General features: G+C 38.6%; 58 protein-coding genes and 1 pseudogene (2 of these 59 cut by a window edge). 20 read left to right on the top strand and 39 right to left on the bottom strand.

Annotated features, from left to right (window positions below; genetic code table 11):
- The 3 genes from PLEUR7319_RS0126325 to PLEUR7319_RS0126315 all read left to right on the top strand — a co-directional run.
- Positions 1-202 carry the 3' portion of a hypothetical protein gene (locus PLEUR7319_RS0126325; RefSeq protein WP_019508226.1) on the top strand. Its footprint begins 260 nt before the window's first position, so only the last 202 of its 462 coding nucleotides appear in the window; its start codon lies beyond the left edge, outside the window; its stop codon occupies positions 200-202.
- A gap of 69 nt (positions 203-271) precedes the next feature.
- On the top strand, positions 272-616 hold the full coding sequence (locus PLEUR7319_RS36775) for a hypothetical protein (RefSeq protein WP_019508225.1): 345 nt from the start codon (positions 272-274) through the stop codon (positions 614-616).
- Positions 606-1,079, top strand: a complete 474-nt coding sequence (locus tag PLEUR7319_RS0126315) for a hypothetical protein (RefSeq protein WP_144054384.1) — start codon at positions 606-608, stop codon at positions 1,077-1,079. The genes PLEUR7319_RS36775 and PLEUR7319_RS0126315 overlap by 11 nt, the downstream gene beginning before the upstream one ends.
- A gap of 51 nt (positions 1,080-1,130) precedes the next feature.
- Here PLEUR7319_RS0126315 and PLEUR7319_RS42880 read toward each other — a convergent pair.
- From PLEUR7319_RS42880 to PLEUR7319_RS0126300, 4 genes and pseudogenes are all read right to left on the bottom strand, one after another.
- Positions 1,131-1,394, bottom strand: a pseudogene (locus PLEUR7319_RS42880) (Txe/YoeB family addiction module toxin).
- On the bottom strand, positions 1,391-1,615 hold the full coding sequence (locus PLEUR7319_RS0126310) for a hypothetical protein (protein ID WP_019508223.1): 225 nt from the start codon (positions 1,613-1,615) through the stop codon (positions 1,391-1,393). Before PLEUR7319_RS0126310 ends, PLEUR7319_RS42880 begins: the two are co-directional and overlap by 4 nt.
- Before the next feature lie 167 nt (positions 1,616-1,782).
- The gene (gene obgE, locus PLEUR7319_RS0126305; protein ID WP_019508222.1) at positions 1,783-2,787 is read right to left on the bottom strand and encodes a GTPase ObgE; all 1,005 of its coding nucleotides are present in this window, start codon (positions 2,785-2,787) and stop codon (positions 1,783-1,785) included.
- 29 nt (positions 2,788-2,816) lie between these two features.
- On the bottom strand, positions 2,817-3,524 hold the full coding sequence (locus PLEUR7319_RS0126300) for a Mo-dependent nitrogenase C-terminal domain-containing protein (RefSeq protein WP_019508221.1): 708 nt from the start codon (positions 3,522-3,524) through the stop codon (positions 2,817-2,819).
- Positions 3,525-3,749: 225 nt separating this feature from the next.
- Here PLEUR7319_RS0126300 and PLEUR7319_RS0126295 point away from each other — a divergent pair, with 225 nt between their 5' ends.
- Positions 3,750-4,676 (top strand): RluA family pseudouridine synthase, encoded by a 927-nt coding sequence (locus PLEUR7319_RS0126295; protein ID WP_026102794.1) that lies wholly within the window; start codon positions 3,750-3,752, stop codon positions 4,674-4,676.
- Between the two features lie 171 nt (positions 4,677-4,847).
- Here the strand turns inward: PLEUR7319_RS0126295 and PLEUR7319_RS0126290 are convergent, their stop codons facing one another.
- Positions 4,848-5,603 (bottom strand): phycobilisome rod-core linker polypeptide, encoded by a 756-nt coding sequence (locus PLEUR7319_RS0126290; RefSeq protein ID WP_019508219.1) that lies wholly within the window; start codon positions 5,601-5,603, stop codon positions 4,848-4,850.
- 157 nt (positions 5,604-5,760) lie between these two features.
- Complete coding sequence (locus PLEUR7319_RS0126285; RefSeq protein WP_019508218.1) at positions 5,761-6,360, bottom strand: phycobiliprotein lyase; 600 nt, start codon at positions 6,358-6,360, stop codon at positions 5,761-5,763.
- Between the two features lie 293 nt (positions 6,361-6,653).
- Between PLEUR7319_RS0126285 and PLEUR7319_RS0126280 the strand changes: the two genes are divergently transcribed.
- The 3 genes from PLEUR7319_RS0126280 to PLEUR7319_RS0126270 all read left to right on the top strand — a co-directional run bounded on the left by PLEUR7319_RS0126280 (position 6,654) and on the right by PLEUR7319_RS0126270 (position 8,198).
- Entirely contained in the window at positions 6,654-6,821 is a 168-nt protein-coding gene (locus tag PLEUR7319_RS0126280) for an NblA/ycf18 family protein (RefSeq protein ID WP_019508217.1), read from the top strand.
- A gap of 530 nt (positions 6,822-7,351) precedes the next feature.
- Entirely contained in the window at positions 7,352-7,651 is a 300-nt protein-coding gene (locus tag PLEUR7319_RS0126275; RefSeq protein ID WP_019508216.1) for a LuxR C-terminal-related transcriptional regulator, read from the top strand.
- A complete protein-coding gene (locus PLEUR7319_RS0126270; RefSeq protein WP_019508215.1) occupies positions 7,635-8,198 on the top strand; it encodes a PD40 domain-containing protein in 564 nt (187 codons plus the stop codon). Before PLEUR7319_RS0126275 ends, PLEUR7319_RS0126270 begins: the two co-directional genes overlap by 17 nt.
- A 162-nt stretch (positions 8,199-8,360) precedes the next feature.
- Here the strand turns inward: PLEUR7319_RS0126270 and PLEUR7319_RS0126265 are convergent, their stop codons facing one another.
- Positions 8,361-9,314 (bottom strand): substrate-binding domain-containing protein, encoded by a 954-nt coding sequence (locus tag PLEUR7319_RS0126265; protein ID WP_019508214.1) that lies wholly within the window; start codon positions 9,312-9,314, stop codon positions 8,361-8,363.
- A 339-nt stretch (positions 9,315-9,653) separates the two neighbouring features.
- On the opposite strand from PLEUR7319_RS0126265, the gene recR reads away from it, so the two are divergent.
- Both recR and PLEUR7319_RS0126255 read left to right on the top strand, forming a co-directional pair.
- Entirely contained in the window at positions 9,654-10,247 is a 594-nt protein-coding gene (gene recR / locus PLEUR7319_RS0126260) for a recombination mediator RecR (protein WP_026102793.1), read from the top strand.
- 126 nt (positions 10,248-10,373) lie between these two features.
- The gene (locus PLEUR7319_RS0126255; RefSeq protein ID WP_026102792.1) at positions 10,374-10,976 is read left to right on the top strand and encodes a peroxiredoxin; all 603 of its coding nucleotides are present in this window, start codon (positions 10,374-10,376) and stop codon (positions 10,974-10,976) included.
- Positions 10,977-11,036: 60 nt separating this feature from the next.
- On the opposite strand, the gene PLEUR7319_RS0126250 is transcribed toward PLEUR7319_RS0126255, so the two are convergent.
- The 5 genes from PLEUR7319_RS0126250 to accA form a co-directional block, all read right to left on the bottom strand.
- Entirely contained in the window at positions 11,037-12,422 is a 1,386-nt protein-coding gene (locus PLEUR7319_RS0126250) for a Rieske 2Fe-2S domain-containing protein (protein WP_019508211.1), read from the bottom strand.
- 80 nt (positions 12,423-12,502) lie between these two features.
- Positions 12,503-13,060, bottom strand: coding sequence for a flagellar protein FlaR (locus PLEUR7319_RS0126245; RefSeq protein WP_144054383.1), 558 nt, complete (start codon positions 13,058-13,060; stop codon positions 12,503-12,505).
- A 279-nt stretch (positions 13,061-13,339) separates the two neighbouring features.
- Positions 13,340-14,068 carry a GTP cyclohydrolase I FolE gene (folE, locus tag PLEUR7319_RS0126240; protein WP_019508209.1) on the bottom strand — a complete coding sequence of 243 codons (729 nt, stop codon included), beginning with the start codon at positions 14,066-14,068 and terminating at the stop codon, positions 13,340-13,342.
- Between the two features lie 64 nt (positions 14,069-14,132).
- Positions 14,133-14,867 carry an SDR family oxidoreductase gene (locus PLEUR7319_RS0126235; RefSeq protein WP_019508208.1) on the bottom strand — a complete coding sequence of 245 codons (735 nt, stop codon included), beginning with the start codon at positions 14,865-14,867 and terminating at the stop codon, positions 14,133-14,135.
- Between the two features lie 457 nt (positions 14,868-15,324).
- Positions 15,325-16,305, bottom strand: coding sequence for an acetyl-CoA carboxylase carboxyl transferase subunit alpha (gene accA / locus PLEUR7319_RS0126230; protein ID WP_019508207.1), 981 nt, complete (start codon positions 16,303-16,305; stop codon positions 15,325-15,327).
- Between the two features lie 444 nt (positions 16,306-16,749).
- Between accA and PLEUR7319_RS0126225 the strand changes: the two genes are divergently transcribed.
- A complete protein-coding gene (locus PLEUR7319_RS0126225) occupies positions 16,750-17,442 on the top strand; it encodes a hypothetical protein (RefSeq protein ID WP_019508206.1) in 693 nt (230 codons plus the stop codon).
- A gap of 73 nt (positions 17,443-17,515) precedes the next feature.
- A complete protein-coding gene (locus PLEUR7319_RS0126220) occupies positions 17,516-18,499 on the top strand; it encodes an ATP-binding cassette domain-containing protein (RefSeq protein WP_019508205.1) in 984 nt (327 codons plus the stop codon).
- 149 nt (positions 18,500-18,648) lie between these two features.
- Here the strand turns inward: PLEUR7319_RS0126220 and PLEUR7319_RS0126215 are convergent, their stop codons facing one another.
- The 8 genes from PLEUR7319_RS0126215 to PLEUR7319_RS40255 form a co-directional block, all read right to left on the bottom strand.
- Entirely contained in the window at positions 18,649-19,002 is a 354-nt protein-coding gene (locus tag PLEUR7319_RS0126215; RefSeq protein WP_019508204.1) for a DUF5615 family PIN-like protein, read from the bottom strand.
- Positions 19,002-19,325: a DUF433 domain-containing protein gene (locus PLEUR7319_RS0126210; RefSeq protein ID WP_019508203.1), complete on the bottom strand. Its 324-nt coding sequence runs from the start codon at positions 19,323-19,325 to the stop codon at positions 19,002-19,004. Before PLEUR7319_RS0126210 ends, PLEUR7319_RS0126215 begins: the two co-directional genes overlap by 1 nt.
- Positions 19,326-19,396: 71 nt before the next feature.
- Positions 19,397-19,756, bottom strand: a complete 360-nt coding sequence (locus PLEUR7319_RS0126205; protein ID WP_019508202.1) for a hypothetical protein — start codon at positions 19,754-19,756, stop codon at positions 19,397-19,399.
- Positions 19,757-19,900: 144 nt separating this feature from the next.
- Positions 19,901-20,272: a clan AA aspartic protease gene (locus PLEUR7319_RS0126200; protein ID WP_026102791.1), complete on the bottom strand. Its 372-nt coding sequence runs from the start codon at positions 20,270-20,272 to the stop codon at positions 19,901-19,903.
- Entirely contained in the window at positions 20,269-20,544 is a 276-nt protein-coding gene (locus tag PLEUR7319_RS0126195; protein WP_019508200.1) for a hypothetical protein, read from the bottom strand. The genes PLEUR7319_RS0126200 and PLEUR7319_RS0126195 overlap by 4 nt, the downstream gene beginning before the upstream one ends.
- Before the next feature lie 138 nt (positions 20,545-20,682).
- Positions 20,683-21,453 carry a class I SAM-dependent methyltransferase gene (locus PLEUR7319_RS0126190; RefSeq protein ID WP_019508199.1) on the bottom strand — a complete coding sequence of 257 codons (771 nt, stop codon included), beginning with the start codon at positions 21,451-21,453 and terminating at the stop codon, positions 20,683-20,685.
- 145 nt (positions 21,454-21,598) lie between these two features.
- The gene (locus tag PLEUR7319_RS0126185) at positions 21,599-22,651 is read right to left on the bottom strand and encodes an alpha/beta fold hydrolase (protein ID WP_019508198.1); all 1,053 of its coding nucleotides are present in this window, start codon (positions 22,649-22,651) and stop codon (positions 21,599-21,601) included.
- Entirely contained in the window at positions 22,648-22,857 is a 210-nt protein-coding gene (locus tag PLEUR7319_RS40255; RefSeq protein WP_083892527.1) for a DUF3291 domain-containing protein, read from the bottom strand. The genes PLEUR7319_RS0126185 and PLEUR7319_RS40255 overlap by 4 nt, the downstream gene beginning before the upstream one ends.
- 229 nt (positions 22,858-23,086) lie before the next feature.
- Between PLEUR7319_RS40255 and PLEUR7319_RS0126175 the strand changes: the two genes are divergently transcribed.
- Complete coding sequence (locus PLEUR7319_RS0126175; protein ID WP_019508196.1) at positions 23,087-23,755, top strand: HEAT repeat domain-containing protein; 669 nt, start codon at positions 23,087-23,089, stop codon at positions 23,753-23,755.
- 116 nt (positions 23,756-23,871) lie between these two features.
- Here the strand turns inward: PLEUR7319_RS0126175 and PLEUR7319_RS0126170 are convergent, their stop codons facing one another.
- Positions 23,872-24,906 (bottom strand): phycobilisome rod-core linker polypeptide, encoded by a 1,035-nt coding sequence (locus PLEUR7319_RS0126170; RefSeq protein ID WP_019508195.1) that lies wholly within the window; start codon positions 24,904-24,906, stop codon positions 23,872-23,874.
- Positions 24,907-25,401: 495 nt separating this feature from the next.
- Between PLEUR7319_RS0126170 and PLEUR7319_RS38565 the strand changes: the two genes are divergently transcribed.
- Positions 25,402-28,149: a filamentous hemagglutinin N-terminal domain-containing protein gene (locus tag PLEUR7319_RS38565; RefSeq protein ID WP_019508193.1), complete on the top strand. Its 2,748-nt coding sequence runs from the start codon at positions 25,402-25,404 to the stop codon at positions 28,147-28,149.
- 63 nt (positions 28,150-28,212) lie between these two features.
- On the opposite strand, the gene PLEUR7319_RS43220 is transcribed toward PLEUR7319_RS38565, so the two are convergent.
- Entirely contained in the window at positions 28,213-28,344 is a 132-nt protein-coding gene (locus PLEUR7319_RS43220; RefSeq protein WP_019508192.1) for a hypothetical protein, read from the bottom strand.
- Between the two features lie 343 nt (positions 28,345-28,687).
- On the opposite strand from PLEUR7319_RS43220, the gene PLEUR7319_RS0126150 reads away from it, so the two are divergent.
- On the top strand, positions 28,688-29,335 hold the full coding sequence (locus tag PLEUR7319_RS0126150) for a DUF1361 domain-containing protein (RefSeq protein ID WP_019508191.1): 648 nt from the start codon (positions 28,688-28,690) through the stop codon (positions 29,333-29,335).
- A 16-nt stretch (positions 29,336-29,351) separates the two neighbouring features.
- On the opposite strand, the gene PLEUR7319_RS0126145 is transcribed toward PLEUR7319_RS0126150, so the two are convergent.
- Positions 29,352-29,663 carry a hypothetical protein gene (locus PLEUR7319_RS0126145; RefSeq protein WP_144054382.1) on the bottom strand — a complete coding sequence of 104 codons (312 nt, stop codon included), beginning with the start codon at positions 29,661-29,663 and terminating at the stop codon, positions 29,352-29,354.
- A gap of 347 nt (positions 29,664-30,010) precedes the next feature.
- Here PLEUR7319_RS0126145 and moeB point away from each other — a divergent pair, with 347 nt between their 5' ends.
- Entirely contained in the window at positions 30,011-31,183 is a 1,173-nt protein-coding gene (gene moeB / locus PLEUR7319_RS0126140) for a molybdopterin-synthase adenylyltransferase MoeB (RefSeq protein ID WP_019508189.1), read from the top strand.
- A gap of 223 nt (positions 31,184-31,406) precedes the next feature.
- A complete protein-coding gene (locus PLEUR7319_RS36765; protein WP_019508188.1) occupies positions 31,407-31,898 on the top strand; it encodes a hypothetical protein in 492 nt (163 codons plus the stop codon).
- 54 nt (positions 31,899-31,952) lie between these two features.
- Here PLEUR7319_RS36765 and PLEUR7319_RS0126130 read toward each other — a convergent pair whose 3' ends face one another.
- The 10 genes from PLEUR7319_RS0126130 to PLEUR7319_RS0126085 all read right to left on the bottom strand — a co-directional run bounded on the left by PLEUR7319_RS0126130 (position 31,953) and on the right by PLEUR7319_RS0126085 (position 44,667).
- Complete coding sequence (locus PLEUR7319_RS0126130) at positions 31,953-32,423, bottom strand: YchJ family protein (RefSeq protein ID WP_026102788.1); 471 nt, start codon at positions 32,421-32,423, stop codon at positions 31,953-31,955.
- 158 nt (positions 32,424-32,581) lie between these two features.
- A complete protein-coding gene (locus PLEUR7319_RS0126125) occupies positions 32,582-36,013 on the bottom strand; it encodes a response regulator (RefSeq protein WP_019508186.1) in 3,432 nt (1,143 codons plus the stop codon).
- A 29-nt stretch (positions 36,014-36,042) separates the two neighbouring features.
- On the bottom strand, positions 36,043-38,415 hold the full coding sequence (locus PLEUR7319_RS0126120; RefSeq protein ID WP_019508185.1) for a methyl-accepting chemotaxis protein: 2,373 nt from the start codon (positions 38,413-38,415) through the stop codon (positions 36,043-36,045).
- Positions 38,416-38,526: 111 nt separating this feature from the next.
- Positions 38,527-39,057 (bottom strand): chemotaxis protein CheW, encoded by a 531-nt coding sequence (locus PLEUR7319_RS36760; protein ID WP_019508184.1) that lies wholly within the window; start codon positions 39,055-39,057, stop codon positions 38,527-38,529.
- Between the two features lie 5 nt (positions 39,058-39,062).
- Positions 39,063-39,425 (bottom strand): PleD family two-component system response regulator, encoded by a 363-nt coding sequence (locus tag PLEUR7319_RS0126110; protein WP_019508183.1) that lies wholly within the window; start codon positions 39,423-39,425, stop codon positions 39,063-39,065.
- A gap of 90 nt (positions 39,426-39,515) precedes the next feature.
- Positions 39,516-40,733 carry a response regulator gene (locus tag PLEUR7319_RS0126105; protein WP_019508182.1) on the bottom strand — a complete coding sequence of 406 codons (1,218 nt, stop codon included), beginning with the start codon at positions 40,731-40,733 and terminating at the stop codon, positions 39,516-39,518.
- 565 nt (positions 40,734-41,298) lie between these two features.
- The gene (gene psbA / locus PLEUR7319_RS0126100) at positions 41,299-42,381 is read right to left on the bottom strand and encodes a photosystem II q(b) protein (protein ID WP_019506564.1); all 1,083 of its coding nucleotides are present in this window, start codon (positions 42,379-42,381) and stop codon (positions 41,299-41,301) included.
- A gap of 164 nt (positions 42,382-42,545) precedes the next feature.
- Positions 42,546-43,022 carry a nuclear transport factor 2 family protein gene (locus PLEUR7319_RS36755; protein ID WP_019508181.1) on the bottom strand — a complete coding sequence of 159 codons (477 nt, stop codon included), beginning with the start codon at positions 43,020-43,022 and terminating at the stop codon, positions 42,546-42,548.
- 157 nt (positions 43,023-43,179) lie between these two features.
- Positions 43,180-44,052, bottom strand: a complete 873-nt coding sequence (locus PLEUR7319_RS0126090) for an S-methyl-5'-thioadenosine phosphorylase (RefSeq protein ID WP_019508180.1) — start codon at positions 44,050-44,052, stop codon at positions 43,180-43,182.
- A 114-nt stretch (positions 44,053-44,166) separates the two neighbouring features.
- A complete protein-coding gene (locus PLEUR7319_RS0126085; protein ID WP_019508179.1) occupies positions 44,167-44,667 on the bottom strand; it encodes a hypothetical protein in 501 nt (166 codons plus the stop codon).
- Between the two features lie 107 nt (positions 44,668-44,774).
- Between PLEUR7319_RS0126085 and PLEUR7319_RS0126080 the strand changes: the two genes are divergently transcribed.
- Positions 44,775-45,296, top strand: coding sequence for a phycobiliprotein lyase (locus PLEUR7319_RS0126080; protein WP_019508178.1), 522 nt, complete (start codon positions 44,775-44,777; stop codon positions 45,294-45,296).
- A gap of 19 nt (positions 45,297-45,315) precedes the next feature.
- On the opposite strand, the gene hisIE is transcribed toward PLEUR7319_RS0126080, so the two are convergent.
- Positions 45,316-45,960: a bifunctional phosphoribosyl-AMP cyclohydrolase/phosphoribosyl-ATP diphosphatase HisIE gene (gene hisIE / locus PLEUR7319_RS0126075; RefSeq protein WP_019508177.1), complete on the bottom strand. Its 645-nt coding sequence runs from the start codon at positions 45,958-45,960 to the stop codon at positions 45,316-45,318.
- 87 nt (positions 45,961-46,047) lie between these two features.
- Positions 46,048-46,545, bottom strand: a complete 498-nt coding sequence (locus PLEUR7319_RS0126070) for a TolB family protein (RefSeq protein ID WP_019508176.1) — start codon at positions 46,543-46,545, stop codon at positions 46,048-46,050.
- Between the two features lie 487 nt (positions 46,546-47,032).
- On the opposite strand from PLEUR7319_RS0126070, the gene PLEUR7319_RS0126065 reads away from it, so the two are divergent.
- From PLEUR7319_RS0126065 to surE, 3 genes are all read left to right on the top strand, one after another.
- Positions 47,033-48,487, top strand: a complete 1,455-nt coding sequence (locus tag PLEUR7319_RS0126065; RefSeq protein WP_063822252.1) for a sugar transferase — start codon at positions 47,033-47,035, stop codon at positions 48,485-48,487.
- Between the two features lie 477 nt (positions 48,488-48,964).
- Positions 48,965-50,626, top strand: coding sequence for a glycerol-3-phosphate dehydrogenase (glpD, locus tag PLEUR7319_RS0126060; RefSeq protein ID WP_019508174.1), 1,662 nt, complete (start codon positions 48,965-48,967; stop codon positions 50,624-50,626).
- An 8-nt stretch (positions 50,627-50,634) separates the two neighbouring features.
- On the top strand, positions 50,635-51,456 hold the full coding sequence (surE, locus tag PLEUR7319_RS0126055) for a 5'/3'-nucleotidase SurE (RefSeq protein ID WP_019508173.1): 822 nt from the start codon (positions 50,635-50,637) through the stop codon (positions 51,454-51,456).
- 51 nt (positions 51,457-51,507) lie between these two features.
- Here the strand turns inward: surE and PLEUR7319_RS0126050 are convergent, their stop codons facing one another.
- The 4 genes from PLEUR7319_RS0126050 to PLEUR7319_RS0126035 all read right to left on the bottom strand — a co-directional run.
- Positions 51,508-52,677: a glycosyltransferase family 1 protein gene (locus PLEUR7319_RS0126050; RefSeq protein WP_019508172.1), complete on the bottom strand. Its 1,170-nt coding sequence runs from the start codon at positions 52,675-52,677 to the stop codon at positions 51,508-51,510.
- Positions 52,678-52,865: 188 nt separating this feature from the next.
- A complete protein-coding gene (locus tag PLEUR7319_RS0126045; protein WP_019508171.1) occupies positions 52,866-54,038 on the bottom strand; it encodes a glycosyltransferase family 4 protein in 1,173 nt (390 codons plus the stop codon).
- Between the two features lie 10 nt (positions 54,039-54,048).
- Positions 54,049-55,356 (bottom strand): bifunctional 2-polyprenyl-6-hydroxyphenol methylase/3-demethylubiquinol 3-O-methyltransferase UbiG, encoded by a 1,308-nt coding sequence (locus PLEUR7319_RS0126040; protein ID WP_019508170.1) that lies wholly within the window; start codon positions 55,354-55,356, stop codon positions 54,049-54,051.
- 35 nt (positions 55,357-55,391) lie between these two features.
- Positions 55,392-57,671, bottom strand: the 3' portion of a protein-coding gene (locus PLEUR7319_RS0126035; protein WP_019508169.1) for a glycosyltransferase. It continues 54 nt past the right edge of the window; only the last 2,280 of its 2,334 coding nucleotides appear in the window; its start codon lies beyond the right edge, outside the window — the gene reads right to left on this strand; it ends in the stop codon at positions 55,392-55,394.

Here is a 57,671-nt window from a genome sequence, read left to right as displayed (position 1 = left end):
AATCAATTCTTTTAAAAGACTATATGGAAAAGCTACAAAAGATGATGATAAGATGCTTGCTTCTATGAATGCAGTATCTATCGACACTGCTCACGAAAAAATCAATCAAGAAAAAAGCAAAGCACGTTATGCAATTAATAAAGCTGCAAAAATTGGTAAAGCATTTGAGCAAGAATATAAATCAAGAAATCATCGATCTTAATTAAGTGTATCTCTAGATTAAGATAAGCATAAATAAGGAGATTTTTTAAGCATAAATAAGGAGATTTTTATGGCAAGACAATTTGCAGGATTAAGTTATTGGGATGCACAAGACCGCAATTCCCAAAGATTTAAGTACTTTAATAATGAAGAAAAAAAAGAATTACGTTCCAAGGGCTATAAGAATAGAGGTTGGGATAATGTTATAAACTCCTGGAACATCTTGCAAACAGTTCAACATGACAATGACAATACTATTAGCCTTTCTGCTTATGTAGCCAAGAAAGCGATAAAAGAAGTAGAAAAGGCTGAATTGAGTGGTAATCTTTATGCTGTTTTAGATAGTCTCAAAAGATTAATTGATACACCAGATCCAGAATGGGAGGCACTACGTGCAATTGCCAGTGAAAATTAGTATATATCCTGGATGGGAACCTATTCTAGATGAACTGTCAAAGGTGTTCTGTTTTGAATACCGCTACAAAGATACATACTTTGATGGATATAGAAAAAAAGCTGAATATAGCGTTTCAGATACATCTTTTGCCAGAAAAGCAGACTTAGACGATTTTATAGTTAATGGTAGTATTGGTACGGAATACGGAAGAGCTTCAGTGCTGTATTCTTTGTATGCATGTCGCCACTTAATAATTGGAGATATCAGATACCCTTCCTACGATGACTGGAAAAGAAAATGGGGCATGAGCTTAGATCATAAGTTACCTAAGAAATACTTTCCAGAGCTAACTTTTGATTGTGATAATTGGCAACCTTTACCAATTCAAGATAATAAAAACAGAGGTACTGATTTCTGGCAAGAAGGCATGGATGAATTAGCTAAACTATACAAAATGATAGATCAACCAATCCAGCTTTAATTTTTTTACCATTCTATATAGACGTTTTTTTGTTGGAGCTACTTGTAATTTTTAGCCATAGTGATATTTACAAGCAACTATAATTATTTCTTCGTTAGTTACTTTATAAACTAACCGATGTTCATCATTAATTCTTCTTGACCAATAACCACTAAAATTATGTTTTAATGCTTCTAGTTTTCCTAGATCAGAGAAAGGAAAGCGAGCAATATCTTTAATTAGTGTTACTATTTTGCGCTAAATTTTTTTGTCCAGTTTAGCCCAACTATTAAAATCTGCAAAAGCAGAGGATTCAAAGACTATTTTTCTGCTCATTCAAGATCTTCTAAGTTCACTTCAATCAAGTTAGTACGCTTATCAACATTTTCTACAGCTTGCATTAGTCTTTGCTTATTAGCTTCAGATTTTAATAAATATTCAGTTTCATCTATCTCACAAACGATAATTTCGATCTCCTTATCTTTATAAGTTGCTTTCAATCCTTCTAAAAAGCGATCATCTAACTCGCTGGCTTTTAAACGATATACCGTTTGCATTTTTTTATTTATTGTTTATGTGTATCTACTTTCTTATATGATGCATTTTTATTATTTTAACTTTGCAGCAAAATAATAATTACAAAAAGCGATGGGGGAAAAAAGCGAAAGCTCACCTTATTTATGCGTAGGATGAGCTTAACAAAGTTCAAGAACACAATTAGAAACTAGACTGATAATTCTTGGGCATCTAAAATAGACCAAATTTTTTGGATCAAAGTGTCTAATCCCTGACGGCTGACAGCGGAGACAGTATATACAGGTTGATGAGAAATATTTTGCAATTCAGCTCTAATAAGTTCTAAGGTTTCCTCGTCCATTGCATCTATTTTATTCAAGGCAATAATTTGTGGTCGCGCTATTAATCCTTGACCATAGGCTTCAAGCTCTTGTTGAATTGTTTGATAGTCAGCAATCGGATCTTCAGCAGTAACATCAATTAAATGTAGCAAGACGCGAGTACGTTCGATGTGGCGTAAAAACTCGTGACCTAAGCCAACTCCCTGAGAAGCACCAGCAATTAAACCTGGAATATCGGCAAATACTGTTCCATCTCCAGTTGGTTTCCTGACTACTCCTAAATTTGGTACGAGGGTAGTAAAGGGATAGTTGGCAATTTTGGGGCGGGCGGAAGATACAGAAGCAATTAAAGTGGATTTTCCGGCATTAGGTAAGCCAATAATGCCTACCTCAGCAATGAGCTTTAATTCTAGGAGTAAGCGTCGAGCTTCTCCCTCTAATCCAGGGAGAGCGTGTTCTGGTGCGCGATTACGGTTGCTTAGAAAGTGTTTATTACCTAAACCTCCTTTTCCTCCTTGAGCAACGCAAAGAGTTTGTCCGTTGCTAGTTAAATCTCCAATGATTTCTCCTGTATCGACATCAGTAACTAAAGTGCCACAGGGAACTTCAATCAGGCGATCGCTCCCCTTCGCTCCTGTACAGTTGTTGGGACCTCCTTTTTTACCATTTTCTGCTTTAAAAATACGTGCATAGCGAAAATCTAGCAGAGTTTGTAGACGGTCTGAAGCTACTAAAATAACTGAACCGCCCCAACCGCCGTTACCTCCCGCGGGACCTCCCGCAGGTACATATTTTTCTCGCCGAAAGGCAACCATACCATCGCCACCTTTGCCTGCTACTACTTCTATCTCTGCTAGATCGATAAATTGCATTTAGAAATTTTGAATCGGGAATTACTGAGCTATTGAATAAACTTGGTAACATCTTCGCCACATTCATCAGCTAGATAAGACAGTGAACGAAAACGCAAAGTTGTAAATTGCTCATAAAGAGGATTAAGTTTACAGAGAGGAGGGATATGAGCGATTGTGCGTCCAAAAAGATTAATATCACGCTCGAAAGGACATTGAGGGGGAATCACTTTACAAACAAAACGAGCCAGGCGAGGATCTTTGACTTCCATTCCATCAAGCCAATCCTTTACAGGATAAAGAACATCGACGCTGGATTTTAATTTTTGTGGCGGAGGAGTAAGGGGGGAAGCTGCACCAGCAGTAGTCTCCTCAACTTCTTCATCCTCTGGCTTGTAGAGTGTATTTTCTAGAGATTTAAGGGCTTCAACTTCGATTTCTAAAGCAGTACTAAATTGATGCATCAGTTCGTATTCAGGAGGAGAATACACTCCGTCTGCAACAGCGACTAATACCGCAGTACGTAAGAAGTTCTCAGCGGTTTCTGGTTCTTTGCCAAGATTGGCGGCTAATTCTTCTGCTGTAATTGCTTCTAAGTTGTCAACACCGTCGAGATCGGCTAAATCCTGGGTAAGCTGGGCAATTAGATCTTGCTCTTCTGGGGCGTAAAATCCATCTGCGAGGGCGATAGTGTATAGTCCCCTTAGCCAAGCAGTGATTTGGCGATCGCTATAGGCTGATTTAGTAATAGTAGTCATCAGTAATAATTTTTATAGGCTACAAAGATGCTTTTAGGTAATATTAACGGTGAGAAAGGCTCTGAATTTAAGAGCATCTCTTATCGACGTGCTTACTATAATTATAGTTAAGCTAATACATTAAGTTAACCGTGATATTAATTTTGTGCCATCTCACATAATAACTAAATCTAGGGACAAAACTCTTTACAATTAAGGACTGTAGTATTTTTTCGCTAAACTATTATTCAAGAGTTCAAATTACAGGTATCAGGAAAAAGCGATCGCCTAGATCGTTGGCTATCGGATCAGCTAACCGATCTTTCTCGTTCTCGGATTCAGAAATTAATTGAAGATGGCAATGTTGAGTTAAATCATCAAGTATGTTCCACTAAAAAAATCAAGGTTGTCCCTGGAGATCTTCTCAGAATAATTATCCCTGAGCCAGAAAAACTAGATTTAACTCCAGAAAATATCCCTTTAGACATTCTGTATGAAGATGAGCATCTAATTATCGTTAATAAACCCGCCGGCATGGTTGTCCATCCAGCACCAGGACATTATTCGGGTACTTTAGTTCACGCTTTACTTTATCATTGCGACTCTTTAGCTGGAATTGGTGGTGTGGAACGACCAGGTATTGTCCATCGTCTAGATAAGAATACCACTGGCGCAATTGTCGCTGCCAAAAGCGATCGCGCTCATCAAAACTTACAGGCACAAATTAAAGCTAAAACTGCTCGCAGAGAATACTGGGGGATAGTCTACGGTACTTTCCCAAAGGCAATAGGAAAAATTGATTTACCTATTGGTCGTCATAGAGGCGACCGTCAAAAAATGGCAGTTATTCCCTTAGAAAAAGGTGGCAGAGAAGCTGTTACTCACTGGCAAATCTTGGAAAGAATTGGTAACTATAGTTTGATGCAATTTTTGCTAGAAACAGGACGTACTCATCAAATTAGAGTCCACTGTAGTCATCAAGGACATCCCTTGTTAGGAGATACGACCTATGGCTCTCATCGTTCTTTAAAAGTTAATTTATCTGGTCAGGCTCTTCATGCAAAACAATTATCTTTGCTACATCCAATTTCGGGTGAATTAATTCAGGCGATCGCACCTTTACCTACTGAATTTACTAAATTAGTACAAGTCTTACGCAACCGAGTTAATTAATCATAAGCCAATAGATTGTAGCTACCAGCAAAAAGAGGGATGTCATAAATTAACAACATAATTTTTGATAAAACCATTCTGCTAATTTACAACTCCCTCTTAGGAGCCTGCGATAACAAACCTAGTAAACTCAGCTAATCAAACATTTTTCTGATACTGACCTAAGTAGTTTTACTTACGATAAGGAACCTTATTCATGTAGTCGATGATATTGGTCGCAGAGGTTGAGCTAGGAGTATTGGCTCTATTAGGTAGACTGCGAGCCATATTTAAATAGAGAGAAGGACTTCCTGCTTTCGGTTTGCTCTCTTGGGGAGTATAGCGACGCACTTCGCTTTGCCAGATAATTTGGGGGAAACCCAAAATGGCGCGATAGTATTCGCCATAACGAGGAGAAGTAATATTAAAAGGACGTTCGCCTTGATCGCGACTGGCAAGCACCCGACGACGCTGGTAAGGTACAGTGTCGTAACCAAAGCTATCCATATATTCTTCACTGTCTAACAGTTCGTCAATGAATCCTTCAATTCCTTTGGTAGCTACTTTAATAGACCAAGCAATTTTTTCTCTTTCGTTATATACATCGCGTCCCAAAACTCTTTGGACACATTGCTCAACAAAGCGATAGTTGCTGTTTTTCTCGTAGAAGCTATTTTTAAAAGTTTCAGACAATAAAAGTCCCCGAATAAAATCACGAACGGTAATTTGACCATTACGCAATTGAGACTCAAGGAATCTTTCACGATCCGAGCGGAAAGCATGGAAAAAGATTTGACGGTATGCCGCTTCAATCAAATCATTCATTTCAGTCAAAGAAAGCAAGTTCTCTGCTGAATAAATCTTGGGTTGGTCATCTCCCCCAATATCGTATCCTGAGACACGAACATTCTGGGAGCTAGGCTTATAGCCCAATAAGGGAATAGACAAGTCAAAACCTCCGTCTATTGTGCAGTATATTAAAAATCTTAGTCCCAATCATACGGTAGTTAGGGGTTGGGAATAAATAACAGTAACAAAATATTACAGAATCAATAGTTAATTCTTGCTAACTTAATTTTTGAAAAAATAGCAAAATAAGGGCAATTTACCAACCCGAAATAGCAAAAGCTTTAAGATTGCTATCTTCTGGCTGATTTACCATTACATTTGTTTCTGTTACACGAGATTCTGTACAGAATGTAGCGGTATTAAATCCACCAAATCTTTTGACGGTACTACTTCGCAGGCGTAAATCAGGATTAACAAACCAGAAACGCTCAATGATACTCATAGTGTCATATTCGGTGACTAAGACTAATCCGTCCTCTTCATCCATGTCATACTCTCCTGCCACTGGAACTATTTCGGCATAGCCTCGTTCCCTCAAAAGTTTCCCTTTTCTGGGATTGTCCTTGTCAGGAATAAGAGCAAACACGGTAGTTCCTTTGTGGTCTTCGTTTTCTTTATCCCAGGCCATGGAACCATCCCAACTAACAAAGGCTCCTCCGATCGCTATTTGAGGATCTACATCGTGCATTTGACAAATAGCGGCTATTTTTTCGTCATCTGAATTCAGAAATTCCACATTGATATCTGACCCTCCACTCTCAGCTCTTCTAAATGGGAGATGATGAGTTGTGCGTTGCGATTTCCATCTTCCTGCACTCCGCTGAAAAAAATCTTTGGCATCTTTAATCTTGTTCATGGTCAGCAAAATTTTCTGTTTATAACCTGCATTATCAATATATCGATATTTTATTGACTGCTACCGCTTTATTCTGGCATCTAGTCGATTTTAAATTTTTTTCCGCATCAAAATACACCAAAAATAGCTTTTTACCATAAGTATTTTATAACTTTTTGTTGCTTTAATTAATTAATACTTGACATTGTAGACATCCTATAGTGTGGGTGCTAAATTGATGAAAAATCAAGTAAAAGCCAAGCAGAAAAATGTTTTTCAGGTTTGGTTATGTTCTCGATTAAGGAGTAAAACCCATGGATTTATCAGGTCAATTAAGCCTTGAACAGCAATTTAAATTAAAAGTACTCAAAGAACAGGTACAAGACCTTAGTAAAGAGCAAGCTCAGGAATATTTGTTGGAAATGTTTCGTCAGATGATGGTCAAAGACAATTTGGTCAAACATCTACTCAAAAATGCCTAGATGCGATAATGAATAAATAGTCAATATAGATTAACTATAGATTAACTATGTAGTGTGAAGTGTGCTGTCATAATTAATCGAGATTATTAAAGATCAAAAATAATCTTCCTGGAATGATAGTGCGACTTAGAGACCTGGGAATGACAATAGTCAAAATGTTTAGTAATGTGACTTGAGAGTCTAACGCTTCGCACCTACAATAGATTTATTTAAACAATCGGTTTCACGTCTTAAATTTTGATTGAGTGAGCATAATTAGTAGGTCAAAATTGTTGGTATATTGACAAATAATTGTTTCCGATAGCTAAAAAAAGAATTAAGAAAAATAATAGAAGTAAAAATTAATATTGAAGTCAACATATTGGTCAGTAACCAATTGTATAGAATATAAACCTATATTTAGTAAGAGTTACCCAGTTCATTTACCAATTGTTAAATAATAGTTTATTTATGAGTTAAACGGTATTTAAGCACAAACATTACCTTCTAAAATAAATTAAGGTAGTAAGTAAATGTACTAAGTAATACATATGGAAACTGAGAAGCTCAGTCAGAAAACGCTGTTATCGACGCGAGAGCTAGAAATTGTTGAGTTAGTGGTAACTGGTTTAAGTAATCACAAAATTGCCCAAGAACTAGAGATTAGCAAAAGAACTGTTGACAATCACATCAGTAATATTCTCAAAAAAACTGGTACTGGCAATCGTGTAGAGTTAGTGCGTTGGTCATTGCAATGGGGTAAGGTATGCATTGATAACGTTAACTGTTGTCCTTTACCAGAAGCTAGTCAAAGCATAAACCGTAATGAAATAAATGGAATGGTGTCTTGAAACCATATTCAATAAATTAGTCTTAACGACCATATTGTTTGGATTGACTAGCTGTCAGAATTCTGGTTTTATTACTCCTCAGACCCAGATAATCAATGCTACGCTTAATTCTTCATCTGCGGAAGGATCATCTAACTTTTCTCATGATGGTCGTTATCTAATTTACACTAGCGATCGCAATTCACAAAGAAGTGTCTTGCTGTATGACCTGCGAAGTCGTCGTCTCATACCTTTGCCTGGGTTAAATCAAGCAGGTAGTATGCAATCTCAGGCTGATATAAGTGCAGATGGACGCTATATAGTTTATGTCTCAGAGCAATTAGGTAAAACAGATATTTTTCTCTATGATCGTCTAGCTGCCAAAAGCACTAATTTGACTAACAATTTTATCGGCGAAGTTCGTCATCCCAGTATTAGTGGAAACGGACGCTTTGTTGCTTTTGAGGGAAATCGCTCAGGACAATGGGATATTGAAATATACGATCGCGGCTTAGGAATAGATTTGTCTTTACCGAATAACTTGTCTAATCCGTTAGATGCCGAATAATATAGAGCTTAAGATAATTAGACATCTCGCCTGAATATTTTCTAGGATTTCTAAAACCTAATTAATACCTGGGGAGTCACTATATTACTGAGATATATGTGATTAGACTCAATAAATTTTGGGAGCGCAAAGATAGAGATATTGAGAAAAAAACCTGATTAATTAATTATGATTGGAAATTGCTTTCTGTCCTTGAGATGATAGCGCATAACCCAAAAAGGCCTCAACTTCAAGACTAGCAGGTTCTCGGTAAGCATAGTATAAAACTCTTTGATAGGGATAGTTATTGGCTTCTGGAGTTAAACCATCAATTGCAATTATTCGTACAGTTTGTTGATTAGCCACTTGAGCGTAGGTGGCATAGCTGATGCCGTCCGTTCCTAAGGCTCTGATAATTGGAGTAGTAGCATCTCGCTCCATAGTAATAAAGTTAGAACCAGTATCAAAATTCCCCTCTGGCAAGACTTGTGTTTGAAATACTTGACGAGTACCGCTAATTTGGGGACGATTCAGCACTCTAATGGTTTGATTTTTTCCTCCTAGTTGTGACCAATTAGTCAGATTTCCTTGAAAAATATCTACTACTTGGTTATTAGTTAGGCCACGACGAAAAGGATTGTTAACGCCAACAAACACGGCGATCGCATCTTTGACAATCGGCACTGCCACTAAACCTTGTACTTGTTCTGAGTCATTTAGGGGGCGAGAAATTGCAGCCAGATCGATATCCCCAGTCTTTAACATTTTGATGCCGGTTTCACTGCCTTCTGCATTAGTAATTACTGCTGTCCCCGGAAATTGTCTTTGAAAGCTTTTTTTGAGTGCCTGATTAGTTTGTACCAGACTAGTCGAACCATTAATAGCGATTGCAGTTCCCTGAGGGACAATATTTGGTGCCGTAAAAGTGGTTCCAGCAGAAGATGGAGTTGACGTGGACTTAGAGTTAGCCTGAGAATTTGTACTAGAAGATTCTGGAAGGCTACTATTAGTATTGCCAGTATTATTACTGATATTTGAATTGTTGATTTTTTTCAGCCATAAAAAACCAACAGCCATAACTAAAATAGTTGATATCAAAGCTAAAATCAAAGGTAAAGTATCATTTTTCTGGGGCATTGGCACTTATGCAATTATGATAATAATGAAGTTCGAGCGGATAAATTAAACCTAATAAATATCAAAATATTGCTAATTATTCTAGCTTGGCTATCAAAATATGCCAGAGAATTTTTGATCGAGTTTATTATATTTTAATGTTTAATTTTGCCAATTTAAGCTTATGTATTGATTAATTTGTTGTTAAAACAAGAGGCTTATTAATAGCTGAGAGCATAGAATTAAGTGGTCTGCAAATAGGCAAAAGCTTTATTTATCAGCTTTAATTAGTTACCAGAGATCGATTTGATATAATGAATCCTCCTAAACCTAAACTCAGAATAATGTCAGGAGCAAGCCATTTATACGCCTCCTTTAGCTCGTTTAATTGAGCAGTTGCAGCTTTTACCAGGAGTAGGTCCCAAAACCGCTCAGAGATTAGCCCTTCATTTGATCAAACGTCCAGAAAAAGAGGTTCAAGCCTTAGCTCAGGCTTTAGTTGCGGCCAAACAACAGGTAGGTTTATGCAAAGTCTGTTTTCATCTTTCCGCTGAACCTATATGTTCTATTTGTAGCAATAAAAATCGCGATCGCGCTACTGTTTGTGTAGTAGCCGATTCCCGGGATACTATTGCTCTGGAAAAAACCCGAGAATACAGAGGTTTATATCATGTTTTGGGTGGAGTAATCTCACCAATGGATGGTATCGGACCAGAACAATTGAATATTGAAGCTTTAGTACGCAGAGTTACTAAAGAGCAAATCAAGGAAGTTATCTTGGCGATCAGTCCCAGTGTTGAAGGAGAAACTACTACCTTATATATCAATGGATTACTTAGACCTTTTACTAAAGTAACGAGAATTGCCTTTGGTTTACCCATGGGAGGCGACTTAGAATATGCCGACGAAGTAACCCTAGCCAGAGCTTTAGAAGGTAGAAGAGAACTAGATTAAAATTCAGTCTCAAAACCTGGAAACTCCGAACTCATGACCATTATGACTATGATATATTGATTAAGATTCTTAAAAATTATTTAAACTGTCAACTAAACCTGCATGGCATTTGAGGAGACTAAAATTATGACTACAGAAGGATGTTTGAGAGTAGGTCAAGAAGCCCCTGAATTTACAGCTACAGCTGTTTTCGATCAAGAATTTAAAACCGTTAAATTATCTGATTATCGCGGTAAGTACGTTGTGTTTTTCTTCTATCCTTTGGACTTCACTTTTGTCTGTCCAACTGAAATTATTGCTTTTAGCGATCGCTTTGAAGAGTTTGAGGCTCTGAATACCGAAATTTTAGGCGTATCCGTAGATAGCGAATTTTCCCACTTAGCTTGGATGCAAACCGACCGTAAAGAAGGTGGTATTGGCGACATTGAATATCCTCTAATTTCTGACATCAAAAAAGAAATTAGTATTGCTTATAACGTTCTCGATCCTGATGCGGGCGTAGCATTACGTGGGTTATTTATCATTGATAAAGAAGGCATAATTCAACACTCAACTATTAACAACCTTTCCTTTGGACGCAGCGTAGATGAAACTCTACGTACCCTCAAAGCAATTCAGCACGTACAGGCAAACCCCGATGAAGTTTGTCCAGCAGGATGGCAAGAAGGAGACAAAACAATGAACCCCGACCCAGTGAAATCCAAAGTTTACTTCTCTTCTGTTAGTTAGGAATTAATTTTGTCATCAGAGAATAATGTCGAGGGGAATTTCGCCCCTCAATTGGAATGGCTATAAGTTTCGAGGTGGGATTTCTTGACCTTGATAGAATTTCTGCTCTAGTTGATGGAGTTGCCACCAAGTAAGACCAGAAATCAGCAGGGTTCCAGATAAACTGGCTACTATCCAGAAAGAGGAAATAGTGGTTAATAAAGATGCTACGGGAATAGCTGCCCAGATTAAAATTACTATTGCGATCGCAACTACCTTAATCTTTTTAATTGTATTCAAAGCCTGACTACAAGCCACACAATTTTTAGTGTGGGAATGATAGCGGTCTAGTAATTGTTCCTTAGATAAAGCAAGGGAAAATTCCTGGTTGGGGAAAGGATCGGCATGATACAAATTGACCCACTGACGTAATTCTGAGACATATAAATCTGCTTTGGTAGAAAGATAAAAAGCTTTACTATAATTTTCTCCACCACCTGAAGCGGCTAAATAACGCTCCTGATGATGTAAGAAAATCTGATCGTCTTCTAACACTCCATTTTGATTAATGTGGGAATACCATTGAGGAGTAAGTTTAATAAAAAAGCGAGGTAAAGGAGAAGAAAATTTAAAAGGAAAACGAGCAAATAAACGACATTGACCCTTGCGAATGGGAGTAGCGTAAACTGCAGTCAGAGTGCGACCAAACTGTTTAGATGTCAGATCGTGCCAGATTAGACAAGGAGCATTAAAAGATGTGTATTGTGTGCCTAACTGACCTTTACGTGGACCCTCCTGCCACACTCCTTTAAAGCCCTGTTTGCCAGATTCAGTAACTTCTAATTCTACAGGAGCAACATTAGAACGATTACCAACAGTTTTGTGGTGGGTATAGGGAATATGGCTAGCGTCAATTACATTTTCTAATAAAGTTAATGCATCATAAGGAAGATCGCGGAAGATATTTAAGCAAACCCAATCTTCAGACTCTTCCTCCATTGGTTCGATAATCGGTACAGGAGTTTGAGCCGCATTTTCTTTAACTCCAGGATATACAAATAATAATCCTTGAGCGATCGCTGTTGGATAAGATCTAACACAAGCTCTCGCAGAAGTATGAGCCTGTCTTCCTGATTGCTGCTGAGGAATCACTTCACAGTCGCCAATCCCCGAAAATGCCCAGCCATGATAGGGACATTCTAATAACCCCTCCTCGTTTACTCTACCTTCGCTTAAGGGTGCAAGGCGATGAGGACATTGATCTTCAAATACCTGCCAAGTATCTGCAGACTTATCCCACCAGATGACTAAATCTTTTTCTAGCAAAGTAAATCGACTGAGTTTACCCTTATTTAAATCTTCCACATAGTAAATCGGATACCATGCTTCTTGTGGATCGAAAACAGTTGGATCACTACCTCCAGGCAACAAGCTTGCTTTAGTTGGACTATCGGTTGTTATGGTCATGCCTTACATATTTACAATTATTTAGTCTTGTAAATAATTGTTACATAAAGACTTTTGTTTATGTCAATATATGCGTCCATTTAGCAATGTTCATTAACGAGTTGCTTTAGCTCTCGTGGTGATTTGACATGATAAATCCACTTTGTTTCTTGATAAGAGTTAATAAGCTCAATCAATTTTGGTTTGGTTTGAGTATGAATTAACCAAATCATCTCAAGTAGTTTACCTGTCATCGGTAACATGGGACATCCCTCAACAAAATCTGGTCGAGGACGAAATAAACACATAAATTGTCGTTTTATTGCCCACCAATAATGAATCCATAATGGATGATCTACTAGGATGATTGTGTCTGCTGCTGCACAACGTTTTTCAATTGATTCCCATGATGCAAATCCATCAATAATCCAGGTATCTTGAGAAATTAATTTTTGGTGCCGACGGTCAAACTCTTCTTGTGGGGTCGGTATCCATCCTGAATTCCACTGCAAAATATCAAGACGATAAAGAGGGAGATTTTTGGCTTTGCTTAATTGTTTGGCTAATGTAGATTTACCACCTCCAGCATTACCAATAATCATAATTTTTCCACCCATAGATGAAACCTTCTTCCGTTCAAATATATAGGCAAAAGTCACCTATTCTATTTAGTTTGGACAATGTAATATAATTATAACTTATTTGATTTGATTCTCCCCAGCTAGCGATCGCCGATCGCCTTAGAATACTCCAACAAATAAAGCCAAGCAGAGCGGGAATTGGGATGGAACCGTGGAACAATTCGCCAAGGAATGCTATTATTGGATGACTTTTTTCTTGGATGACTCTTAACTGAAAAATTTAGTCGCAAAAAATGGTGAGCATTATTTACTCACCATCAATATTTAGTTAGGATTACTGTATTTAGCATCTAGCCATCACACAAAGTTAGGTTGATGACGAATCAGATTGAGATATTCTTCGCGAGTTTTCTGATCATCTTGGAAAACACCTAACATAGCACTAGTTACTGTCCAAGAACCAGGTTTTTGTACCCCACGCATCGACATACACATATGAGTCGCTTCCATAACAACAGCAACTCCCTGAGGATCTAATATTTCTTGAACTGCTTCAGCAATTTGACGAGTCAGACGTTCTTGAACTTGTAGACGACGGGCATACATCTCAACGATACGGGCGAGTTTACTTAAGCCAACCACTTTTTGGTTAGGAATATAAGCAACGTGTGCTCTACCCATAAAGGGCAACATATGGTGTTCGCAGAGACTAAAGAAGTTGATATCTCTAACCAGTACCATCTCGTTATGTCCTTCGTCGAAGATAGCTCCATTAACCAGTTCTTCGAGAGACTGATTGTAGCCACTAGTTAGATATTGCATCGCCTCGGCAACTCGCTTGGGAGTCTTCAGTAATCCTTCTCGCTCTGGATCTTCGCCTACCGACTCTAACATAGTGTAAACAGCCTGCATCATCTGCTCTTTGGCAGCTTCAGAGGTTGCCTTTATTTGAGCAGCTTGACCATTGTGGGTATTGCGATCTGGTCTGCTGGTGACTTGTTCTAGTAAGTTGGCTTTCAAAGGATTAGAACCATTGTTATTTAAAGATTCAGAACGAATAGAACCGTTAGAAGAAACTGTTGTCATAATATTATTTTTGTGAGTAAAACTCTGTCCTCTTGCTACTACAAAATTTAGTGATAAACGTTTTCTATAAAGCCCCTCCACTGGGCATAACGATCATCTCTTCCACTACCGCTTGATGAGGTAGTAAAGCTGTATGGAGTATTGATTGGGCGACAATTTCTGGTGTCAACATTGCTTCCCGATTAAAATCTGCTTGTACGGTTTCCGTGTCCCAAATGGGGGTGTTAACCGAACCTGGAGAGATAGTCACCGTACGAATACCATTACTTCTCTCTTCTACTGATAAGGTCTTGCTTAAAGCAACTAAAGCTGCTTTACTCACACTATATGCACCCCAGTCAGGAAAAGCGTTAAAAGCGGCAATAGAAGCGACATTGATGATTGTCCCTCGTTGGCGATCGCGCATCTGAGGCAAAACTCCCTGTATGCACTGAAAAACACTAGTCAGATTGAGATTTAATATTTTTTGCCAATCGTCTAAGGTCGTATCATATATAGAGTTGGTATATCCCATTCCTGCATTATTGACCAAAATATCCACAGGACCAAAATGCTCCCAAATACCAGTAATTTTTTGCTTTACTTGATCAGTTACTGCTAGATCTATCGGATAAATATTTACCTTGACATGAGTACCTAAAGCTTGCACTTCATCAGCTACGGTTTTCAACTTAACCGCGGAGCGACTCACTAAAGCAAGCTCAATGCCAGACTTGGCAAAAGCTAGAGCCGTTGCTCTACCGATTCCACTACTTGCACCTGTCACAATTGCTCGTAGTTGATTTGGGGATGGATTCATTATTGTTTATTATGATTTGCCAAGCTAACTGATTAAACAAATGCAATGAACAAGGGAAGTTTAGAATTCAGTCGAGAAACTGGATTCTCGTGACTTGCTCTATTACTCATCAATAGCTGGACATTTCTGAATATGTTTACTACCAACAGGTCTAGATTTAATAAATTATTGCAAGTGTTTTGTCGAGTCAATTTACTATCACATATCGCTAGTTTGGGAAGTTCTACTACAAATAGAGAATGATTTAACTAGCGCTTTTGGTTGCAACGTTCACATTAAAAATAATGTAACAAAATGTTGCCTTTGCAATTATAGCATCACAAATATAGTAAAAGGAGAGAATTGCTCATTTATCCTGAGAGTTTTTGTTTCTTGCGGTTTTTGGGTGAATCAGTCGGACTTACCTCGATAGATATAAATCTATTAGCTTGTTGATAAGTATTTAATTAAGTCTTGTCTATCCTGCTACTGTGTCAAACTTTCCCATATTACGAAACTTATCGTAGCGCAAATCTTTTCTTTGTTGAGGGGTCATCTGCCACAATTGTTCTAAATTTTCCCCAATAATCTCTTTCAATTTAGTAGCTGCCTCTACAGGGTTAGCGTGGGCACCGCTGCTTGGTTCGGGAACTATTTGATCGATTAAGCCTAATTCTTTTAAGTCCCAAGAAGTAATTTTTAAGGCAGCAGCAGCTCTATCTGATTTAGTAGCATCTTTCCAAAGAATTGCGGCGCAGGCTTCAGGGCTAGCAACGGTATAAACAGAGTGTTCTAACATTAGAAGACGATCTGCGACACCAATACCTAATGCTCCCCCTGAGCCCCCCTCACCAATTACGGTACAAACAATGGGAACCTCAAAACTAAACATTTGCCTTAAATTATAGGCGATCGCTTCTCCCTGACCAAGTTTTTCGGCTTCTACTCCTGACCAGGCTCCAGGAGTATCAATAAAAGTCAAAATGGGCATCTCAAATTTGTTGGCGTGCTGCATTAACCTAAGAGCCTTACGATAACCTCCAGGGAAAGCCATACCAAAGTTACGCGCCACATTATCTTTAGTATCTCTGCCCTTTTGGTGTCCAATTATCACTACTGGGCGACCGTCAATACGAGCAACGCCTCCCACCAAAGCAGGATCGTCATAGCCACCGCGATCGCCATGTAATTCTAACCACTCATCACTAATAGCTTGCACATAATCTAATGTGCTCGGTCTACGAGGATGGCGCGCTAACTGAAGTCTTTGAGCAGGAGTTAAGGTACTGAAAATTTCTTGACGTAGTTGGTCCGCCCTCATTTCTAGTTGAGTTATTTCGGCAGAAACATCTACTTGATTTTCTTCTGCCAGGGTTTTGATTTGCTCAATCCTCGACTCTAACTCACAAAGAGGTTTTTCAAAATCTAATAAAAAAGTTTTGCGCTTAGTATTGGGCATAGCTTAATTTTTTAGTCTATCTAAATATAAAATATAATTAAAATCTCCCATGGTTATTTTTCCATATTATGAACCCTAACCAAATAATAAAAATTTGAATACTTGACCAGAATATTTTTTCTGGTCAATTTAAAAGTAGGTAAATCAATAAAAATCAGAAATACCTAAGTTAGAAAGTGACTAAACTAAAGTTGAATTCGAAAATATTTATCTAAAAAAATCATCATTATTGTCTAATGATTTCATCTTGCATTGATAATAGCAAATTTTGATTTTTATTTGCCGAAAGATTGCCATTTAAAATAGTCACTATTATGATGTGAAAAATTCATTTATTTATGAGTAGTCCCAGATTGAACCACTGTGCAACAATCGCATACTCGGAGTCTTTGGCTAACCGATGACAATTGGTGTTACGCTCAGAAATATTAGAGGAGCAAGGCAATGAATAGATTGATATGGAGATGGGCTATTGTTTCTATAGCCTCAGCTATTGTCTCTATAGCTGATAACACAAGTAAAGCGATCGCTGATACTAGTACTTCTTCAAATGCAGACTACACTTTCTTGGTGACACCAGACTGGCGTAATTGTTCGCAAATTAGTACCGACTATCAAGAAGTCTTCGCTTTTGAGACTTTCAACTTTCATATCAATATTTGTCAAAAAGACGATCTCTATTTTTATTCAGGAGAGACTAAGCAAAGCAATCGTAGTTCCATCTTTATTCCTGCATATCCTTTAGAAAATGGTCAGGGGTTCCAAGCTAATAATGGTAATTTAACCTACTTAGTACTGGTGCCCTTTGCCAGTCCTACTAGCTCAAAATCTGATGCTCTGAAGCGGACAGAAGCTATCTTAACTATTAAACGTAATGGTCAGTTGGTTTCTGTTGAATCATCTTTGAACAAATATTGCGATCAATCAGAAATAGCAATCATCCCTGATAGTACGGAGCTGGAATCTCAAAATTCTAATCAAGTAGCGATCATACCTCTTCAACAAGATCTAGGCTTTGATATATCATCTCTGAACTCAAATGATCGCCTACTATCGCCTGAGATTTTTCACTCCAACTCTCAGTTTGATTTTTATCGTGTGGACGGTCAACTTCGTCTCCTAGCTACATGCAATTAGTTTAACTATGGGCATTAAGTAATTAAGTGTTAGTTTAAGGCTTTAGATAATATTTCGATTTACTACTCTTACTGTGTCAATTATTGATGTTCAAAATCTAACCAAAATTTATCCTGTAGCTATCAAGAAACCCGGTTTCAAAGGAACTCTGACACATTTTTTTCGCCGTACCTATCGCGAAATTAAAGCGGTGCAAAATGTATCTTTTCAGATTCAGCCAGAAGAAATAGTTGGTTTTTTGGGAGCTAATGGTGCTGGCAAAACGACAACTCTCAAAATGTTGACGGGATTAATTCATCCTTCCCAGGGACAAGTACGAGTAGCCAACCATATTCCTTTTCGCCGTCAGCCACAATTTTTACGCCAAACCAGCTTAGTAATGGGGCAAAAGCAGCAATTGCTCTGGGATTTACCTGCCCTAGATTCATTGCGCATTAATGCAGCCGTTTACAATATCTCCGACCAGGTATTTAAGCAACGTCTGACTGAACTGGCAACAATGTTAGCGATTGAAGACAAGCTCAATCAACCTGTACGGAAGCTTTCTTTAGGAGAAAGAATGAAAGCAGAATTGTTAGCAGCCTTATTACACCACCCTAAAGTGTTGTTTCTCGATGAACCCACCTTAGGTTTGGATGTTAATGCTCAAGTCGCTGTTCGCGAATTTCTTCAGGAATACAATCAACGCTATGGAGCCACAATTCTCCTTACTAGTCACTACATGGCAGATATTACGGCATTGTGCGATCGCGTATTATTAATTCATCAGGGTCAACTAATCTACGATGGCTCACTCGATCGCTTATTAGAACGTTATTCTCCCTGTCGGGAAGTCAAAATAGAATTGGCACAACCTATCCCAGCAGAAAAATTAGCTGATTTTGGGGAAATTGAAGCGATCGCTGGACAGGAAGTTCGGTTTTTAGTTCCCAGAGAAAATCTAACCGCCACTATTGCTCACATTCTGGCTAAATTACCCATACAAGATTTGAGCGTTAAAGATCCACCAATTGAAGAGATTATTGGTCGTTTGTTTGAAGCAGGTAAAGTTGCTTAAGTCTAGATTTCTTCTTGGGTTTGAGCCAAGGCAAACCCATCTTATTTTTGAAAGGTAAACGGGATAGCGATGGAGTTCAGCGGAGGCAGAAACTTTGGATTATGCTCAATTACTTACGCTCCGCCGTTGCAACGCAGTGTTAGCTGGTTTTACAGTGGAACTTTGGCAATTCGGTTAATCCATTCTTCTGCTGTGGTTACTGACCAAATTAAGATCAGTTCCTCAAGAACAGTTTCTAAAGCTGTCTTCCTAGAAACAATCAGCACTCCTAAACTTTGACTATCGATTATGAACTCCGCAAATTCAGTCGGCATTGTTCTACGATCATGAGTCACTAAAATGCGCTGCTGCCTGGATGATAGAGCCAATACTTCCGCATCTTTTAAACCTTCTAAATCTGCTTCAGTAGCGGTTTGAAAATTTATACTGGGCTGTCGACGGATAACCCCTGTCACAATCGCTTGATTTAGATCAGCATCAGCTTGAAATTGAACGCTTGCCATTATGCTTGCTGTACTGACTCCTTAGCAGAAAGCAGTTTTTGATGTAAAGAAGGTGCGTCCACCTGTAAAGGCTGTAGCATGGCATCAAATGCCTGTTCCTCTGAGATTAGGTAAGCATCAATATCAGAACGATTAGCCAGGTAAAAGGTAATTGCTCCGTATACCTTCTCTAAGTCAAGCAAAGGATATGCTTGAGCGATGCTTTCGGGAAGTAGACCTTTGCGGAAAGCATAGACAATAGAATCCAAAGAAACTCGGGTACCAATAACCCAATATCCTTGTTTTTTGAACTCTACATATGGCTTAGCGGCGACGGCAGTCATAGAATCGACTTAGAGAGGTTTATCCTCCAATTATACCAAGTGCATAGAAACTAGCCTGTAGTCATAAAATTTCACCCTATACAATCCGTATTTGATTCTTTCGAGTCCGCAATAGCATGGCCTTTATATTTATATTTGACAACAAACTCTTTTACATCGTCTAAGGTTTTTGGATAAGGGATGGTGTTTTGATGTTCAGAACCGATGCGTATTTTCTGAAATCTAAAACCATGATCAAAGAGAAAACGCACCTTTTCCCATTGCTTAACATCGCTCTTTTTAGGTGCTTTAAAGTGTCGCCCTAAATTGTGAGCAGAGCGACCACATTGAGGGCATGGTAATTCCTGAATATTGCTCCCAAACGTATACTCACGTTTAAATGCCTTGCGGCACTCAAAGCAAGCAAATGACATCTTATAAGAAGTGCTCATAGTTTAAGGATTTAGATGGGTCTTGCGGGGCAGCTAGCTAACGTCTGAACTTACTCGCCGCTAATAGCTTTGGATGATGAGAGAAATTTTAGCACAGGTCGGGTGCAGTGATTTGTTAGACCAAGCCTCACCGATCGCCTTACACTACTTCAAAGTTTCAATCGTAACAGTACCACCTTCCATCGCCTCAATCTGAAGCCTAAATCCATACAACAAACTCATCCCAACTAACGGATCTGCATCGGAAGCCGCTACATCAATGATCTGATTCTGACCATCCCAAATCACAGCCGCTTTGTATATTTCAAAAATGACTTCGCTCCCGTCGCCTAATGTACCAACGTCGCGGTAATGCCAAGGCAGGCCAAGTTCTGTGATGATAGAAAGGGGTAAAGACAAAAAGCTGGTAAATCCTGTATCAATGACTGCATCAATGGTTATTTTGGGTGAACCGATACGTCCCACTGCAACTTTAATGATTGCTTCACAATTATTATTGACCACACCGAACATCATACGGGCTTCCTCAGACTGCGGCTGCCAAAACGGAAGACTGCTCGATGTCCAATCCGAATCACCCAGGGTTGAGCATCGGGTTCACGTTCATAAAGTCGATCAACTGCTACCATTGGCGTATCAGCGACTTCAAAAGATCCTGTTTCAATATTAATCGCCACGATCTTGCCGTAATTGCCTTCTTCAACCTGGGAGCGCACCTGAGATTCATAGATTTCATTGCCACGGTTCGCGAATTCCTCTTTGCTATAGCGGGGTTGTCGAACTGTCATGGGCTTGATCTCGTTTCAATGGTTGCACTTTTATTTTAGTTTGAAGCAGGTAAAGTTGCTTAAGTGTAGATTTATTCTTGGGTTTGAGCCAAGGCAAACCCATCTTATTTTTGAAAGGCAGTCGAGATAACGTTCCGATTATGCCGCTCTATGCAAGGGTTGAGATAAAAATAGGGTCGTTCTGTAAGCTAGGTGATAGGTCGTTTCACGACTCTCTACTAAATCTCCTAAATCTGCAACCAATTGCTCCCACACTGCCCCTTCATGAGGGACAAAGCTCTGAGAGCGAGCACAACCAACCAGAGCCGCAAGATTCATGACCTGTTGATGAGCAAACCTGTAACGAAGAATACATTGGAAATAAGGTATCCAGCGTAAATGCCACAGCATTGCCATCCGTGCTAGCTTGACAGACCCAGTCGGGAAATTGTTGTAGGGAGTAATTTTTGTTCGATATTGCTGAGATGCTTTACGAAGCAACTGAGAATAGCGCCGAGTGAATAGATCACGGGAGTCCCAAGAATTCCAGACTAACGCTAATCGTCCTGACGGCTTCAAGATGCGTTGAAATTCTTTTAGGCTGCGCTCAAAATCAAACCAGTGAAAGGCTGTGAAACAAGTCACAATGTCAGCAAAACCGTCTGGAAGGTTGGTTGCTTCTGCGGCTGTTTCTCGAAATTCTACCAGTGGATGAGGTGTCGCGGCTCGAATCATGGCTAGATCAGGTTCAACCGCTAGAACTCTTATTCCTCGTTCAGCGATTTGTCGGGAAGCAATACCTGTCCCAGCTCCTACATCTACAGCAATGAGTTGAGACAGATTTTCAAACCCTTCTAGAATCTTTTCGATGGAATTGTTTGCGTAATTTGCTCGGTACTTCGCATATTCTGACGAGACTTCAGAAAACATTCGATTCACAAACTCCTGTAATCTTTACGTCAACATTACCAGAAATCGCTTTCGAGTAAGGACAGAAAGGCAAGGGAGCGTCGACAGTTACTAGACACCGCCAATATCCGCTGCAATTCGCTCGTGAAACGACCAGGGTGTCAGCCTAGTAAGTCCGGGCTGGCTTTGGCCAGTAATGCGGGAGTGACCGGGCCAGCCATGCAGCCAATGCGGCATTCACTTCCTGTGGACGCTCTTGTCCCATCCAGTGGCTGGTATCGAGAACTTGTTCGCTCACGTTGTCACACTCCAGTCGCATCGGTTCTGCGATTCTGGATATCAGCGTGTCGCAGACATAGTCATACCGGGCGTGAAGAAACAGGATCGGCATCTTAAGTCGCCACTGCTCCCTGACTTTTTCCGCGTATACCCTGTTGCGTTCATGGTTCATGTAATAGCTGTCGGGCCCGAAAAAGCCGTTCTTCTTAAACTTTTCGACGTAATACTCGTATTCTGCTTCTTCCATGACATCCGTATCGAGGGCGAGATCGGGCGCTTCGCCCTTCCCTTCGAACCACCCGCCGTTCTTGCGGACATAGGCGGTCGAAGCTGGCTTGCCCAAATTGTCAGGATCGCTTTTCCGAAAGATCGCTCGAACGCTTTTCTCGATCAAGGCATCGAACGCAGCCGTCGCCTGCTCAAAACTTTCCTCGTAAAAGCGTTGATACTCCCATTGGCCTGCGGGAAATTCCTCCTCGGGATAGATGTCGCGATTAACCAGCGGTATGAGTGAATCAAGGCCCCGCTCCATTCCACCGTAAGCAGCACACATACCCGCCACGCCGACGCATGCTTCTGGATGATGCATCGCGAGCGACCACACCACTGGACCGCCCCAGTCATGGCCGATCCAGACAGCTTTGTCCCGGCCCAGATCTTTCATCAGCTCCATCAGATCGCCGACGACATGCTCCAAAGCGTAATCTTCGTTACGGGAATAGATCGTCGAATTGCCATATCCTCTTTTATCCGGCGCAACACAAAAGAAACCCAGACTTGAAAGAGCGAGCAGTTGCTTTTGCCAGCTGATCGCCAGCTCGGGCCAGCCATGAACAAAAATCAGTAGCGGACCGTCTTTAGGCCCCGCAGCAAGATAATATGTTTCATGCTCGCCTTGTTTGCTGATGTGTTCAGAAATTTCTGGATTAATAGCAGTCATTCAAAATATTCCCCAATCGTCTTTAGAAATACTCGAAACCTAGCATTTACGAGGTTACCATGTAAATGCTCTTGACGGAAACGACCGGAGACTTTCTGCTTGACCTTGCCTGTACGTAAATCACACATCCGTTGAAACCATTCCTTTTTTCTCCCCATGACCTCTAAGTGTGAAGACTTATAGACATAGTTGTATGAAGACTCTATGTCAGACCAAACCTATAGATTCACGAGACAAGTCCAACCACTTTTTATCACTAGACATCTTCTGAAATTTTATTTTCTGAAAATTGCAGCTATTTCTTAGCTTCCAGCTTCTTTCTGAATTATCAGAATTAATAAAAGAAACGCTGTATGTATCGAAGACCTCTAAGATAAAAATAGCCTTAATTTAATTAAACAACCAACTATACACATAATACATATACATATACATATGCCAGATTTAGAAAAAATTGCTACTCAGTTAGAAAGTTCTAATTCTAAAGATCGTTTACTAGCTTTAACATCTCTAAGGCAAGTCGCACCAGAAGATGCGGTGCCTTTAATCAAAAAAGTGTTAAATGATGAAATACTTCCTGTTCGCTCTATGGCAGTATTTGCTCTGGGAGTTAAGCCGACTCCTGAGTGTTTTCCGATTTTAGTAGACTTGCTCGGAAGTGATCCAGACTATGGAATTCGGGCGGATGCAGCAGGAGCGCTGGGATATTTAAATGATATTCGTGCTTTTGAATATCTAGTAAGAGCGTTTTATGAAGATACTAACTGGCTAGTAAGATTTAGTGCTGCGGTTTCCTTAGGAAACTTACAAGATATTCGCGCCAAAGAATTGTTAATGGAAGCTTTGGATAGCAAGGAGGTCATTCTCCAACAAGCAGCGATCGCCGCATTGGGAGAAATTAAAGCCACTGAAGCAGTAGATAGAATACTTGATTTTGCTAATTCTGAGGATTGGTTGATCCGTCAGAGAATTGCAGAAGCCTTAGGTAATCTGAATACAGAAAAAAGTGTTTCAGCCCTCAAGTTTTTAGCCAAAGATCTTCATCCTCAAGTTCAAGAAGCAGCACTTATTTCCTTAGAGCGTTTACAACTAAGCGAAAAATAAACAACACCCAAGTTGTTTGATTGTTTAATCTTTACCTGGGTGTTCAAATATTATTCTGGCTTTTTGAGGATAAACTGCTGTGAGTATTCACTCAAATTAACTTAGAAGAATTCAATCTAGAAAAATACTCGACTGCGCCATTTATTAAGACGAGTTTCCCCCAGAGCTGCTAAACTTCTAGCTTGAGCTATTTCTTGTTTAAGACTCGCAATACGCTCTTGCTTAGTTTGTGAATTATTACTCCATGATGAGAAACTACTAGAAGATCCAGGAGTGTCGTTAATATCAATGTAGTTGGATTGCCACTTACTAACTCCAGCTGCACCAATAGTAGCAAAGGAACGTAATTCTGCTAGTTGAGTTTCTAAATCAGCTATTTTTTGATCTGAACCTGCATCCTCTCTATCTTGCTGTGATTGAGTAGATGGCGATTGCATATAAGGAACAAATTCTGAGGTAGCAGAAACAGTTTGAGATTTAAGTTGGAGAACTCCTTGAAGGAGATCGTTTATATCAGTAACAGGGACACTACCACCTGGATTATTATAGATAATCGGTTTAACCAGTCTTGGGGCATTACCCGAATATCCTGCTTTATCACTGGTGGAAACACTTTCCAACATCTTGAACATATTTGTATAACCCAGCAAGCTTTTGCCTGTCTGAGTCTTGTAGCCCCGATGGTAAGGTACTATATTTTCGCCAAAAGCATTTTGATATTCGTCACTATCGATATAGGAATCAATATCAGCTTCATAACCCCGACTATCTAAAATTTGACTGTGAGCAAGAGTTTCTTGATAATCATCAGGAGCGCGTCCTAGAAGATGTTTGAAGTTTAATTCGTGTGAGCGATAGCGAGGACAGTTATCAATAAATCGAGATTTATATAGTTCTGACTTTGCCAACCAACGGACAAATTCTCTAACGCTAATTTCACCCCTTTTCAATTGGGATTCAGCAACAGTTAAACGTTCGCTCTCCATAATATGGGCATTCCCCAGTACCTGACGGTAAATCGCACGAATGACTATTTCTATTTCTACTGATGAGGAACTGGGAAATAATACTACTGGCTTGCTATCTTCATTTAAGCCTGTGCCTGGTTGAGAAGATTTTGTCAGGTTTGGGTTAACAAAAGTATTGCTCATATTTTTTAGATCTTTTCAAAGTACTTTGATAGTGCTTTTCAGATATCCTCTTAAAATTTTTCGGTTATTTTAAAATCATTCTTCCAATACCTAAGACAATAATTTCCACCCAAGTTAATAGTAGTAACTATTTTTATAATGCGGAAAACTGTTAAATTATAAAGGTTAGGAGTATGATTTTAATTGATTTGCTTGGCAGTCAATTCTCTGGCAAATCAACATGCCTAAGATACTACTTTCTTTTAAGAGTTATTGACCAAATTTGGTTGATGTTTAAAAAAAGTCACGAAAATTTACTTTTTTTCTTAATTAAATTCTTTTATTTTATAGCTCAGATAATACAAATAAAGAGAGTGAAAAAACTCACACTTGATTGTTCTCTGAAACTAACTAAAATTATTTTCAATCCTGAAAAACAACTGATTGTCGTTGCGACCAACTAGTTTTTGTGGTTTAGTGAGAACACTACTGTAGCTTTAAAAGCGATCGCCAGTTATGAAAACATCTGTTACTCAAGTCAGCCTGTACACTCTGAGTCTATCTCTAATTGCCACTTCGGCTAGTGGACAAATTACTCCTGACGGTAGTTTACCCACCAATGTAAATCAACAAGGAAACGTCACGGAAATTACTGGAGGAGAACAGGCGGGAAGTAATTTATTTCATAGCTTTCAAGATTTTTCTGTTCCTACAGGTAACGAAGCTTTTTTTAATAATGCAGTAGATATAGATAACATTCTCTCTCGGATTACTGGGGGCAATATTTCTAGTATTGATGGTTTAATTCGGGCAAATGGTAGTGCCAATTTATTTTTAATTAACCCGGCAGGTATAGTTTTTGGAAATAATGCCAGACTGGATATAGGAGGTTCATTTTTTGGTAGTAGTGCCACAGGATTATTGTTTGATGACGGTACAGAATTTAGTGCCACTGAGAATGCTCCGCCAGTATTAACTATTAATGCCCCAATTGGTTTAAATCTGAGAAACGCAACTGGAAATATTGACTACACAGGGAATCTACAAAGCGATCGCAATTTAACCTTGGCTGGGAATAATTTAAACTTACAAGGTCAATTAGAAGCGGGAGAGAATCTTACTTTACAGGCATTAGATTCGATTACGATTAGAGACAGTCTTACCAATCCCTTTATCGCCATAGCAGGAAATGAATTATCTTTGCAGGGCGATCGCTCTATTGATATTGCTGCCTTAAATAACTCTGCTAGTGGTTTAATTTCAGGTGGAGAACTAATTCTAAAAAGTGATAACCCAATTGTTGGAGATGCTCATTTTTACAGTGGTGGTAATTTCCGCATTCAACAACTCGATGGCAGTCCTGGAAATTTGGTCAGTATTGAAGATCCTGTCGTGAGATCGCAAGGAGATGTCAGCTTTGAGACTTATCAGGGAGCATCTTTACATATTCTCACAGGGGGGAACGTCAGAATTAACGGAGATATAAATATTACAGGTACAGATATTACCGCTAACTCATTGCAGGAAACTATTACTCTCTCCAATGGCAATCAGATCGATATTGACGGTAGTGCTGAACCTACTTTAGATATCCGCGCTGGGACAAATAATGTTGGTACACCAGGAGTAACTGGGACGGGTTTAACCCCCACCATTACAGCTACACCGACAGATAGTAGTATCAATATTGGCGGTGTGATTAATAATCCTGGTGGTAGAGTTTTATTAACTAATCAATATCAGCCCAATACTGATTTAGCTGCTGGAGATATTACAGTAACAGCCATAAATACCAGCAATAATTTTGGTAATGGTGGTGATGTAGCGATAGATTCACGAAGTAATATTAATGTCCCCAATGGCATCAACACCTCCTCGACGGTGAATAGTCAATTAGTTACCGTAGTAAATCCACAACCTGTTCGGTTTATTATTGCTTCTGGTGATGCGGGAACGATTGATTTACTGGCTCTTAGAGATATTACTACAGGTGACTTCAATACTGCTTCTACTGTCAATCTAAATTTAATTACAGAAGTCGACACAATTCAAGAAGCAAATATTGGCTTTCCTTTTCCTCAGGCTGATGTTCAGGCAGGTGCAGGAGGAGCAATCAACTTGCGGGCAGGTAATGATATCAATGTCGGTAATTTGAACTCTAATTCAGCGATCGCTATTACCAGTGATTCTAACGCCCTGGATAGTTTTTCGATTATTGGAGCTGTGTTAGGACTGAATACTGCTGACGGTGGTAGGATTGACCTTAATGCAGAAAATAACTTAACTGCTGGGAATCTTAATTCCTCGGTGGCAGTGAGCGATCGCGTTAATAGCAATACCGAAACCACACCCAATATTACTCTGGCAGTTTCCCAAATTACCCTCAATATTCCTCAAGCTGATGTTGGCTCAGGGGGTGAGATTTTTTTACAAGCGGGCGATCGCATTAATACTGGTTCCTTAGATTCTTCCGTATTTGTGACTAATATCGCCAACAATACCGCAACTGTTCTGGCGAACAATCCTCAAGTTGCAACTGCTCAAAGACCTTCACGAGCATTTTCGACGATCAATGTAACCTATGGAACTCCAGATCCTAATAGTAATGATCCAACTGCTGGCGATCCAATTACTATTGGGAGTGGAGGAACGATCACCTTGGATAGTGAGCAAGCAACTATAGATGATGTTAATTCTTCAATTAGTGTAACTTCGGAAAATATTGTCTTTGCCGAAGCTAATGCTGATAACGGTGCGGCGGCAAGTTCCTTTGCTAATAGTAATAATCGTTTAAATGTTATTGGCGATCGCCCAGGCGCAATTACTTTAAATGTTGCTGATATCAACTTTGGCGAGCTTAGTGCAGCAGCTACGACTAATGGCATTAACAACCTAGATTCCAGAGCGACTTCTAATGGTGAAAATGCTATTGCTACTCCCGACAATACTAGTTCTAATATAATCGTCTTTGATTCGGCGATTAATTCTGCTTCGATTAGTTTTGATCGGAATGTACCTGATGTTGATTATGTTATTGATACAGTAACTAACTTACCCACTAACAAAGCTACACCAGTGGCATTTAATGCTTGTCCAGTAAATGCTGATACTTTTAGTCAGCAACCGGAAGCAATTGAAACTTCTTTTGGTAAAATTTATCCTGCCAGGGGAATTGCCGTTGAAAATGGACAGATTCGCCTTACCGCTAAACCAACTGACAAAGAAGTTTCTCGAACTCCTGTACAGTTTGCTGATTGCAATTAATTAACTACAAAAATAATATTTACTCTAATATCGATGCAGATTCAGATTTAACAATGAAACTGCTTAATTTTCTTGATTTTCAAACTCAATGCCAAAACTATTGCTAGTAGGCATCTCTTCACAGGCAATTAGTAACGCAACTAGCATAGCTGCTGTCAGTAATCGGTTGAGAATTGCAGCGAAATTATTAGACATAACTTCAATATTTTCCAAACACCACTTATCTTTAATACTGTAATAATTTAAACTCTATTTACTCAGTATTATTACAGGTTGATGATTGGCACAAGTAAACTATGTTGATAATTAAGATAGTTTGAAACTCTATTATTGAGTTATTAACTTTTTTAAAGTATGAGAAAAACTACCAAACTACTTATCTCCATGATAATTTAAAAATCTTAAAATCTTATCAACGAAAAGTTATAGTTTATTAAGTAAACTCTAATTAAGAAGTGTTAAAGTCAGCATAAAAGCTTAAGAATGTTAGTTCGAGCAAGTTAAAAACCAATAAAATTTCTAGTTTTTGAAACTCTAAATGGAATCAATACTGGCTGATGCTTTTGAAGCATTTAATAAATATAGTGGTTGGATTGTCTGGAATTTATTTTTGGCATTCATTCCTTTGATTCTTAGCTTTTGGTTGTTTCTGAGACCTAGTAAAAAGCGATCGCTATTGTGGTGGTGCGCTTTAATTACTTTTATCGCCTTTTTACCCAACGCTCCTTACTTACTAACCGATATTATCCATTTAATTGAGGCAATCCGAGCGGGCTATTCAATTTGGATTACAACTTTAGTTTTTATTCCCTTACACTCATTAGCAATTTTTATAGGTTGGGAGGCTTATGTAATTTCGCTGATCAATCAAAGTCATTATCTTAAGAAACAAGGTGCGAGAAAATACATTTTTGCCAGCGAGTTAATAACTCATGCTCTATGTGCAATTGGCATTTTTCTGGGAAGATTTCGTCGCTTTAATAGCTGGGATTTGGTGACGAAACCAGATATTTTATTTGTTTCAACTATAGGCGATCTAACGGCTAAGAAACCTTTGTTAGTAATAGCAATTACTTGGATAATTTTAATGATTCTATATTGGTTGACAAAACAAATTACTTTAGGAACGTTATTAAGAATTAAGCTGTTACTATCCAAAATAGATTCTCAACAGGAGTTGAAATAAATATGAAAAGTCAAGATTAATTAGTTAAATTTTTGAGAAATAACTTTTTACTTTCGGGAAGTTCTGGCTTAGAATCAGCTTCTTGCGCTAGATTTTCTAGTTTACGATTAGCTTTTTTTTGAGCTTGGTCTAAAAGGCGATCGCCATTTGGGGATTTACCAAATTGCTCTTTAACTCCCGTATCTTTCACTACTTCTTGGGCTGCTTGTCGCAAAGTATCGCTGCTGTTAGATTTAACTGTATCTGCTAGAGCAAAATTAGCAGAACACAAGGTGATTGCCATACTCAGTAAAATCATTGCGATCGAGTTTATTAGATTTGAGTTCATAATTAATAAAAGAGATACTGAAGTTACCAAAAAGTTCTTGTTGCCGATCGCGTCTTCGCCAATCTATCAAAGCAAAACAGTCTTTTCTAAAAGGTATTAAACCTCAACACTATTCTTAGATGTATCTAACTAAAGCAATATTTTACAGTAGTCAATCGGTGAGCAATAAAATAGTTGTTTAAAGACAACAACACCAGATTTTTGGCACAGAAGTGATCTTCACGTTCATAAACAGATAAAAATATTTAGTTACAAACTTAATCACCAAAAATTCTATATAATAGAGTGCTTACAGTACAATGCTGACCTCACTTGATTAGGCAGCGATCGCGCTTTTTCTAACAACCATGCTCAATCCAAATTTGGAAGCAATCGACCTGACCAAAGATGAATACCAGCGATACTCACGCCATATCATCTTGCCAGAGGTAGGATTAGAAGGACAAAAACGCCTTAAAGCAGCTAGCGTTCTCTGTATCGGTAGTGGTGGTCTTGGTTCTCCCCTATTGTTATATCTGGCAGCAGCAGGTATCGGCAGAATCGGCTTAGTAGACTTTGATATTGTCGATAGTTCTAATTTACAACGTCAAATCATTCATAGTGAATCGTGGGTAGGTAAACCAAAGATTCAATCAGCTAAAAACCGCATTCATAGTATTAATCCCCACTGCCAAGTAGATCTGTACGAAACAGCTATCAGTTCAGCTAATGCCTTAGATATTTTGGCTCCCTATGATGTAGTCATTGATGGCACAGATAACTTCCCCACTCGCTATCTAACCAACGATGCTTGTGTATTACTGAATAAACCTAACGTCTACGGTTCTATCTTTCGTTTTGAAGGACAGGCAACAGTATTTAACTATGAGGGCGGTCCCAACTACCGTGATTTATATCCTGAACCACCACCACCAGGAATGGTTCCATCTTGTGCCGAAGGAGGAGTATTAGGAGTTCTGTGCGGTATTATTGGCACGATTCAAGCCACAGAAGCAATCAAGATTATTTTAGGTGCAGAAAATACCCTAAGTGGTAGATTGCTCCTCTATAATGCCTGGGATATGAAATTCCGCGAGTTGAAATTGCGACCAAATCCCGAACGCCCGGTAATTGAAAAGCTGATTGATTACCAAGAGTTTTGTGGCATTCCTCAAGCCGCCGCCGCCGCTGCCGAAGCAGGTAATGCGATCGCTGAAATGACGGTTCAGGAGTTAAAACAGCTCATGGAAACTGGTAAAGATGATTTTGTGCTTTTGGATGTTCGCAATCCTAATGAATACGAAATTGCCAAAATTGATGGTTCGGTTTTAATTCCCTTATCTGAGCTAGAAGACGGTAGCAGTATCGATAAAGTCAAAGAATTGGTCAATGGTCATCGATTAATTGCTCACTGTAAATTAGGAGGACGTTCGGCAAAGGCTTTGAATATTCTCAAACAGAAAGGAATTGAAGGTACAAACGTCAAGGGTGGTATTATCGCTTGGAGTCAAGAAATTGATCCCAGTATTCCTCAATATTAAAGCTGTTAGCTATTAGTTTTTAGCTTAAGCCAAGAAGCTCTTTAATCCCTAAAAGAAATGTGCTGTAATCAGTAGTTGAAGCAATTAAATTATAAGTTGGGTTAGCGACAGCCTAACTCAACTTAACTTTGTAAATGAAATTTATCATCTTAAAATTTCCTCCTCCCGATTCTTGCGATCTGCCCTTAGTATGGGTGTGAGTTAAAAATTTGATTAAATTGCCATGAATGTTCTAGTAAAAGCTATCCGATGGTCTAGTCTAGTTTCTTTACCTGTATTTTTGTTTACCATCCCTAATTCTCCTGCTATGGCAGGAAGTGTTGGCAGCTGTGCAGAAGGCTTGATTGCCAATGGTGTTACCAAAACAGCAGCAGCATTAGCATGTTCTGATGCTCTCGAACCTACTGAACTGTCTTCTTGTGTAGGAGATATAAAAACTGGAACTGATATTAAAGGGGATGATATATTACAAGCTTGTTATCGCGTTCGTAGACCTGATGAACTAGCCAGTTGTGTTACGGATCTTAGTGCTTTAGAGGCAGGAAAATCTACTATGGCTCTAGATAATTGTCGCCGTAGTTTATTACCCGAACGCTATGCAGAATGCACTTTAGACTTAGCAAACGTTGTTAAAATGTCTAGCGAAGAAGCAATGGCAAGTTGCATTACAGCGGAGTTTATGCCTAGCGAAGTAGCTCCGGAAACTACTAACTAGAGTCTCATTTTCCTAGAAACTGTTGGCTATTAGCTATTGGCTATCAACCAATAGCTAAACACCATGACATTGTTTAAATTTTTTTCCGCTATTACACCAACACTGTGCATTACGTTTTGGTATCGTTCCCGGTAAAATATCGCCATCTACATAAAACCACTTTTTATCAGTCTTAATAAACCGAGAACGTTCGTGGAGTTGTGCTGGCTCGTTGACCTGATAAATTGCCTCAAACTCTACGTAGCCGATCGCATCATTTTTTTTTCCTTGCTTGGTATCAATAATGGTCAAGCCCAACCACTGAGTATTTTTAATACTATTGCTTAATTCTGTGCGCTCATTAGATTTTCTTTGATCTGGGTGTAGGGTAGCAATCAAATAATCTATATTACCTTGATAAAAAGCAGTGTAACGCGATCGCATAAGTTTCTCTGCGGTTTCTGGGTGCTTTTTTCCTGAGAGATACATTCCGCAACAGTATTGATATGATTTTTTACTGCCACAAGGACATAATTTTTTAGACATAAATATCAGATTATAGCGTTTCTCGTATTAATGAGATACACCTTGGTGGAGTCAGGGAATAGGGAATAGGGGTTTTAAGGTTTTTGACTAAGTTTATATTTGTACCTCACTTATTTGAGAAACGCTTTAATTAATTCTATTAATCTTTATATTCATCTTTACTTCTGCAATAGTTCTGCTAGTTTGGCTAATAATTCTTGTTCATTATAGGGTTTGGCAAAATAAGCAACTGCCCCTAAATTCATAGCTAGTTTTCGATGTTTTTCATTACTACGAGAAGTTAACATTGCTATTGGAAGATCGGCAAATTCAGCTCGTTCTTTTATTTCTTCGAGAAGACCATAACCATCTAGTAAAGGCATTTCTATATCACAAATTATTAATTGTACTGAAAGCCCACTCAGTAACTTATCTACAGCTTCTTGACCATCTTTGGCTTGTTCTACCCGATAACCTGCTTTTTCTAAAGTCAAACTAAGATAGCGTCGAATATTAATCGAATCGTCAACTATCAGAATAGTTTTAGTTGCAGATCGATTCTGATTTTTGTTACTCTTTTGCTCAAATTGATATTTGCTAGCCTGATTATTTAAGCATTCTTCTATCAGTAATTGAGGATCGATTAACGGAATAACTTTTCCATCACCAAAAACAACTGAGCTAATCACACCAGGAGGCAAAGGAATCGGACTATCAATCGATCTGATAGTCGACTCTTGCTCGTGATAAAAGTGACTAATTTGTATGGCTGTGAATGAATTTTCATCTTCTACCACTATAGCCATAGTTTTATTTATGGCAGGATTGCTGATTAAATTAACAGTGCGATCGCAACGATGATAAACCAAAGCTCTTTCTATTTCTACTAGAGGAATTTCTTGCTGATTCCAAAGTATATTTTTAGTATCTTCAGTAGTTTTAATTTGCCCTGGTCTCACCGGGATAAGCTCTTGAATACTACTGGCAGGAATAGCAAAAATAATGCCAGCCTGTTCCACAATTGCCACTCTTAAAATTGATAAAGTGAAAGGAATCTTGAGGGTAAATGTCGTACCTTGTCCTTGTTTCGTAGCCACCCGAACATCACCACGAATTGCTTGAAGATTAGTCTGCACTACATCCATACCCACTCCCCTACCCGAAAGTTGAGTCACCTTTTCTGAGGTACTAAATCCAGGATCAAAGATAAAGTCCAGTAATTCTGCTTCTGGTATTTGCTCAACTTCAGATTGAGTCATCCCCATCTCTAAAAGGCGCTCTTGAATTTTATCTAAACAGATGCCACCTCCATCATCGCTGAGGGTAACAATATTATAAGTACCTTGATTGCTAGCTTGAATGGTAATTGTTCCTGATGGGGGTTTGCCAGCATCAACTCGAGTGTCAGTGTCTTCAATTCCGTGATCGAAAGCATTACGTAACAATTGTATTAAAGGATCGCCAAGAGCTTTAACCACAGAGCGATCTATGAGAGTATTGTCTCCTTTGATTTTGAGATTAACCTGTTTTTTGGACTGAAGATTTAGATCGCGAATTACTCTCGGAAAACGTTTCACTACTTCTGCAAAAGGTATCATTTGAGTCCTAATCACATTACCCTGCATCGATTTAGTAGTGTAGCGTAGGTCACGAACCGCGTGGTTAATATCTTCTGCTCCCAATTCGATGTCCGTGGTAACTTCTTGTAATTGGACAATCGTTTCGATCTGTTCTTGACAAATGAGATGAATATCAGTGTAGCGATCCATTTCTAAAACATCAAAGTTATCTTGAGGCGAATTGCCTTGTAGCTTATTGTTTGTCTCTTCTTCAGCAAAATTATCACTGTTTAGGGAAATATCGGGATTTGGAAAAGATTGTTTGGTATTAGATTGTTTGGTATTAGTTCCAGTTGCTTCGCTTTGTCCAGATAGAGTCTGTGACGATTTGACGAGAAATCCTTCTAAAGCAGCGCGATCGTACCATTGTTTTAATTGAGTGTTCGACTTCTCCATCCGAGCCATTCGCTGCTTCATCAAGGAGATGATGTATTGCAATTGTTGGAGTCTCAGATTAATGGTATTACGGTCGACAATTAATTGTTCAAAAATATTATTAAATTGTTTTAGTTGTGCAGCAGGAACTCGAACCATCTCATCTACTTGCCCGGCTGATGAAGAATTCTCTAAAGATAAAGGAACAAGTGGATTCTGAGCTTCTACTGAAGTCAAAATTTGTGTTTCTTCCTCGATCTCTAAAGTATCTGATTCAGAAGCCGACTGTCGCTCATTTAGTTCTAGAGAATTATCTTCTAAAGAATGCGAATCTACATCTTGTTCTGTTTTTCCCAAAGCCAACTCTAGCTCGCTCAGCCCTAAAGAATTATCTTCTGAAGAATGCGAATCTACATCTTGTTCTTTTTGTTCAAAAGCCAACTCTAACTCACTCACTTCCAGGGAGTTATCTTCTAAAAGATTAAAATCTGCATCCTGTTGTGCAGTCTCAAAAGCCGACCCTAACTCACTCAGCTCCAGGGAGTTATCTTCTAAAAGATTAAAATCTGCATCCTGTTGTGCTGCCTCAAAAACCGACTCTAGCTCACTTAGCTCCAGGGAGTTATCCTCTAAAAGATTAAAATCTACATCCTGTTGTGCTGCCTCAAAAACCGACTCTAGCTCACTTAGCTCCAGGGAGTTATCCTCTAAAAGATTTGAGTTGATCTCAATCGAACTATCCTCTAAAATTTCTTGAGTTTGGGAATCAGTATCATCATTATCAGCAGTAGTACTAGAGTCTAGACTTACTATGTCATTACTCTCCTTCATGTTTTCCAGACACGAGGGTAATTTCTCAATGCTTCCCCGTACAACTAAAGCGTGCGATCGCCGCCAAACTTTTAAAGCTTGCTCTGCTAAAGGAAAAATCTCCTGTGGAGCAATGATTTCTGCTTGTTGTTGAATCGACTTACTCAGTTGGATAAAGGTTTCGAGATTTGCCATCATGCCAAAGGAAGCTAATTCTTGAGCTGTGGCGATTAATTCTTGAGTTAGTTCAGCACTACTTAATTCTTCTAGTTGGCTGGTAAAACCTTCTAAAACTCGATCGACTCCTTCCTCAAAGATTAGTAAAGCTGGATCGATATTTTCATCTTGAGCAATTAAGGCATCTTCGTCTGCATCTTCAAGAACTCCAAGATGCAGTTTTAACTGCTTGAAAATTGGTTGGGTACGAACGGCAAATGTACCATTGGTATAATCGTCAGGCTCAGATTCTACAAGTACTACACCTTGACGATTCAGCTCACTGATATAGCGTAAGCTATCAACGCCTTCTAATAAAAGAGTCTCGATTAAAGTACTCACTCGACCAGAAGTATGACGAACTCGTAAAATTTTAAAATAATCTTCCAAGCGATGGGCAACTTGACTTAAGACATTGAAACCCATCATTGCTGCTCCGCCTTTAATGGAGTGGGCAGCCCGCAGGACTATGTCTAGCTGTTGAGGATCGATGGCAGCATTGGCTAATCCTAAGAGATTAGACTCCATTCGATCAAAGTATTCTTCGACCTCATCGAGAAAATTAAGGCGAATTTGTTGTTCTGAATCCATCTTGGTCTATGAATTAAATATGATCACGCTTATTCGGCTACTTTAAACTGAGCTACAGTAGATTCCAGGTTCTCGGCTACTTGAGCAGTTTCGGCAATGGATTGTGCTACTGCTTGGGAAGATTTGGAGGTATTTTCCGATAATTGGGCAATTTTTTCCATCAAATTAGTAACACTTTGAGAAGTATAGGCCTGGGATATAGTTTTTTGAGAAATAGAGTGCATCAACTGGTTAATTCTTTGGGATTTTTCGAGAACTAACCTCAAATTATCTTTGGTTGATTCGACTAAGCGTGTCGTATCTACTACTTGAACTGTACCTGATTCCATTGCTAAACTTACTTCCTGAGTTTCTGCTTGTATTGTTGAAACAATGTTGGCAATTTTTTTAGTGGCTGCTGCAGATTGTTCTGCTAAGGTACCGACTTGTTCGGCAACTATGGTAAATCCCTGTCCGTATTCTCCTGCACGACCAGCTTCAACGCTGGCGTTAATTGCTAGTACGTTGGTTTTGAGGGCAATTTCTTCAATAAACGAAACAGCTTGAGCAATTTTCTGCGTAGATTCTCCCAAACGTTTCATTTTTTTGGCAGTTTCTCCCACTGTAGTCCGTAGTTCTAGGATACTATCTACTGTTGAATTCATATCGTTGGTACTATTTAAAACAGTACTATAGGTTTCGTCGGCAATCTTTTCGGCTTGGTTGGCATTTTCTGCTACTTCCTGAATTGATTGTGACATTAGTTCTATAGAACTTACGGTGGCGCGAGTTTCTCTTGCCTCAGCGGTGGCTTTGCTAGCTAAAAAACGAATCGCCTGCTCATTTTGTTTGAGAGAAGAACCTACTTGATGGGTAGATTTCTTGGTTTGAATCGCAATTTCTTGTAAGTTATCAATAATAGCGTTAAATAAATCCGCAACTGTACTTAATTCCAAAGAGTCTAATTTAGCTCTTACTGTCAAATCACCTTCTGTAGCATTAGAGACTTCTTCGATCAGGTTATAAATTGCTTCTTCTAAGTTTTCTTTTTCTTGTCGTTGTTCTTCAGCGAGGATTTTTTGCTCTTGAAGTAGTTCTCTAACTTGTTGTGTTTTTTCTGATAGTTCCTCTAGAGGTTTAGCAAATCGCTTGGTGAGAAAAATAATTAAACTTGAGGCGATCACTCCCAGAGCAATGGTAGTTAAGGTAAATACTGCCAGTAAATTTCTGGCTGCACTGGCTACCACATCATAATCTACGCTGCTAGTTGATACGAAATCAGTTTCGGGAACAGTAGATATACTATATATTTTGTCTTGACATCTAAATGAAGCAACAATGCTATTTACGGAAAAGATCATTTCTTGGTGAAGACGCACTTGAGATACGCCTGGTTGCTCCATGATTGACTGTTTTGCTTCTGCCAAACTGAGGGAATTTTCTGCCACTTCTACAAGAATTTTGGCTACCTGGATAATCGGCTTGCCTCCCAAGATCTTTACATCTTCGAAATTCGATTCTTGATTTTCGCTATTTTGTAGAGTATCTTCAATATTACTCAAAATTAACGCACTATCAGACTCGAAAATTTGAAATTTTGGAATATAGGTTCTGTTTGCTCCATGAAGGTAAGTGGCGAGATCGGAATTTAATTTACCTAAGGGAATATCAACCTTAACTACTCCCAGAAATTTGCTAGTCTGAGAATCTGTAACCGCTTGGGAAAAAGCCATGATGTTAATAATTTCAGACTCATTAGACGACTCGGACGACTCGGACGACTCTAATTCACCAGGCTCGTCGAACTCATCTGGTTCTTCCAAAGCTCTTCCTTCCGTTTGAGCATCTTGCCACCACTCTTCGTCGCTTTGAACAAAATCTGAGATGGGATTGCTATAAGCAATATTAAAGCCATGACTCTCTGTTAACAGAATTGCCTCCGCGGCAGTAGATTTAACTATCTCTTCTAAATAGTTATTCAGATTATTATCGATTGTTAATAATTTGCTGGTAGTAAATTCTTTCTCTAGCACGAGAATCGGTTGTTGAACTAATCTTTGCTCCTGAGCCCGCTCACCACCTTGTTGCATCAATTGAATCACACTAGGATTCGCTGCCACCAAACCAACTAGATTATAAGAGTCTCGAATAAAAGTATTAATTGTTTTACTTCCCAAAAGAGCATCAGCTTCAAGCTTTTCAATTACCTGATTTCTGGCTCGACTTTCAGTCATCTTATATCCAACAACACCACCGATAACTAAAGGAAGCAATACTGCTGGTAAAATTCCTGCTAGCAGACGACGACGGAGCGAATCTATTCCCTGATAGTTTTTAGCTACCGACTTGGGTGGAGTAGTGTTTTTTAGTCCTGCGTCTTGAGATTTTGCCTTAGTAATCGCCGATTTTTCTTTAGTGATCATGGTGTTGAGGAAATATATTTTTTATATTAGTATTTTCAGCTAGGTCAAGTTAAGTAGTATTTCGGTATTTTGTTAGTATAGATAGCTAAAGAAAAATTTTACCGTATCAATTCAGTTGTGTTCGACTGCGGTTAAAGCTTTCAAAATGCGGTTAAATTCCAATACAGGAATTGTGATTTCTTGCTCCTGTACTGTACCACTGGTAAAGGCAGTTAGATTAGAAACAACAGTATCTAAAGATGATTGAATTTGTTTGGCTGTTAAACGGACAATTCCCTGAAGAGCAGACACAGCTAATCCAATATAAATTGGTTGTTCAGCAACAGTTTGTAACACAATAACTTGATACTGCCGAGGAGAACTTAAATCAGAGGGCAAGGTTAGTAATTGAGCTAAATCAAAAAGGCAAAACACGCGATCGCGAGAATTGATCATGCCAATGACAAATTCTGGCATACTCGGTAGAGGAGTTACTTTCTGCGCGTCAACTATTAACGAGCCTTGTACCTGTTGCATGGATATCAAAGCTGTGATGTTTGATGTCAATTGAAATCTGATATAAGCATCTCCTGGAGCTAAATTGGCCTTGAATAGTTCTGGTAGATTGTCTTGAATTCTCGAAGCCGGACTAGGATTTGTCATTAGTTTTATCCCATTGCTTCTTGTAGCGCACTGACCAATTGCTCCTGAGTACAAGGCTTAGTAACGTAACCTTTTACCCCTTGTTTCATTGCCCAGAGGCGATCAACATTTCTATTTTTAACAGTACAAGCAATAATAGGAATCTCTGCCGTTTCAGGATTTCTTCTGAGTTTACGACAAATATCTAACCCTCCCATTTTAGGCATCATCCAATCAGTAACGATCGCATCGGGTTTATTTTTGATGGTTTTGGCGATCGCTTCTTCTCCATTCTTGGCGGTAATTATGGAATAACCAGCAGTGAGCAAAAATTTAGCGATCAAATCTAATTCGGATTGTAAATCGTCAACAATTAAAATGGTTTTCATGGATTTTAGCGGCTAGATAGAGCAGACTTAAGCAATAATTTTCTTGTGACTAAATTAATTTGATTTTTTAAGCTGGGTGGAAAAATCAAATTAATCTAGGTACTTTTCGATGATTTTGGTTAACCCTTGCTTAGTGAAAGGTTTAGTAAGATAATCTGTTGCCCCCGCAATCTTGGCTCTAGCTTTATCAATGAAGCCAGTATTTCCTGTCACCATAATTATGGGAGTCTCCATGCAATGTTCACTCGCCCTTAATAAAGTACATAGTTTATAACCATTAATTTTAGGCATTGTAATATCTAGTAAAATCAAATCTGGTTTGAGGCGAAAAATAATCGGTACTGCTTCTACAGGATCGTTAACCACAGTAACTTTAAATTTTTCTTGATCTATAAAACGTTTTAGTGCGTTTAAGATTATGGGACTATCATCAATACACACTATTTTTTTCCTTTTATTTAAGGTACCTTGAGAAGACTGATGCTGATTATTATTTCTTGATGTTCGAGGAATGCTAGGCAACAAATCTAAAGGTGGTTGAGCATTGCGTAAACATATTATCTGATGATTGATATATGGAGATAAAATCTGAGCAACTTGAAGCTCATCTTTTTGTAACCATAACGATAATTGACGAATGCTAGCAGCTCCACGCATCACGGGGGCAAGCTTTTCCAGGGCTACATAACTTAATTGTCCAGAACTTGGAAGTGTTTTTTGTTGCCAACCAGAAGCTAAATAAGGACGTTGATGAACAGAAAGCAATTTACTACTGCAACTTTGCCATTTTTTGACCCTATTTAGCTCTGTATTCAAACATTCTGATAGATTCGGATATAAAGAATCTCCAAAGTATTTTCTAATCCAAAACGGGATAGGTTCTCGATTGTGCCATGAATAAGTACCTCTATTGAGCCAAAGACAAGACTGTAGCGCATCTTGAGTCATACATTCAATTAGTTTTAATCCTTGATATGAATCGAGATGTTTTTCTGCCAGTAGCCAAGAAATAACCTGACAATAAAGATGGCGATCAGCAGATTGTTCCCGTTCCTGTATTTGAAATTGTAACTCTAGATAAGCTGGAGATTTTAGAGCTATTAGGGCTTGTTGCCACCCTAGATAATGTAAATAATACTTTAGCTGGTCTAATAATTGTGCAGAACAATATGCATACTTTAAGTTTCCATGCTGTAAATAAATTTTCCAAGAAACCAATCCCTCATCTAATTCTAGACAACCAGAACTATTCGAGTTCGCTATTCGAGATAATAATCCTCCAGGATGGATTCTTATAGTTGTTGCCATGGTTATAAGACACCAAAAGAGCGAGCAGATAAAAGTAAACGTGGTTTGCGTAAGGAATGAAGTCTACTCGGTAGCTTAAGCTAAGTGGTCAATTTTTTGGGGATACTGCAATATACAATAGAGGTATATTATAAAAATTTATTAGCACAGATTGCTATTATCGTTTTCTTGAAAGTCTTTTTTTGCTTACCCTATATATCAGAACTAGTTTCTTAGAGAGATTAATTACCTTGAACTCTAAAAGAATCATACAACAGATCATACTATAGTTGATCCAACATGAAGCATTAGTTTAAATCGTTGCTAGATAAAGATTTAAGCAAGATAATGTATCGAAAGTGTATAGTAAACGGGGTTTAGAGCAGTAAAATGTCTTCAACTTATAGCGCTCGCGAAGCGTACCCTGCGGGTAATCGCCTCTGGCGGTGGGCGGAGCCCAATCGCTCGTACGCTGATCCCAAAAGGAAAATCTCCATCAAAAAATAAGCAAAAAAAATGCCCCCCATTGCTGGAGAGCATTTTTTTTTATTTACTTCAAACTAGAAGCGCAGTTATCAGAACCAAACTACCCGTTGATTGCAGGAGCGGTTAAAGCTACGGGAGCTTGCTCGCCACTTGCTAAGTCTAAGGGGAAGTTGTGAGCGTTACGTTCGTGCATTACTTCGAAACCGAGGTTAGCGCGGTTTAAGATGTCTGCCCATGTGTTAACTACACGTCCCTGAGAATCCATGATCGATTGGTTGAAGTTGAATCCGTTGAGGTTAAATGCCATGGTGCTAATACCCATTGCAGTAAACCAGATTCCGATTACGGGCCATGCACCTAAGAAGAAGTGCAAGGAACGAGAGTTGTTGAAAGAAGCATATTGGAAGATGAGACGACCGAAGTAGCCGTGTGCTGCCACAATGTTGTAAGTCTCTTCTTCTTGACCGAATTTGTAACCGTAGTTTTGTGATTCAGTTTCAGTTGTTTCACGTACTAAGGAAGAAGTTACCAAAGAACCGTGCATTGCGGAGAACAGAGAACCACCGAAGACACCAGCTACACCTAACATGTGGAAGGGGTGCATTAAGATGTTGTGTTCTGCTTGGAAGACCAACATGAAGTTGAATGTTCCACTGATTCCTAAAGGCATTCCATCAGAGAAGGAACCTTGTCCTAGAGGATAGATTAAGAATACTGCTGTGGCTGCGGATACAGGTGCACTATATGCAACACAGATCCAAGGACGCATTCCTAAGCGGTAAGATAATTCCCACTGACGACCGAGGTAAGAAAAGACTCCGATCAAGAAGTGGAAGATTACTAGTTGGTAAGGACCACCGTTGTATAACCACTCATCTAAGGAAGCTGCTTCCCAGATGGGGTAGAAGTGAAGACCGATCGCGTTAGAAGAAGGAACAACTGCACCGGAGATGATGTTGTTACCGTAAAGTAATGAACCAGCTACGGGTTCGCGGATTCCGTCGATGTCTACAGGAGGTGCTGCGACAAAGGCGATTAGAAAACAGACTGTGGCAGCTAGGAGTGTAGGAATCATCAAGACACCAAACCAACCAACATAGATGCGGTTGTTAGTGCTTGTTACCCACTGACAGAAATTCTCCCAAGCGCCGCGAGTTTCGCGTTGCTGTAAAGTAGTTGTCATGTGTTTATAATTGCGTTATTTATTTTTCAAGGTTCTTGTCAGAACAGGACAGATAACAAAATAAAAAATTAAGTTGTTTCGTCTGTCTATGTAATAACAATAGCTGAGTATATGTACTTTGTAAAGCTATATTGCATTGTTCTTCGTTATGTTAAGCATAAGTTTTATTTATGTTTGCTTTTTTTCTTTTCAATATATTCTCGCCAATAGATTATTTTGCCCTCTTTTAAAGCCAAAATAATTGCATCTTGGGCATAGTTTATTTGACCAGTCTGACGCTCTTGGTCGCACCAGTCCCATTCGACAGCACCTTGGTCGCCGTCAACGATAATGCGTTGAATTTTAACCTGAGTATTAACAAACTGTTGAAAGTAATCCTGCGCTGCTTTTTGAATTTGCTGTTTGCCCTCATATTTAAATCCAGCAGCGATGAAGACTGCCTCTTCTGCAAAATCATTGGCGATCGCCTGTGCATTTTGTTGTTCCCATGCTTTAGCCTGTCGATAGATTATTGCGGTAATTTGTTCTTCGGTATCCATTAGTGAAGTAGCAGCTAAAGTTGTCGACAAAAAAAGAGTATTGACCAAAACGGTAACGAGTACTCCCGTCAAAATTAGAAAACTCCCATGCTTATGATTCATTTCCAGTGTTTGAACCCAGTATTTCCGCGACAAAATAAGCTTAGACTTACCTAGGTTGCATATATTCTGTTGCCTATTCCCTATTCCCTATTCCCTAATTCCTTTTCCCAAAATCTTGGGATGCAGTTTGAATACGTCAAAGCTTATAACTGGGAAATCAAAAATACTTCTTGAGTAACAACTCCAATTTTTCTTTTGCTGTACTAGGAATTTGGTCAGGGGGAGTCAAGACAGCATATTTTAAAGCTGAATGAGCTAGTGATTCTGGTGGATTAACAGTTAATCGTTTGACTGTTTCTCGAATTACTTTTTGCGCATTAACGGCATTGTGCTGAAGGTTGTCGATCACCATTTCTACAGTAACGTTATCGTGATCGGGATGCCAGCAGTCATAATCAGTAACTAAAGCCAGAGTGGCATAAGCTATTTCAGCTTCTCTAGCTAATTTAGCTTCGGGTAAGTTGGTCATGCCAATGACCGTTGCTCCCCAACTACGATAAAGATTAGATTCAGCTTTAGTTGAAAATGCAGGACCTTCCATGCAGACATAAGTGCCTCCACGATGTAGGTTGACATCAGGAAAATCAAGAGATTCAATAGCATCAGCAAGAACTTGGGCTAAGTTAGGACAAACAGGATCGCCGAAGGCTATATGAGCGACTATGCCCTGACCAAAAAAAGTAGACACTCGATTTTTAGTACGATCAATAAATTGATCGGGAATTACCATATCCAGAGGTTTAGCTGCTTCCTTAAGCGAGCCGACAGCAGAAGCCGAGATAATGTACTCTACTCCTAGCTGTTTCATGGCGTGAATATTGGCGCGAAAGGGTAATTCTGAAGGTAGAAGATGATGATTACGTCCATGACGGGACAAAAAAGCCACCTCGGCTCCATCTAACTGACCCAAAATTAGTACATCAGAAGGATCGCCAAAAGGAGTAGTTAGTTTTACTTCCTGAACGTTTTGGAGCGCGTCCATTTTGTAGAGACCACTACCACCAATAATGCCAATTCTTGCGTCTACCATAAACCGAATCTGCTCATTTTAATCTAGTTATGCTCGACTATTGTAACGATATCAATTTGGCAATGCTATGGTAATTTGGATAATATCATCTCACGTCCCAAATGAAGATTCTCCCTAGTCTTCAATTTCCGTTGCCAATACTAAAGGTCTGATTTCTTCTGCTGGAGAAAAGGTCAGGTTATTAGAAATGCGATCGCGAATCAGTCTGGCAATCATTTGATTCAGATGATACATTTCTGGACAAGGATTATAGCGATACTTCACATCAATAATGCGCTGCTTTTTACGGATCTTATTCTGAGTGTTTTTCTTAATTTCTGACACTTGCTTACTACGGCTACGGAGGAAAATGTCAGGCTTTTCGTCTCTATTTTTGATATCGGGTAAAATTTCTGAAAGTGAGTTTCGCCAGTAACCTTTGTAATTTTCACTTTTAGGATTTTTGTATAGCTTGAAACTGTCTAAAGTTGGAATATACAAAGCGTAAAATTCTCCCTCTTTAATTACTTGGAAACACCCCCAATCCTTTTCCTGTCGATTGAGTAGAATATTGAGCGTCAACTCTAGAGAAGGTAAATCAGTGAGGGAAATTGAATGATTTTGTTGTCTGTTCATAAACATAAAAAAAGTAGCGGTATTGCACAGAAAACCAAGATATGCTCAATTTAATAAAGGCAATAATTTTATAAAATTCTCTGAGAGATTAACAGAATAATATAATCATGAATTTAAAGGAATTCCTAGACTTAAGTGCAGGTAGATGGTTTAGTCAGCGTACTAATTATCTTTTAGGAGGGGAAAAAGCAGATAACAGTAAGGCAGATATTAAGATTGAAGTTATCCCTCCAGATGATTCTAGGGCAGTGCAACTATGCCAAAAACATAATCTCGATCCACAGTTGAGTATTGGTGGCACCATTCAAAGTTGGGATAACTCTGTAGACTGGGGTAAACCCAAACAAGTAGGCTCAACTACTATCGTCTTGATTAGTAACCCAAACGATGACCGCGCTGGTAAATTAATTCGTCCTGAAGATACAAAAGTATGTGGAAATTATGCTCTTGGTGCAGATAAAGCTCTAACTTTAACTATCGAAACGGACGAACTCTTCGCTGAAGAACGTCAGTGGTTTGCTAGCGATAATCTTAAAATGCGCACTACTATCGTTAAATATAACGATGGTAGACAGCAAACTTCTTTTTATTCTGAAATTCGCAAAGCACCACCTAAACCTGAAGCATAATCGCTATTGAACTAGAAATTTAACCTCTGCGGGATTGAAGTTGACGGTAGACATCTCGAATATCTACCTGATGATATGCTAGAGCAACTAGAGTATGATAAAGCAAATCTGCTACTTCAGAAGCGATCGCCTCTGGATTATCATCCTTACAAGCCATAACTACTTCGGCTGATTCTTCACCAATTTTTTTGAGAATCTTATTGTCTCCTCCCGCCAATAGTTTACAAGTATAGGAATTTTCTTGCGGATGGTCAGCGCGATCGCGTATAACTCGATATACTTGCGAAAGGGTATCAGCAGGAGGAGCAATTTTGCTATGGTCTACCTGATGAAAACAACTGCGTTCACCAGTATGACAAGCTATATCGCCAATTTGTTCAATTGTAATTAACAGAGCATCACTATCACAGTCATAACGGAGGGAACGAACCTTTTGGATATGACCTGAAGTAGCTCCCTTATGCCATAATTCCTGTCGCGATCTACTCCAATACCAAGTTTCACCTGTAGCTAGCGTTTTTTGTAAAGACTCTTTATTCATCCATGCCAGCATTAAAACTGTACCGTCGAGATAATCTTGAGCGATCGCAGGTACTAATCCTTGCTCGTTGTAGCGAATTTCATTTAAGGGAACAGTTTGTTGCTGAATATTGGTTGAAGACATTGTATTGTGCAGATGATAAGTCAGTTTTTTATTGTCACGCAAAAAAGCGCAAACTCCAAGACTAGTCTCTCAGCTTTTTTGACCATACTAGTTGTTCTCTTCTACCTCTCTAACAATAATTACGATCTTCCATTGTCCTAACTGACTAGCTTGAAAAGCTATTTGACTGCCATTGCCATTAATTGTGGGATGAGATGATGAACCTTTTATATTGGCAGTTAGTAGTTCTGACTTTTGCTGCTGGCGATCGTAAACAAATATATCTGCCTTCCCTCTTTCTGTAGAAACATAGACAATATAACGTCCATCATTACTAAGCGCTGGTTGGTCTTGGGTTGAATCACGACGATTAAGATTAGGCAAGGGTAGCAGCTGTTTTACTTGTAGATCGTAAAGAAAGATATCTCTCTGACCTCGGCGGTCTGAGGCAAATGCGAGATAACGACCATCTGGGCTATAAGCAGGATATTCTTCAGGAGAATTGCTATTTACACCACCAGGGATTACCTCATTTTGGATTAACAAACTACTATTACAACCTCCAATCAAGGTTAGAACCAGAAGGGGCAGAAATTTTCTGAGCATCAATTGGCAATTTCAATTACAAAATTTTAATTACAAAATTAGTTTTTAACTTAATACTTATAACTTTGCTAACCTACTAATAATTGTGAGCAAAATAAATTGAATTTACTCTTCAATAACATTTTATTTTCGCCAAAGTTGTGAGCAAAATAAATTGAACTAACTCCTCAATAATATTTTATTTGGACAGATTAAGATCTAGAGGTAAACTGACAATTGAGTCTTTTTCTCTTGAGTTTTTTATCGTGTTCTCCTAGGAAATTGGTTTTTATAGACATTTTTAAATTGCAATTTTCAAAATTTATATTCGTATTTTATTTTACTGATTTGTAGTCGAGCTTACATTTGATTGTGTCAGTAAAAGTACTAATTAAAAAGTTATAAAAATTTAGCGCAAATTAGGTGTTTATACTTGATGTCATGTAAAATTAATTTTGAATTTTCAAAAATTTGATTAAATTCATACTCCTTTAGATCTGTACACACGATGTTTCAAAGTAGACAACTACCGTCCAAGTCTCTTGCGACGCTGCTAATCTATAGTCATACTTCCCGTATGGTTATTATGTGGCTGCTGATTATTGGAGATATTATCGGATTACTTCTGAGTTTTAATTTAGCCCTAACTTTGCGCTTATCTCAGTCTTTAGATTTAGGTACGCCAATTTTATATGTTCTGATTGCAGTATATTTGTTTGGGCTTTACTTAACCGATACTTACAAATTAAATAGGCAAGTTTCTGGAGTCCGATTATCAGAACGAGCAATACTAGGAATTTTGGCAACGATAACTGCAGTTACCTGTGGTATCTACATCACTGGTTTGTGGGGTAGTGAGTCAATTGTTGGTCGAGGCGTTCTGTTAATCAGTGCTTGCTTTTTTTTAGTCTGGGCAGTGAGTAGCAGGATGATTGCCGATCAATGGCTTAAGTTAAACCAGCAAAGTAGTCGCTTTTTAGTATTAGGTGACAAGCAAAAAGTTATGGCGTTTGGAGAAGAGCATCGTAAGTTAAATGCTCGTACTGAGTTTGTCTCCTTTAACGATAATTTTGAGATTAATAGCTCTCAAGTTAGAAATTCCCACAAAACTAAAACTATTAGTAATTCTCTCGTCTTAGATACCGTTGATAACTTAAACTCCAGCTGGAAGAATCAATCTTGGTCTGGGATTCTCATTGATGGTGCTGAACGCCATTTATCTCAGCAAATGATCCGAGAATTAATGGATCTGCGGCTTCAAGGAGTATATGTTTATAGCTTAGCCGACTTTTGTGAGCAATTCTGGCAAAAGATACCTCCAGCTTATATCCAAGATGATTGGTTCGCTTTTACTTCAGGATTTAATATCTTGCACAATCGGATCAAGGCCAAATTGAAACATATAATTGATGTTTTGGTGGCAGGAATTTTATTATTAGTGAGTTTGCCCATTACTATTCCCGTAGCGATCGCCATTAAACTCAATAGCAAAGGACCGATATTTTATTCCCAAGTAAGAACTGGCCTCAATGGTAAGAAATTTAGAGTCTATAAATTTCGCTCCATGTACCAAAATGCTGAATCCAGAGGTATTCAGTGGGCAAAAGAGAAAGACCCCCGCATTACCTCAGTTGGTTCCTTTATTCGGTTAACCAGAATTGATGAATTACCTCAACTTTGGAATGTTTTCAAAGGAGAGATGAGCTTAGTAGGTCCCCGTCCCGAACGTCCTGAATTTGATCTCCAGTTAAGGGAAGAAATTCCCTATTACGATGTGCGCTATTTAGTGAAACCAGGAATTACTGGTTGGGCACAGGTTTGCTATCCCTATGGTGCTTCTGTTGAAGATGCATATCAAAAGGTAGCTTACGACCTTTATTACATCAAAAATTATTCTCTCTTTTTGGATCTTTCGATCGCGATTAAAACCTTGAGAGTAGTATTTTTAGGTAAAGGCAGATAGACAATGATTGAGTAGGATTAATCGAAGCTATGACGTTCCGTATCTCACTGTGAAATCAGAGAGTGCGATTTTGACCACACTCGACTTCCGAAAATCATCGCCATAACACAAGTTATGCGTCATGATCCTGATTTTAGTCAGTTGAAATTTTCTGATTTCCTTTCGGCAATTACACCTCATCTTACCTTGTGCTTGGTTTTCAGCTACTCGTCAGCCTATTCAGGTTTTCGATTTCTGAAACCAAGTATCAGGGTTTTTATTTGTTAGGAATTACGGTTTAGAACGCAATTTGGTATCACCAAATTAAACGATATTCAATACAGATATACCGTAGGGTAAAACACCGTTCGCCCCTACGAATGTATGATGTGTGATGTCTGAAATTTAAATTGGTATTATGTTCCTCCTTAAAATGGCAATAATTAGTTAAGTTATAAATAATTGATGGAAAATATTGAACTATAGAAAGCCTGCATTATGCGAGATTTTGCTCAAATTCAACAAACAGACTACGATGTCATAATTATTGGTGGCGGAATTAATGGTGCAGGTGTCGCTAGGGATGCAGCTTTACGGGGTTTAAAAACAATCTTAATTGAGAAAACTGATTTTGCTAGTGGTAGTTCTAGTTGGTCTAGTCGGTTGATTCACGGTGGCTTTCGTTATCTAGAATATTTTGAAATCCCCTTAGTCAGGGAATCTCTCAAAGAAAGAGAGGTATTGCTGCATACTGCGCCACACTTAGTTAACCCTTTACAGCTTACCATTCCTGTTTATCGCGATCGCTCACGTCCCTATTGGAAAATTTGGGTAGGCATGATTCTCTACGATCTTCTGAGTAGTGATAAAACCCTTCCTTCATATCAGATGTTACCCAAGGAAAAGTTTGAGCAGATGTTTCGTTCCTTGGATAAAGAAAACTTAGTTGGGGGCTCACAATACTATGATGGACAAGTTAACTTTGCGGAGCGTCTCTGTCTAGAAAATATTATTTCGGCTCAAAATGCAGGAGCAACAGTCTTAAACTATGTCGAAGTTATGGAACTTACCCTCAAAGATGGGCGTATCAGTGATGTTGTCTGTAAGGATAAACTAACAGGGTCAAGTTTTACCATCTCAGGTAGAAAAGATGTAATGGTTGTTAATACGGCAGGACCTTGGGTTGATCGTGTCTGTGAACGAGGTAATAAAGCAGGAAAAAGGGTTTCTATTGGAGATGCTAAAAAAAATGGCGGCACAAAAGGAAGTCATGTTGTCGTCGATCCTTTTCCTGGGGCACCAAATTCCAGTCTATATGTAGAAGCAAAATCCGATGGTCGTCCGTTCTTTATTATCTCCTGGTTGGGAAAATATTTAATTGGCACAACTGACTTACCCTATAAAGACGATATCGAAAATATCAAAGCCAATAATGATGAAATAGATTATCTCTTACAAGAAACTAATAATGTTATTCCAACTGCTAATCTAAAAAGAGATGATGTTAAATTCACCTATTCTGGGGTACGTCCTTTACCCAACTCTGAGGGTAAAAAACCTGGAAGTATTACTCGTAAACATATTATTTTTGACCATCGAAAAGAAGGAGTAAATAACTTATTTACCCTAATTGGTGGCAAGTTAACCACCTATCGCAACGTAGGAGAAGAAATGGTAGATGCTATTCTCAAACGCATGAAGCGATCGCCTCAACCTTGCCGAACCGACTCTTTACCTCTACCTGGCTGTATTTTGCCTAATGATCGACGGATTCAAGAGGCAATTACTGAATACGGCTCAATTCTATCAACTAGAACAATTGATCATTTATTTACCATATATGGTGCCAAAGCATTAGAAATTTTGACCCTAACTAAAGATAATCCTGAGTTATGCAAACCAGTTAGCCCGGATTTACCTGATATCAAAGCCCAGATTGTATATGCTGTTGAGAGGGAATTAGCTCATACGATAGTAGATATTCTCCGCCGTAGAACTACTTTGTCCATGAATGGTAATTACGGCATGGATTTATTGCCTGTTGTCACAGAAGTACTCCAAAAACATTGTGGTTGGACGCAAGAACAATGCGATCGCGCCTGTGACGAATATCGCTTTTACATGGAGCATAACTGTATTCCCGATTATCAGCTGGCTTAACATATTAAATGAGCAATATCTTAATTAGCAACGATGATGGTATATTTTCTTTGGGCGTTCGTACCTTGGCGAATACATTAGCTCAAGCGGGTCATCAGGTGACGGTGGTGTGTCCCGATCGCGAACGGTCAGCGACTGGACATGGATTAACCTTACATCAACCAATAAGAGCCAAAGAGGAAGTTGATTCAGTCTTTGATGATAACGTAGTTGCGTGGTCGTGTTCTGGGACTCCTGCTGACTGCGTTAAGTTTGCCCTCAGTGCCGTGCTAAAAACTCGTCCTGATTTTGTCTGTTCTGGCATTAATCATGGTCCCAATCTAGGTACAGATGTTCTGTATTCTGGTACAGTATCGGCGGCGATGGAAGGAGTATTAGAAGGAATTCCTAGTGTGGCATTTAGTTTGGCAAGTTTTACTAACTTTGAGTTTCAGCCCGCTGCCGATTTTGCTCTTAAACTGCTAACCAAATTAGCTAAGATAAGCTATCCTCAACCTCCCTTACTGAGTGTCAATATCCCTCCCGTGAAGACTTCAGAAATAGCGGGAGTGTTAGTTACTCGTCAGGGTTTACGCCGCTATATTGAGAAATTTGAGAAAAGACTCGATCCCCGGGGGAAAAGTTATTATTGGTTAGAGGGAGAAATTATTGAAGATATTGAACAGCCAGGAGATCTTAATTTACCTCCACATATTTTGACTGATGTTCAAGCAATTCGCGATCGCTTTATCACCATTACTCCTTTGCAATACAATCTCACTGATGCCACGATAGTTAAGCATCTTTATAGTCAAGAGTTTTTTAATGGACAATTGACAATTGACAATTGACAATTGACAGTTTAGGATTCAGCATTATGTGAAAAATGCGGGGTCAGGCATTCAGTCTGACAATATCTTTTGATAAGCTGCTAAAGTCAACTTTGCTGTTTTTTCCCAAGAGAATAATTTCGCTCTTTCTTGACCTTTGTTAATCAAATCTTGACGTAATTCAAAATCGCTAATTACTTTTAGTATCGCTGCTGCTAGTTGCATTGTATCCAGAGGTTCAATTAATAAAGCTGCATCTCCTGCAACTTCTGGAAGTGAAGAAGTATTAGAAGTTACTACAGGAACTCCTAAAGTCATTGCTTCTAAAACAGGAAGACCAAACCCCTCATAGTGAGAAGGATAAACAAAAACATCAGCATTCATATAAAAAAGAGCAACCAATTCATCAGATAAATAATTAAGATGATAAATTTGCTGTTTCCAGGGTGAATTTTCTATAGAGGAAAATATTGCTTCGTAACGCCATCCTTTTTGACCAATCAGGATCAAATTATGGGGAATTTTGGATTTGCTTTTTAAATAGTTAAATGCTGAAATTATCGAATTGATATTTTTTCTCGGCTCTATTGTACTAACGAAAAGTAAATATGGTTGAGACCAATCGTACTTTACTTGCTTTCTCAGCTGCTCTATTTTTTGGGCAGAAAATGAATAATTAGGATGATAACGGCTAGCTAAAGGTGTGACAAAAATTTTATCGTGGTCTACTTTGAGATATTTAATAATGTCTTGCTTGGAACTCTCAGAAATAGTTAATATGAAGTCCGTCCACTCTAAACAACGCTTCACTTTTTCTGTATATTTGGCAACGACAGCATCAATATAATTAGGATATTTAATAAAAGTTAGGTCATATAAATTCATAACCTTATAACTTTTCTGGCAAGGATAAACTGAATAGTTAGTACCATGAATAATATTGGGAAAGCCAAAGTATTTTTCAAAATAAGATAAAACCGTGGTTGATTTAGTGGATAATAATAAGTCAGAAATCCTGACGGGCATAGGGAAGAAATGCAGGTTGGCATACTGATGTAAACACTCTGGAAAACTACGATCTCCTCGCAGCCAGTTTTTCAAACCAGGTTGAAATGCTAACTCTAATTGAAAATCTTCTTTTGCTTGTAAATCATCCAAAGCACGGATTAAATTAGCAACATATAAACCAACCCCGCTTGGCTTGGGAGCTACAGGGGTAGCATCAATAACAACTTTGAACATAAGTAGGTGGGTGAAATTAAATATAAAACGGTTTTGTTTTGGCAGGGGTTAGGGGGTTAGGGATTAGGGGATGGGTGATAGGGAAAAGATTAATTACCTGGGTTTTATAAATTATTATGCCTACCTACTTAAAATATTTAGCAATTTGAACATAATATTCCTGTTTCCAGGAAATATAATTAATTTATTTACAATTTTTCCAATCCTGAAATAAATTCTAAGTATGTTTTCTCAATTTTCGACCAGGTATAGTTTGCTGCCACAAATTCTTTCCCTTGTAAGCCTAGTTGATTTCTAATTGGCTCTTCCATCTTTTCTATAGCTACCTGAAACTCATCTTCATTTGTATACCAAAGCCCACCTTGCGCTCTACGACACTGACCTACTAAAACATCACAATTACCGTTAACTAAAACGGGTTTACCTACTGCCCAGGCTTCTAGCAATACTATAGATAAGCTTTCATAGGGAGAAGGCATTACTAATAAATCACAAGCTGCTAGAGCATTCCACTTAGTCTGCTCATCTACAAAACCAAGATTAATAATATCTGGATGTGAGGGAATTGACATTGTTGGTTTGCCTAATAGTACGAGCTTTCTTGTAGTAAACTCCAGGCTTCGCAATTGTATAAAATAACGAAAAAGTTCTTCACATCCTTTGGAAGGATCGATTCTACCAACATATAAAATAAAGGGTTCATCTATCTTGTATTTCTGCCGAAAGTTTTCTGGATCATGAGTTGGTGGTTTATCTAAGGCTATACCAGCGATCGGTCCTTGGAAATTAATTGTTGGAAAACGGTTTTTTAGAAACTTTTTTTCTTCTAAAGTGTTAAAAATAAAACCACGCGGTTTTTCAAAAAAACTATCCCACATACTGAGATAAATTGGCCATTCATCATGAGCACAAGGAGCTAAATAAGCTTTGTTGGCGACAATAGGCAAAGCGAAATAAGTCGTTGCATATAAATAGGGAAAAAAAATAAATGCGTCGTATTCCTGCTCGTTCTGCTTGATATAGGTAATCAAATCAGGAGCAAGAGGTCCTTGCGATCGCATCCATTGCTCCTGTTCTTTAAGAGCAACTTTGGACAAACGAGGGTGAATTTTTGCTGACAAATGATTAAACTTATCTACATCGCGCTGCTGCCCGACTAAGAAACGTCGTACCTTGACACCAGAAACCTCTGTTAAACCTGGTGAGTAGTGATTTTTCCAGGTCATGTAGTCCAAGGCACAGGTTGTTAATATTTCTGTGTCCCAATATTTAGCCATTCGTTGGGCAATCTTGAGACAGTGAGTTTCAGCACCACCATTTACCTCTAATCCACAGCGTTGAACAATAAAAGCTACTCGCATATCACCAAATTTACAACAGTTCAAGAGAATCAATAAAAATACCCAAACGCCTCAAATCACTTGACAAACCATAATCATTGGGACAAAAGTTTGGTGAAATTATATTGATTCTCCAACAATTTGAATATATTGCATCATTTTGATCTTCTTGCGGTATTTCTACCAGATTAATGGTCATATTAGTTTTTAGCCCCCTTACCTCTATCTCAGTTGGAAAAGAACTAAAGCGTTGAACCCATATAAATCTGTAAGAATTTGTTTTAACTAAGTTATCTATCGTAATGATTAAGTTACATTCCTGAATGTAGTTAATCTCAGGTGGAGACACATTTAAAATTAATCTATTCGCTTTGAGGTTAGATTCGACAAAATATAATCTAGCAAAGCCATCAGTCCATCTACCCTTAATATTTTCATAATGATGCCAACCACAGCCTAGGGAGGATCCAGTTTCTATACTTTTTGTCAACTCATCAGCCTTAGGAGTCTTGTTTAAGATGTAAGGATGCCAGTTGTATTTAGTCAAAATATCATTAAATTTTTCCGAACAAAGTACTTCTAAATCTCTATTTCTTGAGTACCCATGAAATAACAAAAATTCACTCCACCATCTATATGAAGCTAAAGTAATATGACCGTGATGTGGTAATCCGTCTTGCAGAACAATATTCTTAAAGGGGATATTATACATCATATCTCTATTCCATTCTGGATTATCATTATTAACCTTAATGCCTAATTTAAAAGTAGCATCTAGTCCAAATGATGGAATAGTAAGCAGTAATCTTCCATTATATGACTCCCTCAAATATTTCAAATTTTGCTCTAAAGTTGAAACTGGTAAATGTTCAAAAACCTCTGTGAATGTAATTAAATCCACTTTTTTTATTGATGTTTTTTTTAGCCAACTTTCGGCAGTAACAACAGTCAAATATTTTTGAATACTTTGATTGGCTAAGCCTATCAAAGCTTCACTAAAATCAATTCCATAAGAATTATTTTTCAATTTTCTCATTGCTTGAACAAGCAAGCCTTTTCCACAACCTATATCTAAATGCCATTGAGGAGAAAATAAACTGGTTATAATATGAGCCATTTGTTGGTATGGAATTATATCCCAATCTGCTCCATAATCATCTCCATAAAAATCTTGCTTTAAAACTACATTATGGTAAATATCTTCTAAATTATTTAGGGACAAATCTTTACTTAAGCTGTATGTGTGTTGTTGAACTGATTTGTTTAAATTAGAGTTAGAATTTATCATCTTATTTTTATTGAACTTATTTGGTAATTCTTGAAATTTATTTTGAAACAACTTGCTCAAAAGCTTTTGAAAAAGAGAGTGGCAAATTAGTCATATTTCATTCTTGAAATAATAATATTTATCCTTTCCATTACTGCTGAAGTGATGAAATTTTCCCGTCTTATTCGCTGGAAATTGAGTACAGTTGCTTTTAGCACTTTATCCTTCACTAACAACTTCGCCAAAGCAGCAACTTGGACTAAATCTTCTTTAGTATTGAACATTAATCCCGCTTCGCCTAAAGTTTCTGGCACAGCAGTACTTTTATAAGCCAACACTGGAACATCAAACCACATCGCTTCAATAAGTGGCACACAAAAACCTTCATGCTCGCTCATAGACCAAAGTAGATGTGCAGTTCTATAAAATGCTAACAGTTGAGTATCATTTACTTGCCCTGGAAGCAGGACAAAATCTGTAAGGTTTAAATTTTCAATTGTATTGATCAGGTGAATGTAATAGGGATCGTTTCGTTCCCCAGAACCAACCAAAATCAGACGCGCCTCTTGATCCATACTCAGATAGTGCAAAAATGTTTTGATTAATTGATCTTGACATTTGTTTGGTGCCAAACGACCGACAAACAGTAAATTAGTTTTACCATCTTGTAGTTGCTTCATTAGGTTGGCATCTGCTGGCAGATCCCATTTATTCGGGTTGACAGAGATAGGCAGTACCCCAGGCTGGGGAAATCCAGATGCATTTAGTTCAGCTGCATTATAGGTCGAATCGCCTACTGATATTGGGAAATATTGGGCTAATTGCTTTAACTGCGCTCTACCTTCTTCCAGAATTTTGGCAAAATCAGGTCGGTAAGGAATAAAAAACTTTGCCGGAGTAATGTTGTGATAAATAAGACATTTAGGGGCTGGGTGCGTTATAGCATAGTCGGTAAGTTCAGAACCAATTGAATGATGATAAATTAATCCTGCTTTAGCACTAATACTTTTAGGCTGAAATATTTTAGCTTCATGAGCAACTCTCTCATCTAGATAGCTGACAAAAATATCAGATTTATAGCCACAACTGCGTAAATAGTCTCTAATTGCCAATGCATGGTTAGATATAGCATCACCATAACCAAGGTTAGGCAGTAATTGATGGATTTGATTCAGTTTTCCCGAGCTAGGTGTAGATGTTGTTGCTAATGGTTTGGATAAAGCCAATACAGCTTCGTAACGCTCCATAACTTTATCCCATACAGCATTTTCTTGGGCATAACTGTGACCATTTGTTCCGTATGCTGTCAATACTTTTTCTGCCACCTGATCGACCTGAGCGAATAATTCTGACCATTCAATTTCTGTCTCTGCTAGCCAACCACCTTTTGCCGACTCAACAGCGATCGCAGTAGCCAAACAATTCCGATGAGCAGCAACAGGCTTCTGATAGAACCAAGCTTCCATGATGACACGGGAATAACTTTCGTTTTGACTAGGTTGGAATAAAGCCAAGCAGTTAGCTAATAATGCTTCTTTTTCAATTTCTGTAACTAAACCTAAATCAACTAATCCCTCCATAGGCTTAAGAAAGGATGGATTACCAGGACCGACAATAACTAGCTTGAGATTAGAGTCTGGATGCTTTTGCTTGAAATCAGTATAAGCCCTAATCAATAAATCGGTATTTTTGGTTGCATCTCGGCGACCGAGACAAAGAATAAACCGCTCTTGGGTTATTTGAAAGTCTTTAATCTTGAGAATTGTTTTATTATGATGCTTATGGTCAAGTACTTCTACTTCTACTCCTGCACCTGCCACTACGCTTTTAGTAATGATCCCAGGACCATATAATTGTCTAGCTAGTTGAGCTTCTCCCTCACTGATGAATAATAACCCTTTAGCTAAATGAAATATGTTAGCAACTTGTGGCAAATATGCATAAGCTTCATCGTGTAAACAAGGCTGTAGAAATGCACGACTAGCAACAATCGGCAAACCCTGCAAAATTAGACCATAAAGATAGGGGATAAAGATAAACGCTTGATAATGTTCTTGATTTTTTTGGAGATAATTCAGTAAATTAGTCGAATTAATGTTCTCATTACAAAAAACAGTTGCATCTTCTAAATTAATCGGACTAACTCCTGGTTTTAGGTCTGAAGATGACAAGCTCAATATCAAAGAATTAATCCGATCAAACCTAGGGCGATCGCGACTATCAACTTCAAAGCGTCGAATCTTAATACCTTCCTCTTGGCTCAATCCAGATTTAAGATGATTGACAGACCAATCATCTTGAAAAGAACGACAGCAAGTAGTCAACACTTCGATTTGATGACCTTTGTTAGCAAGTCGAGTCGCAATTTGCCACGCTTGCTGTTCTGC

Source organism: Pleurocapsa sp. PCC 7319 (assembly GCF_000332195.1).
Classification (GTDB): Bacteria; Cyanobacteriota; Cyanobacteriia; order Cyanobacteriales; family Xenococcaceae; genus Waterburya.
This window is presented reverse-complemented; position numbering and strand designations above follow the sequence as displayed.

Excerpts from the sequence above, each read along its gene's own strand:
- PLEUR7319_RS0126200 (WP_026102791.1), bottom strand. The coding sequence starts at position 20,272 with ATGATGTTCGGTGTGGTCAATAATAATTGTGAAGCAATCATTAAAGTT.
- PLEUR7319_RS0126235 (WP_019508208.1), bottom strand. The coding sequence starts at position 14,867 with ATGAATCCATCCCCAAATCAACTACGAGCAATTGTGACAGGTGCAAGT.
- PLEUR7319_RS0126090 (WP_019508180.1), bottom strand. The coding sequence starts at position 44,052 with ATGGTAGACGCAAGAATTGGCATTATTGGTGGTAGTGGTCTCTACAAA.
- PLEUR7319_RS0126225 (WP_019508206.1), top strand. The coding sequence starts at position 16,750 with ATGAATAGATTGATATGGAGATGGGCTATTGTTTCTATAGCCTCAGCT.
- psbA (WP_019506564.1), bottom strand. The coding sequence starts at position 42,381 with ATGACAACTACTTTACAGCAACGCGAAACTCGCGGCGCTTGGGAGAAT.
- PLEUR7319_RS0126085 (WP_019508179.1), bottom strand. The coding sequence starts at position 44,667 with ATGAACAGACAACAAAATCATTCAATTTCCCTCACTGATTTACCTTCT.
- PLEUR7319_RS36755 (WP_019508181.1), bottom strand. The coding sequence starts at position 43,022 with ATGAATCATAAGCATGGGAGTTTTCTAATTTTGACGGGAGTACTCGTT.
- PLEUR7319_RS0126310 (WP_019508223.1), bottom strand. The coding sequence starts at position 1,615 with ATGCAAACGGTATATCGTTTAAAAGCCAGCGAGTTAGATGATCGCTTT.
- PLEUR7319_RS0126110 (WP_019508183.1), bottom strand. The coding sequence starts at position 39,425 with ATGAAAACCATTTTAATTGTTGACGATTTACAATCCGAATTAGATTTG.
- PLEUR7319_RS0126045 (WP_019508171.1), bottom strand. The coding sequence starts at position 54,038 with ATGCGAGTAGCTTTTATTGTTCAACGCTGTGGATTAGAGGTAAATGGT.
- PLEUR7319_RS0126275 (WP_019508216.1), top strand. The coding sequence starts at position 7,352 with ATGGAAACTGAGAAGCTCAGTCAGAAAACGCTGTTATCGACGCGAGAG.
- PLEUR7319_RS0126255 (WP_026102792.1), top strand. The coding sequence starts at position 10,374 with ATGACTACAGAAGGATGTTTGAGAGTAGGTCAAGAAGCCCCTGAATTT.
- PLEUR7319_RS0126170 (WP_019508195.1), bottom strand. The coding sequence starts at position 24,906 with ATGAGCAATACTTTTGTTAACCCAAACCTGACAAAATCTTCTCAACCA.
- PLEUR7319_RS0126175 (WP_019508196.1), top strand. The coding sequence starts at position 23,087 with ATGCCAGATTTAGAAAAAATTGCTACTCAGTTAGAAAGTTCTAATTCT.
- PLEUR7319_RS0126285 (WP_019508218.1), bottom strand. The coding sequence starts at position 6,360 with ATGAACAAGATTAAAGATGCCAAAGATTTTTTTCAGCGGAGTGCAGGA.
- PLEUR7319_RS0126210 (WP_019508203.1), bottom strand. The coding sequence starts at position 19,325 with ATGACTGCCGTCGCCGCTAAGCCATATGTAGAGTTCAAAAAACAAGGA.
- PLEUR7319_RS0126050 (WP_019508172.1), bottom strand. The coding sequence starts at position 52,677 with ATGTTCAAAGTTGTTATTGATGCTACCCCTGTAGCTCCCAAGCCAAGC.
- obgE (WP_019508222.1), bottom strand. The coding sequence starts at position 2,787 with ATGCAATTTATCGATCTAGCAGAGATAGAAGTAGTAGCAGGCAAAGGT.
- PLEUR7319_RS0126120 (WP_019508185.1), bottom strand. The coding sequence starts at position 38,415 with ATGATCACTAAAGAAAAATCGGCGATTACTAAGGCAAAATCTCAAGAC.
- PLEUR7319_RS0126280 (WP_019508217.1), top strand. The coding sequence starts at position 6,654 with ATGGATTTATCAGGTCAATTAAGCCTTGAACAGCAATTTAAATTAAAA.
- PLEUR7319_RS0126205 (WP_019508202.1), bottom strand. The coding sequence starts at position 19,756 with ATGAGCACTTCTTATAAGATGTCATTTGCTTGCTTTGAGTGCCGCAAG.
- PLEUR7319_RS0126215 (WP_019508204.1), bottom strand. The coding sequence starts at position 19,002 with ATGGCAAGCGTTCAATTTCAAGCTGATGCTGATCTAAATCAAGCGATT.
- folE (WP_019508209.1), bottom strand. The coding sequence starts at position 14,068 with ATGACAACAGTTTCTTCTAACGGTTCTATTCGTTCTGAATCTTTAAAT.
- PLEUR7319_RS36760 (WP_019508184.1), bottom strand. The coding sequence starts at position 39,057 with ATGACAAATCCTAGTCCGGCTTCGAGAATTCAAGACAATCTACCAGAA.
- PLEUR7319_RS0126065 (WP_063822252.1), top strand. The coding sequence starts at position 47,033 with ATGTTTCAAAGTAGACAACTACCGTCCAAGTCTCTTGCGACGCTGCTA.
- PLEUR7319_RS0126070 (WP_019508176.1), bottom strand. The coding sequence starts at position 46,545 with ATGCTCAGAAAATTTCTGCCCCTTCTGGTTCTAACCTTGATTGGAGGT.
- glpD (WP_019508174.1), top strand. The coding sequence starts at position 48,965 with ATGCGAGATTTTGCTCAAATTCAACAAACAGACTACGATGTCATAATT.
- PLEUR7319_RS43220 (WP_019508192.1), bottom strand. The coding sequence starts at position 28,344 with ATGTCTAATAATTTCGCTGCAATTCTCAACCGATTACTGACAGCAGCT.
- PLEUR7319_RS0126150 (WP_019508191.1), top strand. The coding sequence starts at position 28,688 with ATGGAATCAATACTGGCTGATGCTTTTGAAGCATTTAATAAATATAGT.
- PLEUR7319_RS0126080 (WP_019508178.1), top strand. The coding sequence starts at position 44,775 with ATGAATTTAAAGGAATTCCTAGACTTAAGTGCAGGTAGATGGTTTAGT.
- hisIE (WP_019508177.1), bottom strand. The coding sequence starts at position 45,960 with ATGTCTTCAACCAATATTCAGCAACAAACTGTTCCCTTAAATGAAATT.
- PLEUR7319_RS0126270 (WP_019508215.1), top strand. The coding sequence starts at position 7,635 with ATGGAATGGTGTCTTGAAACCATATTCAATAAATTAGTCTTAACGACC.
- PLEUR7319_RS36765 (WP_019508188.1), top strand. The coding sequence starts at position 31,407 with ATGAATGTTCTAGTAAAAGCTATCCGATGGTCTAGTCTAGTTTCTTTA.
- PLEUR7319_RS0126130 (WP_026102788.1), bottom strand. The coding sequence starts at position 32,423 with ATGTCTAAAAAATTATGTCCTTGTGGCAGTAAAAAATCATATCAATAC.
- accA (WP_019508207.1), bottom strand. The coding sequence starts at position 16,305 with ATGCCCAATACTAAGCGCAAAACTTTTTTATTAGATTTTGAAAAACCT.
- moeB (WP_019508189.1), top strand. The coding sequence starts at position 30,011 with ATGCTCAATCCAAATTTGGAAGCAATCGACCTGACCAAAGATGAATAC.
- PLEUR7319_RS0126250 (WP_019508211.1), bottom strand. The coding sequence starts at position 12,422 with ATGACCATAACAACCGATAGTCCAACTAAAGCAAGCTTGTTGCCTGGA.
- PLEUR7319_RS36775 (WP_019508225.1), top strand. The coding sequence starts at position 272 with ATGGCAAGACAATTTGCAGGATTAAGTTATTGGGATGCACAAGACCGC.
- PLEUR7319_RS0126190 (WP_019508199.1), bottom strand. The coding sequence starts at position 21,453 with ATGTTTTCTGAAGTCTCGTCAGAATATGCGAAGTACCGAGCAAATTAC.
- PLEUR7319_RS0126105 (WP_019508182.1), bottom strand. The coding sequence starts at position 40,733 with ATGGCAACAACTATAAGAATCCATCCTGGAGGATTATTATCTCGAATA.
- PLEUR7319_RS0126185 (WP_019508198.1), bottom strand. The coding sequence starts at position 22,651 with ATGACTGCTATTAATCCAGAAATTTCTGAACACATCAGCAAACAAGGC.
- PLEUR7319_RS38565 (WP_019508193.1), top strand. The coding sequence starts at position 25,402 with ATGAAAACATCTGTTACTCAAGTCAGCCTGTACACTCTGAGTCTATCT.
- PLEUR7319_RS0126145 (WP_144054382.1), bottom strand. The coding sequence starts at position 29,663 with ATGAACTCAAATCTAATAAACTCGATCGCAATGATTTTACTGAGTATG.
- PLEUR7319_RS0126195 (WP_019508200.1), bottom strand. The coding sequence starts at position 20,544 with ATGACAGTTCGACAACCCCGCTATAGCAAAGAGGAATTCGCGAACCGT.
- PLEUR7319_RS0126300 (WP_019508221.1), bottom strand. The coding sequence starts at position 3,524 with ATGACTACTATTACTAAATCAGCCTATAGCGATCGCCAAATCACTGCT.
- surE (WP_019508173.1), top strand. The coding sequence starts at position 50,635 with ATGAGCAATATCTTAATTAGCAACGATGATGGTATATTTTCTTTGGGC.
- PLEUR7319_RS0126265 (WP_019508214.1), bottom strand. The coding sequence starts at position 9,314 with ATGCCCCAGAAAAATGATACTTTACCTTTGATTTTAGCTTTGATATCA.
- PLEUR7319_RS0126125 (WP_019508186.1), bottom strand. The coding sequence starts at position 36,013 with ATGGATTCAGAACAACAAATTCGCCTTAATTTTCTCGATGAGGTCGAA.